Annotated in this window: 52 protein-coding genes (1 of these 52 running past the window's edge); 24 read left to right on the top strand and 28 right to left on the bottom strand. The window is 61.4% G+C overall.

Annotation, left to right across the window (positions count from 1 at the left end; translation table 11 throughout):
- Window positions 1-252: the 3' portion of an NADH-quinone oxidoreductase subunit N gene (locus VMA09_20185; protein ID HUA35941.1), read on the top strand. The gene continues 1,242 nt to the left of window position 1, outside the view; 252 of the gene's 1,494 nt are visible here — the last part of the coding sequence; its start codon lies beyond the left edge, outside the window; it ends in the stop codon at window positions 250-252.
- A 413-nt stretch (window positions 253-665) separates the two neighbouring features.
- On the opposite strand, the gene VMA09_20180 is transcribed toward VMA09_20185, so the two are convergent.
- On the bottom strand, window positions 666-1,598 hold the full coding sequence (locus VMA09_20180) for a 5'-3' exonuclease H3TH domain-containing protein (protein HUA35940.1): 933 nt from the start codon (window positions 1,596-1,598) through the stop codon (window positions 666-668).
- Complete coding sequence (locus tag VMA09_20175) at window positions 1,552-2,403, bottom strand: SDR family NAD(P)-dependent oxidoreductase (protein HUA35939.1); 852 nt, start codon at window positions 2,401-2,403, stop codon at window positions 1,552-1,554. The genes VMA09_20180 and VMA09_20175 overlap by 47 nt, the downstream gene beginning before the upstream one ends.
- Before the next feature lie 206 nt (window positions 2,404-2,609).
- Between VMA09_20175 and ftsY the strand changes: the two genes are divergently transcribed.
- The 7 genes from ftsY to VMA09_20140 all read left to right on the top strand — a co-directional run bounded on the left by ftsY (window position 2,610) and on the right by VMA09_20140 (window position 10,255).
- Window positions 2,610-3,881, top strand: coding sequence for a signal recognition particle-docking protein FtsY (gene ftsY, locus VMA09_20170; GenBank protein ID HUA35938.1), 1,272 nt, complete (start codon window positions 2,610-2,612; stop codon window positions 3,879-3,881).
- A gap of 46 nt (window positions 3,882-3,927) precedes the next feature.
- Window positions 3,928-4,176 (top strand): cell division protein ZapB, encoded by a 249-nt coding sequence (locus VMA09_20165; GenBank protein HUA35937.1) that lies wholly within the window; start codon window positions 3,928-3,930, stop codon window positions 4,174-4,176.
- Window positions 4,177-4,183: 7 nt separating this feature from the next.
- Window positions 4,184-4,459, top strand: a complete 276-nt coding sequence (locus VMA09_20160) for a cell division protein ZapA (protein HUA35936.1) — start codon at window positions 4,184-4,186, stop codon at window positions 4,457-4,459.
- A 236-nt stretch (window positions 4,460-4,695) separates the two neighbouring features.
- Window positions 4,696-5,415, top strand: a complete 720-nt coding sequence (locus tag VMA09_20155; protein ID HUA35935.1) for a 5-formyltetrahydrofolate cyclo-ligase — start codon at window positions 4,696-4,698, stop codon at window positions 5,413-5,415.
- Complete coding sequence (gene rny, locus VMA09_20150; GenBank protein ID HUA35934.1) at window positions 5,321-6,883, top strand: ribonuclease Y; 1,563 nt, start codon at window positions 5,321-5,323, stop codon at window positions 6,881-6,883. Before VMA09_20155 ends, rny begins: the two co-directional genes overlap by 95 nt.
- Window positions 6,884-6,981: 98 nt before the next feature.
- Window positions 6,982-7,521, top strand: a complete 540-nt coding sequence (locus VMA09_20145) for a hypothetical protein (protein ID HUA35933.1) — start codon at window positions 6,982-6,984, stop codon at window positions 7,519-7,521.
- Window positions 7,522-7,747: 226 nt separating this feature from the next.
- Window positions 7,748-10,255, top strand: a complete 2,508-nt coding sequence (locus tag VMA09_20140; GenBank protein HUA35932.1) for a TonB-dependent receptor — start codon at window positions 7,748-7,750, stop codon at window positions 10,253-10,255.
- Between the two features lie 43 nt (window positions 10,256-10,298).
- Here VMA09_20140 and VMA09_20135 read toward each other — a convergent pair whose 3' ends face one another.
- From VMA09_20135 to VMA09_20125, 3 genes are read right to left on the bottom strand one after another with little or no spacing between them, the layout of a single operon-like run.
- The gene (locus VMA09_20135) at window positions 10,299-10,793 is read right to left on the bottom strand and encodes a CinA family protein (GenBank protein ID HUA35931.1); all 495 of its coding nucleotides are present in this window, start codon (window positions 10,791-10,793) and stop codon (window positions 10,299-10,301) included.
- A gap of 20 nt (window positions 10,794-10,813) precedes the next feature.
- Window positions 10,814-11,929, bottom strand: a complete 1,116-nt coding sequence (locus VMA09_20130; GenBank protein ID HUA35930.1) for an acyl-CoA dehydrogenase family protein — start codon at window positions 11,927-11,929, stop codon at window positions 10,814-10,816.
- 45 nt (window positions 11,930-11,974) lie between these two features.
- Window positions 11,975-13,201: an acyl-CoA dehydrogenase family protein gene (locus VMA09_20125; protein HUA35929.1), complete on the bottom strand. Its 1,227-nt coding sequence runs from the start codon at window positions 13,199-13,201 to the stop codon at window positions 11,975-11,977.
- A gap of 141 nt (window positions 13,202-13,342) precedes the next feature.
- Here VMA09_20125 and VMA09_20120 point away from each other — a divergent pair, with 141 nt between their 5' ends.
- Window positions 13,343-14,077 (top strand): hypothetical protein, encoded by a 735-nt coding sequence (locus VMA09_20120; protein ID HUA35928.1) that lies wholly within the window; start codon window positions 13,343-13,345, stop codon window positions 14,075-14,077.
- Between the two features lie 4 nt (window positions 14,078-14,081).
- On the opposite strand, the gene VMA09_20115 is transcribed toward VMA09_20120, so the two are convergent.
- The 3 genes from VMA09_20115 to VMA09_20105 are packed head-to-tail and all read right to left on the bottom strand — an operon-like array spanning window position 14,082 to window position 15,939.
- Window positions 14,082-14,504: a secondary thiamine-phosphate synthase enzyme YjbQ gene (locus VMA09_20115; protein ID HUA35927.1), complete on the bottom strand. Its 423-nt coding sequence runs from the start codon at window positions 14,502-14,504 to the stop codon at window positions 14,082-14,084.
- A gap of 24 nt (window positions 14,505-14,528) precedes the next feature.
- Window positions 14,529-14,942: a nitroreductase family deazaflavin-dependent oxidoreductase gene (locus tag VMA09_20110; protein HUA35926.1), complete on the bottom strand. Its 414-nt coding sequence runs from the start codon at window positions 14,940-14,942 to the stop codon at window positions 14,529-14,531.
- 25 nt (window positions 14,943-14,967) lie between these two features.
- Window positions 14,968-15,939: an aldo/keto reductase gene (locus VMA09_20105; protein ID HUA35925.1), complete on the bottom strand. Its 972-nt coding sequence runs from the start codon at window positions 15,937-15,939 to the stop codon at window positions 14,968-14,970.
- 14 nt (window positions 15,940-15,953) lie between these two features.
- Between VMA09_20105 and VMA09_20100 the strand changes: the two genes are divergently transcribed.
- Both VMA09_20100 and VMA09_20095 read left to right on the top strand, forming a co-directional pair.
- Entirely contained in the window at window positions 15,954-16,691 is a 738-nt protein-coding gene (locus VMA09_20100) for an alpha/beta family hydrolase (GenBank protein ID HUA35924.1), read from the top strand.
- A 25-nt stretch (window positions 16,692-16,716) separates the two neighbouring features.
- Window positions 16,717-17,187, top strand: a complete 471-nt coding sequence (locus VMA09_20095; GenBank protein HUA35923.1) for a MaoC/PaaZ C-terminal domain-containing protein — start codon at window positions 16,717-16,719, stop codon at window positions 17,185-17,187.
- 191 nt (window positions 17,188-17,378) lie between these two features.
- Here VMA09_20095 and VMA09_20090 read toward each other — a convergent pair whose 3' ends face one another.
- Window positions 17,379-18,143 (bottom strand): glucose 1-dehydrogenase, encoded by a 765-nt coding sequence (locus tag VMA09_20090; protein ID HUA35922.1) that lies wholly within the window; start codon window positions 18,141-18,143, stop codon window positions 17,379-17,381.
- A 78-nt stretch (window positions 18,144-18,221) separates the two neighbouring features.
- A complete protein-coding gene (locus VMA09_20085; protein HUA35921.1) occupies window positions 18,222-19,406 on the bottom strand; it encodes an acyl-CoA dehydrogenase family protein in 1,185 nt (394 codons plus the stop codon).
- Between the two features lie 176 nt (window positions 19,407-19,582).
- Between VMA09_20085 and VMA09_20080 the strand changes: the two genes are divergently transcribed.
- Window positions 19,583-20,821, top strand: coding sequence for a PLP-dependent transferase (locus VMA09_20080; protein ID HUA35920.1), 1,239 nt, complete (start codon window positions 19,583-19,585; stop codon window positions 20,819-20,821).
- Here the strand turns inward: VMA09_20080 and VMA09_20075 are convergent.
- Window positions 20,818-22,245 carry an amino acid permease gene (locus tag VMA09_20075; GenBank protein HUA35919.1) on the bottom strand — a complete coding sequence of 476 codons (1,428 nt, stop codon included), beginning with the start codon at window positions 22,243-22,245 and terminating at the stop codon, window positions 20,818-20,820. The two genes, VMA09_20080 and VMA09_20075, sit on opposite strands and share 4 nt — an antisense overlap.
- A 132-nt stretch (window positions 22,246-22,377) precedes the next feature.
- Between VMA09_20075 and VMA09_20070 the strand changes: the two genes are divergently transcribed.
- On the top strand, window positions 22,378-22,923 hold the full coding sequence (locus VMA09_20070) for a hypothetical protein (GenBank protein HUA35918.1): 546 nt from the start codon (window positions 22,378-22,380) through the stop codon (window positions 22,921-22,923).
- Window positions 22,924-22,933: 10 nt separating this feature from the next.
- On the opposite strand, the gene VMA09_20065 is transcribed toward VMA09_20070, so the two are convergent.
- Window positions 22,934-23,251, bottom strand: coding sequence for an SDR family oxidoreductase (locus tag VMA09_20065; protein ID HUA35917.1), 318 nt, complete (start codon window positions 23,249-23,251; stop codon window positions 22,934-22,936).
- Between the two features lie 507 nt (window positions 23,252-23,758).
- On the opposite strand from VMA09_20065, the gene VMA09_20060 reads away from it, so the two are divergent.
- The 3 genes from VMA09_20060 to VMA09_20050 all read left to right on the top strand — a co-directional run bounded on the left by VMA09_20060 (window position 23,759) and on the right by VMA09_20050 (window position 26,746).
- Window positions 23,759-23,983 (top strand): hypothetical protein, encoded by a 225-nt coding sequence (locus tag VMA09_20060; protein HUA35916.1) that lies wholly within the window; start codon window positions 23,759-23,761, stop codon window positions 23,981-23,983.
- Between the two features lie 42 nt (window positions 23,984-24,025).
- On the top strand, window positions 24,026-24,559 hold the full coding sequence (locus VMA09_20055; protein ID HUA35915.1) for a RidA family protein: 534 nt from the start codon (window positions 24,026-24,028) through the stop codon (window positions 24,557-24,559).
- A gap of 678 nt (window positions 24,560-25,237) precedes the next feature.
- Entirely contained in the window at window positions 25,238-26,746 is a 1,509-nt protein-coding gene (locus VMA09_20050) for a right-handed parallel beta-helix repeat-containing protein (GenBank protein HUA35914.1), read from the top strand.
- A gap of 71 nt (window positions 26,747-26,817) precedes the next feature.
- Here the strand turns inward: VMA09_20050 and smc are convergent, their stop codons facing one another.
- Both smc and VMA09_20040 read right to left on the bottom strand, forming a co-directional pair.
- A complete protein-coding gene (gene smc / locus VMA09_20045) occupies window positions 26,818-30,348 on the bottom strand; it encodes a chromosome segregation protein SMC (protein ID HUA35913.1) in 3,531 nt (1,176 codons plus the stop codon).
- Window positions 30,349-30,509: 161 nt separating this feature from the next.
- The gene (locus tag VMA09_20040) at window positions 30,510-31,157 is read right to left on the bottom strand and encodes an HNH endonuclease (protein ID HUA35912.1); all 648 of its coding nucleotides are present in this window, start codon (window positions 31,155-31,157) and stop codon (window positions 30,510-30,512) included.
- 265 nt (window positions 31,158-31,422) lie between these two features.
- Here VMA09_20040 and VMA09_20035 point away from each other — a divergent pair, with 265 nt between their 5' ends.
- Window positions 31,423-33,081 (top strand): Rne/Rng family ribonuclease, encoded by a 1,659-nt coding sequence (locus VMA09_20035; protein ID HUA35911.1) that lies wholly within the window; start codon window positions 31,423-31,425, stop codon window positions 33,079-33,081.
- Here VMA09_20035 and VMA09_20030 read toward each other — a convergent pair whose 3' ends face one another.
- Complete coding sequence (locus VMA09_20030; GenBank protein ID HUA35910.1) at window positions 33,082-33,996, bottom strand: ParB N-terminal domain-containing protein; 915 nt, start codon at window positions 33,994-33,996, stop codon at window positions 33,082-33,084.
- 180 nt (window positions 33,997-34,176) lie between these two features.
- On the opposite strand from VMA09_20030, the gene VMA09_20025 reads away from it, so the two are divergent.
- On the top strand, window positions 34,177-37,446 hold the full coding sequence (locus VMA09_20025) for a hypothetical protein (GenBank protein ID HUA35909.1): 3,270 nt from the start codon (window positions 34,177-34,179) through the stop codon (window positions 37,444-37,446).
- A gap of 17 nt (window positions 37,447-37,463) precedes the next feature.
- Here the strand turns inward: VMA09_20025 and VMA09_20020 are convergent, their stop codons facing one another.
- The 8 genes from VMA09_20020 to moaC all read right to left on the bottom strand — a co-directional run bounded on the left by VMA09_20020 (window position 37,464) and on the right by moaC (window position 46,777).
- Window positions 37,464-38,078, bottom strand: a complete 615-nt coding sequence (locus VMA09_20020; GenBank protein ID HUA35908.1) for a YceI family protein — start codon at window positions 38,076-38,078, stop codon at window positions 37,464-37,466.
- Window positions 38,079-38,104: 26 nt separating this feature from the next.
- A complete protein-coding gene (locus VMA09_20015; GenBank protein ID HUA35907.1) occupies window positions 38,105-39,814 on the bottom strand; it encodes an ABC transporter permease in 1,710 nt (569 codons plus the stop codon).
- A 72-nt stretch (window positions 39,815-39,886) separates the two neighbouring features.
- Complete coding sequence (locus VMA09_20010) at window positions 39,887-40,843, bottom strand: ABC transporter ATP-binding protein (GenBank protein ID HUA35906.1); 957 nt, start codon at window positions 40,841-40,843, stop codon at window positions 39,887-39,889.
- An 18-nt stretch (window positions 40,844-40,861) separates the two neighbouring features.
- Entirely contained in the window at window positions 40,862-41,254 is a 393-nt protein-coding gene (locus VMA09_20005; protein HUA35905.1) for a VOC family protein, read from the bottom strand.
- Between the two features lie 29 nt (window positions 41,255-41,283).
- Window positions 41,284-43,671 (bottom strand): MMPL family transporter, encoded by a 2,388-nt coding sequence (locus VMA09_20000; protein ID HUA35904.1) that lies wholly within the window; start codon window positions 43,669-43,671, stop codon window positions 41,284-41,286.
- Window positions 43,672-43,706: 35 nt separating this feature from the next.
- Window positions 43,707-44,840 carry a YCF48-related protein gene (locus tag VMA09_19995; GenBank protein HUA35903.1) on the bottom strand — a complete coding sequence of 378 codons (1,134 nt, stop codon included), beginning with the start codon at window positions 44,838-44,840 and terminating at the stop codon, window positions 43,707-43,709.
- A gap of 216 nt (window positions 44,841-45,056) precedes the next feature.
- Window positions 45,057-46,259 carry a class I SAM-dependent rRNA methyltransferase gene (locus tag VMA09_19990; GenBank protein HUA35902.1) on the bottom strand — a complete coding sequence of 401 codons (1,203 nt, stop codon included), beginning with the start codon at window positions 46,257-46,259 and terminating at the stop codon, window positions 45,057-45,059.
- Window positions 46,244-46,777: a cyclic pyranopterin monophosphate synthase MoaC gene (moaC, locus tag VMA09_19985; GenBank protein ID HUA35901.1), complete on the bottom strand. Its 534-nt coding sequence runs from the start codon at window positions 46,775-46,777 to the stop codon at window positions 46,244-46,246. The genes VMA09_19990 and moaC overlap by 16 nt, the downstream gene beginning before the upstream one ends.
- Before the next feature lie 100 nt (window positions 46,778-46,877).
- Between moaC and trxB the strand changes: the two genes are divergently transcribed.
- Window positions 46,878-47,819, top strand: a complete 942-nt coding sequence (trxB, locus tag VMA09_19980) for a thioredoxin-disulfide reductase (protein HUA35900.1) — start codon at window positions 46,878-46,880, stop codon at window positions 47,817-47,819.
- A 3-nt stretch (window positions 47,820-47,822) separates the two neighbouring features.
- On the opposite strand, the gene VMA09_19975 is transcribed toward trxB, so the two are convergent.
- Complete coding sequence (locus VMA09_19975; GenBank protein ID HUA35899.1) at window positions 47,823-48,974, bottom strand: acyl-CoA dehydrogenase family protein; 1,152 nt, start codon at window positions 48,972-48,974, stop codon at window positions 47,823-47,825.
- Between the two features lie 529 nt (window positions 48,975-49,503).
- Complete coding sequence (locus VMA09_19970; GenBank protein ID HUA35898.1) at window positions 49,504-49,938, bottom strand: NUDIX hydrolase; 435 nt, start codon at window positions 49,936-49,938, stop codon at window positions 49,504-49,506.
- A 275-nt stretch (window positions 49,939-50,213) separates the two neighbouring features.
- Between VMA09_19970 and VMA09_19965 the strand changes: the two genes are divergently transcribed.
- Entirely contained in the window at window positions 50,214-51,248 is a 1,035-nt protein-coding gene (locus VMA09_19965; GenBank protein ID HUA35897.1) for an alcohol dehydrogenase catalytic domain-containing protein, read from the top strand.
- A 73-nt stretch (window positions 51,249-51,321) separates the two neighbouring features.
- Here VMA09_19965 and VMA09_19960 read toward each other — a convergent pair whose 3' ends face one another.
- Window positions 51,322-51,708 (bottom strand): hypothetical protein, encoded by a 387-nt coding sequence (locus VMA09_19960; protein HUA35896.1) that lies wholly within the window; start codon window positions 51,706-51,708, stop codon window positions 51,322-51,324.
- Window positions 51,709-51,952: 244 nt separating this feature from the next.
- Window positions 51,953-53,665: a chaperonin GroEL gene (groL, locus tag VMA09_19955; protein ID HUA35895.1), complete on the bottom strand. Its 1,713-nt coding sequence runs from the start codon at window positions 53,663-53,665 to the stop codon at window positions 51,953-51,955.
- 159 nt (window positions 53,666-53,824) lie between these two features.
- On the opposite strand from groL, the gene VMA09_19950 reads away from it, so the two are divergent.
- Window positions 53,825-54,220, top strand: coding sequence for a hypothetical protein (locus VMA09_19950; GenBank protein ID HUA35894.1), 396 nt, complete (start codon window positions 53,825-53,827; stop codon window positions 54,218-54,220).
- Between the two features lie 68 nt (window positions 54,221-54,288).
- On the opposite strand, the gene VMA09_19945 is transcribed toward VMA09_19950, so the two are convergent.
- Complete coding sequence (locus tag VMA09_19945; protein ID HUA35893.1) at window positions 54,289-54,573, bottom strand: alanine-zipper protein; 285 nt, start codon at window positions 54,571-54,573, stop codon at window positions 54,289-54,291.
- Between the two features lie 305 nt (window positions 54,574-54,878).
- Here VMA09_19945 and VMA09_19940 point away from each other — a divergent pair, with 305 nt between their 5' ends.
- The 3 genes from VMA09_19940 (at window position 54,879) to VMA09_19930 (ending at window position 57,517) form a co-directional block, all read left to right on the top strand.
- Complete coding sequence (locus VMA09_19940) at window positions 54,879-56,315, top strand: 4Fe-4S dicluster domain-containing protein (protein HUA35892.1); 1,437 nt, start codon at window positions 54,879-54,881, stop codon at window positions 56,313-56,315.
- Between the two features lie 60 nt (window positions 56,316-56,375).
- Window positions 56,376-56,828: a ribosomal protein S18-alanine N-acetyltransferase gene (gene rimI / locus VMA09_19935; GenBank protein ID HUA35891.1), complete on the top strand. Its 453-nt coding sequence runs from the start codon at window positions 56,376-56,378 to the stop codon at window positions 56,826-56,828.
- A gap of 194 nt (window positions 56,829-57,022) precedes the next feature.
- Window positions 57,023-57,517, top strand: coding sequence for a CarD family transcriptional regulator (locus VMA09_19930; protein ID HUA35890.1), 495 nt, complete (start codon window positions 57,023-57,025; stop codon window positions 57,515-57,517).
- Window positions 57,518-57,671 lie beyond the last annotated feature (154 nt).

Here is a 57,671-nt window from a genome sequence, read left to right as displayed (position 1 = left end):
GTAATCGGGATGCTGACCAGCGCGGCGTCAGCCTACTACTATCTGTCGGTTATCGTTGCGATGTACATGCAGGAAGGCGGCGCGGTCGAAGAACGCCCCGCGCGCCCGGGCATCGTAGCCGCAATCGCAATCGCCGCAATCGCGACAGTCCTGATCGGCGTCTATCCGCAACCGTACATGAACGCCGCCGAAAACGCGTTCGCCTCCGCCCTCTCCCCCGACGAATCCCACGCCACCGCAATGATGCCGTAGTTTGATCGGCCAGGCCTCGATGGTTTAGCGCGCGCCGCGCGCTGTTTGCTGACGCTCGAAGCCTCGCAACTCCTCGCGAACGGCGCGCCGCACGACTTTTTCAAGGGTCGGTGCGCAGAATCTGCTCGCGCAACGCATCGTTGATGAGAGTCAGGTAGTTCCCGTCTCCCATCTGGCTCGTCGCAAGGCAGGCCCTGCGTCCCATATCTTCCCCTGGGTGTCGTTGACTCCCGATTGCCCAGTCTTTGTTGCCATCTATGAGCGCCTGAAGCGCTGCGGCTGGAGTAACCGGAGCTCCAGCATTGCATACCGGACTCGGTATCGCCCACGCTTGATCTCGCACAATCAGGGGAGATGCTGCGGTTGCCAGGGCGGCAAGCGCGCCAAGCCGGGCAAGAACAAGCAAACGCCGGCTATTGCCAAAGCATCGGTGCCGACTTGAGACGGTCGGCGCCGAGCTCAGCGCACCACGCTTCGAAACGATCGCGCTGCGGGCCGCGATAGCGCAGGTCTTCGAGGCTTTGGTCGATTGGCACGTTATCGACGAGGGTCGCGAGCTTGCGGAACAGGATCGCTTCTTCGCGGCGCTCGTTGAGAGTTGCGGCGAGCTTGTCGGCGCCGCGCAGGGAGACTCTCCAATCCGCGGCGCGGGCCGGAATCGACTCGATATGCTCGTACGCACCGATTAAAGTCCCCGCGCTCTTTTCGCCGAAGCCTGGCAGACCCGGAAAGCCGTCGGCACTGTCGCCGGCGAGGCCCAGGTAGTCGGCCATGCTGTGCGGACCGAAGCCGCGCCGCGCTCGGAACTCTGCCTCGTTGGTGACTTTCCGTTGACGACGATCGACCTGGACGACGCGCTCGCCCACGATGCACTGGCCGAGGTCCTTGTCGGGCGACATGATTCGCACCTGCTCGACCTCATCGCGAAATTTGCGCGCGCCGCTCGCAAGCCCGTCGTCGGCCTCGTACTCGCGCATCGACCAGACCGCGATGCCGAGTGCGCGCATCGCATCTTCGACGGCGTCGAACTGCGAGCGCAGCTCGGGTGGAACGCCATCGTCGCTCTTGTAGTAGGCGAAGAGATCGTTGCGAAAAGATCGAATCGGATTGTCGAATGCGATCGCGATATGCGTCACCGCTTCATCTCGATCGCGCAGCAGCGAGAGAATCGACTCGACCACGCCGACCGTGGCCTTCGCGTCGCGGCCCGACGGTGCGATGTGCTGCGGGCGCGGCGCGAAGTGCGCGCGATAAAGTTCGTACGTCCCGTCGATTAGATGAAGCCGCGCCACCTGCGCTTCAGATTTTGCTGTAGCCGCTGCCGTCGCGATCGAATCCGATGCCAACGCCCTTGTCGATTAGCCCGTACTTCAGCATCACGGTTTGACTGTAAGTCACCCATCCGGTGACTTTGTCGAGCGGCTCGGTCGCAAGCAGCAGCGTCGCCTTGGCCATGTACTCGATCGGCTCGCCGGTGGGATCATCGGCGCCTGTCACGAGGTGATGATGCACGGTGCCGGGCGTCGCGACGACCAGCGACGGCGAGAGGCAGGTCACCGAGATTCCGTATTCGTAAACTTCCTCGGCGAGTCCCTGCGTCATCCGCTCGAGCGCCGCTTTTTCCGCGCCGTAGCATACCGAGCCGGGCAGGAACTTTTCTTTGCCGTATGGTCCACGGCCGGGGCCGATCGCCGCGCCCGACGAGATGTTCACGATTGAGCCCTTTTTGCGCGCGATCATGTCCTGGAGCACCAGGCGGCTCATCATGAACGGCCCGTGCAGGTTGACTGAAAATGAGCGCATCCAGCGTTTCGGCTCGAAGTCCTTCAGCGGGATGAAATAGGTGAGCGCCGCGTTGTTCACGAGCACGTCGCATGGCCCGTAGATTTTCTTGGTTTCGTTGACGAGCTTTTCGCAATCGGCCTCCGACGATACGTCGCAAGTCACTGCGGTTGCTTCGCCGCCCGCGTTCCTGATTCCCGCGACCGTGGTTTCGAGCGAGCCCTCGAGCAGCTTGTGCTCGCCTTCATGAAGCGTGCGCGCGCTGCATATGACGCGCGCGCCTTCGGCCGCAAACAGGGCCGCGATCTCCTTGCCGATCCCGCGGCTGGCGCCGGTTACGATTGCGACTTTTCCATCGAGCTTGCCCATTTACGAACTCCCGGAGATGTTTTTTCGAAGACCGACGCCGATGGTACGAGCACGTTCGGCGATCTCTTTTTATATGCGGATCAGCCAGTGTGGCGCTATCCGGTGCTTGAGGTTTCAGAATTCGGATGGTGCTGTTATTCTCTGTTCGCGCTGGATGATTTCGCGCGGCGGTCCCGCGCCGCAAGTTCTGTGCAGGTGTTCAAGTCGTGCAAGCCTCCGATATTGCGCTGATTGTTGTAATCGCGGCCGTCGTCGGCAGCGCACTCGTTTTCGCCGGAGTCCTCATCCAATGGAGTCTCAGGAAGGCGAAGCGCACGGTCGATGTGGTCGAGTTTCCGACGCTCGAAGAAAAGCATCCCGCGGTCGAGGAGCTCCCGCCACAGCAGGTCGAGCCTCCGCCGGCGGAACCCGCGCGCGCCGCGCCGCCCGAGATCGAAGCGGTCGAAGAATCTGCGCCTGTTGCGCCCGAGGCTCAACCCGAGCCGCCTGCGCCCGAACCTCCTGCGGTCGTAGCAGCTCCGAAGGTCGAGCCCGCGAAGCAGCCGGCGCGAATCGGACTCGGGCTACGCAAGACTCGCGAGAATTTTCTGAAGCGTCTGCGCGCCGCGATCACGGGCAGCGCCAAGATCGATGAAATTTATGAAGGCCTCGAGGAGGCGCTGATCGCCGCCGACGTCGGCGTCGACGCGAGCATGAAGATCGCGGGCGCCGTGCGCGAGAAGCTCAAGAACGACGGCCGCGAAGAGACGATTCGCGATGCCTTGAAAGATCAGATCGCCGGGATTCTCGCGACGGCGCAGCGGCCCGCGGCGAGCTCGGGCGATGCGCCGCTTGTCATCATGATGGTTGGTGTGAATGGCGTCGGCAAAACGACCAGCGTCGCCAAGCTCGCAGCCAAGCTCAAGGCCGAGCGTGGCAGCGTGATCGTTGCGGCGGCGGATACGTTCCGTGCCGCCGCGATCGAGCAGCTCCAAGTCTGGTGCGATCGAATCGGCGTGGAGATGATCAAGCAGGCGCAGGGCTCCGATCCTGCCGCGGTCGCCTTCGATGCGGTCAAGGCGGCCGTCGCGCGCAAAGCGGGTGCGGTGTTGATCGATACGGCGGGCCGGCTCCAGACCAAGGTGAATCTCATGGAGGAGTTGAAGAAGATCGCGCGCGTTGTTGCGCGCGAGCTGCCCGGCGCTCCGCATGAGACCTGGCTCGTGCTCGACGCTAACACCGGCCAAAACGCCCTGAGTCAGGCTAAAACGTTCGGCGATTCCGTCCCGCTGACCGGTGTCGTGCTGGCAAAGCTCGACAGCACGGCCAAGGGCGGCGTAGTAATCGCGATTGCGGATCGGCTCAAGGTGCCGGTCAGATATGTGGGTTTGGGTGAAGGCCTCGAAGATTTGCGCGAGTTTGATGAGCGCGAATTCGTGGAGGCTTTGTTTGCGACGGACGAAGGCGAGGGGTCTGCCAGCGGTTCTTATGCCGCTTGACAGTCGGAATAATCGAAAATTAAACTAAAGGTAGAAGTTTCCTGCCATGGCACTGGATGTCCTCAAACAACTTGACGATAGAATTCAGGCTTCGGTCACACGAATTCAGCAATTGCGCAAAGAAAACGAACAACTCGCGCAAAAGCTGGCCGAAAGTGAAAAGCGCTACGCGGATGCTGCCGCGCAAATCAAGCAGCTCACCCTCGAGCATCAGCAGCATGAGGGCGAGCGCAATGACATCCGCACCCGGATCGAGAAGATTCTCGCCCGGTTTGACGGTATAGATCTAGGGTAGGGATTTTATGAAAGGCGTCAACGTCCAGATCATGGGACAGAGCCTCATCGTCGCCAGCGATGCTGACGATGAGTGGGTAAAAGCCCTGGCCGAGACCGTTGACGAACGGATCAAGGGTATTCGCGCCGGGTCGCGGACCGTGAATTCGGTCAACGTCGCGATCCTGGCCGCGTTAAATTTTGCCGATGAGCTGGAACGGCTCAGGCGCGAGCATCAGGAGCTCGTGTCCCGGCTCACGGCTATGAATGAGCGCCTGTCCGCGGCGATCGACGGTGAAGTTTGAGCGATGACCGTTAAGCGGATAGATTTGCGAGAGGGTTATGGGCGGGGGCGAGGGACGACTCTCGAGGCCTCGAAGGATTGTGACAGGCCTGTGCGAATTTTTGATATCGCCTCGATGGAGGCTTCAATCATAGATCCATTCGCAGACGGCATGAGGATGCCGAGTCGAAAAATGCACTCCGGGCAATGCGCCGGATGAGTAGCTAATTCCGCGCTTCCCGCCGTGGACAAAAGTCCGTGGCGGTTGAAAAAAAATACTTCCGCGCCGTCATGGCGGCCTCGCGCTCGGCGCTCGATCAAGCGTGGACGCGCGCGCACTCCGAACAAATCCAGCATCACATTCTTAGTTCGCCGCTCTATCGCGGATGCCGCTCGATTATGATCTACGCGGCGGCCGGTGGCGAAGTTTCGACCGATCTGATCTTCGAGGCCGTGCTTGCATCGCGGCGCGCGGTGTTTTTTCCGCGAATCGAAAAAGCGTCGAACACGATTTCGGCGGTCGAGGTGCGCTCATCGAGCGAGCTTCGTGTCGGCGCGTTCGGAATTTTGGAACCTGATCCGAGTCTGTCAGCCGTCGATTCGTCGCGGCTCGGCGATGTTCTCGTATGCGTGCCCGGCCTGGCTTTCGGTCGCGAGGGCCACAGGCTGGGCCGGGGCGGGGGCCATTATGACCGTTTTCTGGCCAATCTCGGCCGTGAAGCGATCAGTGTGGGTCTTGCCTATTCATTCCAGCTGCTCGACCGCGTTCCCCATGAGGAACACGATCGGCGGCTCAACTTTATCGCGACTGAGTCAGCGCTACTCCGCTCCGGCGACACGCCACTGCTGGACGGCGACGCTCTGACCGAGGAGGTACACCCGGGTGCATCTAATTCTCGGACTGATCCTGGGATTGATAATTGGTGGCGTGGTCTCGTGGATTGTAGGGTCAAACCAACGGCAGAAGGACGCCGTTAACCTGGAGGCTACGCGAGCTCAAGCTGAGGACATAACCAAGGAGGCACAAAGCAAGAGGGAACTTATCGTCAAAGAGGCCGAGGTCAAGGCCAAGGATCTGCTGGTCAGCGCCCGCGCCGACGCCGAGCGCGAGATGCGCGAGCGCCGCACCGAACTCTCCGCGCTCGAGCAGAAACTCGAAAGCCGCGAAGAGACTATCGACAAACGGCTCGAGGCATTCGAGCGCCGCGAGGCTGATCTCAACCGCCGCGACCAGAGCGTTCGCACGCGCGAGAAAAATATCGGCGAAAAGGAAGCCGAACGAGACGCCCTTATCGAGGAAGCACGCAATCGCCTCGAACAGGTGGCCGGACTGACTCGCGAGGAAGCCAAGCGCTCGCTCATCGACGAAATGCTCGGCGCCGCGCGCACCGAGGCTGCCAAGCATATTCGCGTTGTCGAAGAAGAAGCGCGCGAGGAGGCGGATCGCCGCGCCAAGCGAATCGTCTCGATTGCCATCGAGCGGCTCGCCGGTGAATTCGTCACCGAGCGCACCGTCGCCGTGATCGCTCTCCCCAACGATGAAATGAAGGGCCGCATCATCGGTCGCGAAGGCCGCAATATCCGCGCGATCGAAGCCGCAACTGGCGTCGACATCATAATCGACGACACGCCCGAGGCGGTCGTTATCTCATGTCACAATCCGATTCGCCGCGAGATCGCGCGGGTCGGCCTCGAACGCCTCATCTCCGACGGCCGAATTCATCCGGGTCGTATCGAAGAAGTAATCCGCAAGGCCGAGCAGGAAGTCGAGGAATCGATTCGCGAAGCGGGCCAGCGCGCCATCATCGAATGCGGCGTGCACGGCGTGCATCCGGAACTCGTTAAACTGCTCGGGATGCTCAAGTATCGGTATTCGTACGCGCAGAATGTGCTGATGCACTCGATCGAAGCGGCGTTTATCTGCGGTGCGATGGCGGCCGAGCTCGGGCTCAACGAAAAGCAGGCTCGCCGCGCGGCGCTTCTGCACGATATCGGCAAAGCGCTGACGCACGAGGTCGAAGGATCGCATGCGTTGATTGGCGGCGAAATCGCGCGCAAGTACGGCGAGTCGGCGAAGATCGTCAACGCCATCGCGGCGCATCACGAGGAAGTTAAGGCCGAGACGATTCTCGCGCCGCTCGTCGATGCTGCTGATGCGCTCTCGGGCGCGCGACCGGGTGCGCGGCGCGAAGTGCTCGAAAGCTACGTGAAGCGGCTCGAAGACCTCGAAGCGATCGCCAAGTCGTTCAAGGGCGTCGAGAAATGCTTCGCCGTGCAGGCCGGCCGCGAAATGCGCATCATAGTTGAACCCAACCAGGTAACCGACGAAGACACGACGATGCTCGCGCGCGACGTGGCGCGAAAGATCGAAACCGATATGACCTATCCGGGTCAAATTCGCGTAACGGTCATCCGTGAAACGCGCGCAACAGAGCTTGCGAAGTAGCGCTCGCGATTGGAGATAAACCTGAGCGCCCGGCCGCCGATGCGGCCGGGCGTTTTCGCTTTACGGGGAATCGAAGCAAGCGGTATCATCGCGCCACGATGCCCACGACGCGCGAAGTCCTCGCCACGACGATCGCACTAGAGCAGGAGAGCATGTCGCTGTATGCGCAACTCTCGCGCATATTCGAAGGAAATGCCGAGATCCGGGATTTCTGGTTCGGGATGGCGCGCGACGAAGCCCGTCACGTCGGCGCCCTGCACCTGGTGACGACAGTGCTCGAGATCGAAGGAAAGCTCGACAAGCCAAGTCCGATCTCGCTCGAGAACGACACGATCCTGAAACTGAAGGAGCTCCTCGCCCGAGCGCATCGCGAGGCTGTCGCTGCACTCCCACTTGAGCGTGCGCTCGCAATGGCGCTCGAAGTCGAAGAAACCGAGCTCGAAGATCTCGTCGCCGATCTCCTGAAAGCTCTACAGACCCCCGACGAATACGAGCGCTGCATGCGTTTGCTGGTGCACGATCTCGGCGAGCTGAGCTACATGATCGAGCGTCACAGCCAGAACTCGGAACTCCTCCATCGATGCGACGCGCTGGTAAATCGTCACGCGGAAACCCTCCGCCACTGGGCCGCCAGCTAACCGTCCTATCCCACTCTCCGCTCGCGACTTTCTTTGGATAACCTCGCCCGCAAAGCGAGACGTGCCACTGCACACAGCCGGATGTAACGCAGCTTGAGATGTCTGAGTTTCAAGCTGCGTATCAATAGCCTCGCCCGAGGCTGACCCGCCGGGGAGAGGCCGCTTGACAACGACGGCGAAGTATCGATATTGAGATTCATTCTCGTTTTCGATTGGCTTCGCCTCTATGTGTTCGACAGCTCCTCCTTTTATCGCTCAATTCGTCGCTAAAACGTCGCGCCAAGCTTTACCCTGGTCATCGAATTTGAATTGCGACGCAGCTCCTCCTTGGGCCACCGGATTCCGGCCCGCTTCTCCTGCTTTTGCTCAGCCTCGAAGCTTCGCTCACGCGGCGATTGGCATCCTTTTCGGGCTTTTGTATCTCGCAGTGCCGCATATCTGTCTTGCGAAGGTTCAAAAAATCACTGGCAGAGTTACAGATGCTCTCGATCATCCGGTCTCGCAGGCAACCGTCCGGTTGCTCGACTCGCAGGGACAAATCGCGGCGCATACTAAAACCGACGCGGCTGGACGCTTCGTGCTCACGCCAGCCAAGCCAGGAATCTACGACCTGAAGACCGAAAAGAGCGGGTACAAGACCGCGACAAAGGTTGTGGCGCTTCCGCCTCGTTCAGGGCAGCCGCTGACGATCACGCTCGCGACCTCAACGGCCCTCACCGTGCCGGTGCATGCCAACGTTATTCGCGCGCCGAACGGAGTCTCGGCCACGGGCGCCAACCGCTACACCGTGACGGCAAAAGATATTGCGAACCTGCCGCGCGGTGAGAATACGACTATCACCGACGTACTCGTTCAGATGCCGGGCGTTGCAATCGATCAGAATCAGCAGATTCACATCCGTAACACCGAAGGTCCGCAATTTCAGTATCAGATCAACGGCGTGATGGTGCCGCTGGATATCAACACCAATCCTCCGTTCATCTCGATGATCAATCCGATGTTCGTCGAGCAATTGAGCCTGCTCGACGGTATCCTGCCCTCGCGCTACAGCTACGCGACCGGCGGCGTCGTCAATATCCAGACCAAGGATGGATGCGAGCAGCCGGGCGGCAGCGCGAGCATCTACGGCGGCCAGCGCGACACGGTGCAACCCAGCTTCCAGTACGGCGGATGCGCCGGGAATTTCAGTTACTATGTGAGCGGACTTTACAGCCAGAGCAATACTGCGTTTAGCTCCGCGACGCCGCAGCCCGATGCGATCCACGACTATTCAAACCAGGGCCAGGGTTTCGGATTCTTCACGTATAATCTGAGCCCCACGACTCGCTTGAGTCTGCTTACCTCGGTCGCGGCGAGCGACAACCAACTGCCCAATCAGGCGAATCTGCCGCCGCAGTTCCCGCTCGTGGGTGTGAATTACTATCCTTCGGCCGCAATCAATTCGTACCTCAACTTTCGCGATTACCTTGGAATCGTGTCGCTCAGCTCCGCGCCCACGACCGATCTGTCGTATCAGGTTGCATACTCAGCGCACTACATATCGCAGAGCTTCGAGCCTGATAATGTGGGCGAGTTGATTTACCAGGGAGTGTCGTCAACGGCGTTTCACAGCGATCTCGACAACACGCTCCAGGGCGATCTGACCTACAAATACGGCGATCATACTTTCGGGCTGGGCGGTTACCTGGGCGAGTATGGCGTCGAAGCCGACGATAACTCGCTGGTCTTCCCGGTTGATTCGGCGGGCGATCCCACCAGCGATGTCCCGGTGCGCGTAATCAACAACGCGAACAAGATAAATCTCCTGTCCGGCATTTACGTTCAAGACACGTGGCAGCCCAGCGAAAAATTCCACGTCAACGTCGGCGTTCGATGGGATCGGCTAAGCGGGTTTACCTACAACAACCAGATCGATCCGACGATCAACCTCGTTTACCTGCCGTGGAAGAATACTACTTTGCACGGTGGTTTTGCCCGCTACATGCAAGTGCCGAGCTTTCAAGGAATCTCACCCGGTGCGCCGGCGGCCTTTGCCGGAACCACGGGCGAGGCGGGCACCGGAGTCGTCACGCCCGAGACGGAAGACGACTACGAGTGGGACGCCGGCGTAGTGCATACTCCGATCGAGAATCTCACTCTGTCCGAAGATGCATTCTACGAATACAACAAGCATTACCTGGATACCGGGCAGTTCGGAAGCGTGCCGATTTTTGCGCCGTTTAATTACAACAAGGGCTACATCTGGGGTACTGAGACGGCGCTTACCTATCGCAGACGAAATCTGTCGGTCTACGCCAGTACCACGATCGGGCGGAACGTGCAGAAAGGAGTCGCCACGGGCCAGTTCAATTTCGACCCCGATGAGCTCGCTTATATAAATCGCCATTACATAGTGCTCGACCATCAGCCGGAGTACGGCGCCTCGGGCGGTATTACCTATTCGCCGAAGCCATACTCATTCAGCGCGAGCGTAATCTACAGCAGCGGACTGCGCGGCGGTTTCGCCGACCTCGATTCACTACCTCATGTCGTGCAGGTCGATCTGAGCGGTCAACGCAGTTTCAAAGTGCCATACATCGGCGAGATAACCGATCGAATCACTCTGCTGAACATATTGGATAGAACGAACCTGATTCGGCCCGCCGAAGGAATCGGGATTTTCCAGGCCGCCTACGCGCCGAGAATCACGGTCTACGACACATTGACTGTTCCGCTCCCGGCCCTGAGTCACTAGAGCGGAATTGCAGTAAGACCCGAGCGCGACTACTTCTCAGAAGTCACGCAGGGGATTGCTGCTTGAGGATCTGCTCGAACAGATCGAGCGCTGCCGCGGCGAAGGCGCTCATGTTTGCGACGCGATCGTCGCTGCCCGTCAGCACGATGATCGCGCGCTCGGTTGGACCTGTCACCGCGATCGCCGTCTTGCCCGCAGGATCGCCGTAGCGGCTGCCGGTTGGCCCGGCGGCGCCGATCTCTGAAATCGCCCACGTCGATTGCAGAAGCTGATGCACGCCGTGCGCGAGTGCGAGCGCCGTTGGCTCCGACAGGCCGCGCATCTGCGCGAAGTTCTCGTCGGTCATGTTGAGCAGACCGCTCATCGATTTTCGCGTGTAACTCACGCTGCCGCCGACGAAATATACCGACGCGCCCGCGACGCTCAGCATCGCCGCTGAGATGAGACCGCCCGCGGACGATTCCGCCACTGCGAGCGTCTCCTTGCGCGCTTTCAGAATTGCGCCGATCCGCTCGGCGCGTTGCAACAGTTCCTGCACGACTTCCTCGCTTCGCGCTCCTAGAGCTCGAGCGCCGCGGCCAGCTTCAGTCGATGCTCGGCGGGATCGCCCAACAACATCGAGTTAGCGCGCGCACGCTTGAAGTAGAGATGCGCCGGATGCTCCCAGGTGAAGCCCATGCCACCGTGAATCTGGATATTCTCGGCCGCGGCTTTGTACGCTGCCTCGGAGCAATACGACTTCGCGATCGCGGCAGCTTCCTGGGCTTCAGCGACGTCATCATCGGTCAGCGCGAAGGCCGCGTTGTATGCGGCCGAGCGCGCGAACTCGGTCTCCACCAGCATGTCGGCGCACTTGTGCTTGATCGCCTGGTACGATCCGATTGGGCGCCCAAACTGCAGGCGGGTCTTCGCGTACTCGGTGGACATTTCGAGGCATCGTTGCGCGCTACCGACCTGCTCCGCCGCCAGCATCGCAGTGCCGAGCGTGAGCGTATGGCGAAGCGCCTTTGTGATGTCGCCCTCTGAGATCTTCGTCGCGGGCGTCGCTTTGAACGTGAGGTTGGCGAGCTTGCGCGTCAGGTCGAGCGTCGGCAGTTGCGTGCGCTCGAGGCCCTTGGCGTTGCCCTCGATGCGAAATAGGGCAAGGTCATTGCCGTCACGCGCGGCGATCAGGATCACATTGGCGGTGTGTCCGTCGAACACGAAATTCTTGACGCCATCGAGCCGATAGCTCGAGCCGTCACGCGTCGCGCGCATCGCGACAGCTTCGGGATTCGATTTGCCGCTCTCCTCCGCGATTGCCAGTGTCGCGATCGTTTTGCCCGAGGCGATCTCCGGCAGCAGCTTGGCTTTCTCCGCTTCGGTCGCGGCGCCGCTTACGATACTGGCCGCGAGCACGGCGCTCGCGAGGTACGGTCCGCAATAAAGCGTGCGGCCCATTTCCTCGAACACGATCGCGAGCTCGACCGGGCCGAGTCCGGCGCCGTCGTTCTTTTCTGGAATGATCAGGCCAAGCAGCGACAGCTCCGATGCCATCCGCTCCCACGTGCGAGCGTCGTAGCCGCTCTCGGTTTCCATCAGCTTGCGGACCACTGTCTCGGCCGAGTCTTTTTCGAGAAATCTGCGGACGGTCTGCCGCAGTTCGTTATGCTCATTGGTGAACGAAATTTCCATTGGCTTTGTTTGAATCCTTCGAAGTGATGTTCGCGCGAGGCCGCCCTATACGCTGCGCGGAATGTCCTTCCACGGAATGTCCTTGTCCGAGCGCGGTTCGCCGGGCAGACCGAGCACGCGCTCGCCGAGGATGTTTTTCATCACTTCGGAAGTGCCGCCTTCGATCGAGTTCGCCCGCGCGCGCAGGAACTGGTACTTCGAGAGCGCCGTGCGCGATTCGCGCGCGCGCGAAGTCGGCCGCCGCCGCGCATAGCCGGGCTCGTACACGAGCGAGTCGGGACCGAGCACGTCCATCGCGCATTCCCAGATTCGCTTGTTGAGCTCCGCCTGCGCGAGCTTCGATACCGATCCTTCGGGGCCGGGGTTTCCGGCCTTTCGCGATGAGCGTGCGCGCTGACTCGTCATGCGAAGGAGCTCGGCCTCGATATAAAGCCTGGTGATGCGATCGCGCATCAGGATTTCGGCGTCGGGCGAGAACTGGCCCTTCTCGCGCGCCTTCCAGAGGCTGATCAGCACACCGATCGAGCCGCTGCCCTTGCGCGGTGCGCCGGCGCCGCCGATCGCGGTGCGCTCGTTCATCAGCGTCGTGATCGCGCCTTTCCAGCCTTCGCCTTCCTTGCCCATCATGCGATCGGCGGGGATCTTCACGTCGGTGAAGAAGATCTCGTTGAACTCCGCTTCACCGGTGATCTGATGCAGCGGGCGAACTTCGACGCCCGGACTCTGCATGTCGAGCAGGAAATAAGATAAGCCCGCGTGCTTGGGCGCGTCGGGATTGGTGCGCGCGAGCAGCATGCCCCATTTCGACACGTGCGCGAGGCTGGTCCACACCTTCTGTCCATTGACGACCCAGTAATCGCCCTCGCGCACCGCCCGCGTTGCGAGGCCTGCTACGTCGGAGCCCGCGCTCGGCTCGCTGAACATCTGGCACCAGATATCCTCGCCGGTGAAGATGCGGCGCAGCAGATTGTCCTTCATCCACGGAGTGCCGTGCGTCAGAACGGTCGGCATGCACATACCGATGCCGATCGCGTTGATCATCATGTCGTCGTAAAGGGTCTTGGCATTTTTGGAGAGCTCGTCGTGGACGATCGCCTGCATGCCGGGGCTGATACCCAGGCCGCCGTAGCCCTCGGGAAAATGCACCAACGCAAGCCCGTGATCGTATTGCTTGCCGCGGAATGTGAACTGGTCGACTTTGTCGGGATGCGCCTCTTCGAGCAGCTTTTGAACGCGCGCGCGAAGATCAGCTTCGGTTATCTCTTTGGCCATTGCGAACTCCTTGCGAACAGATCAGATAGCACAATTCGAGGCCTCGAACGGAATGGCCGCAGATTCACGATTTGAGCGCTTTTCGGTGCTGATTGCGCTACCAATCGGTGGCTCGCAACTCACCCGGGGAAGGATTGGCCGATGGATGCAATCGCGAAAGTCGTACGGGTCACAACCGCCGCATTGCTAGCGACTACTGGAACATTGATCTGGACCGTTGCGGCGATGGCCGCCGACTCGGCCACGCCTACGCCCGTGCCGCATGCGAGCGTCGGGATCCCGCCGATCAAAATGAAACTATTATTGTTGATCGCAGGCGCCGCGATAGGCGTCATCTCGATCGTAGTCGGCGAATTGATGGTCAGATCGCGCGAAGAAAAAATTCGCGCCATCGACGGCACGATCGCCGACCAGCAGCGATCGATCTCGTTTCTCGACTCGGCTCTGCGCGAATGGCCTGCGGCTATCAGGCAGACCTACCTGGTTCTCCAGCTTCCCGCCAATCAGTTTGGCAAGCTCGCGACCGCGGATCAGACGCTGCTCGATTGCCTGGTCAACATCCAGAAAGCGCTTCGCGGCGATTTCAATTTCACCGTGAATCCGACGGCGGCCGAGAAGCTCGGCGTGCTCGAGGAAATCGGACTCAAACAACCCGGCAACAATGCTGTGCAAGGCGGAATCATCGAACTGATCGCGGGCGGCGAAAAACTCGTCGCCGATTGCCGGAACCGGCGCGACGATCTCCGCGCGCAGAGCTGCGATCGGGGCAAGGAAAAAGAAACGCTCCAGGCCTCCTGCAGCCGCATCCGGGTTCAGGCCTCGGCGATCCAGATCTTCGGTCTGCTCATCGCGCTGGGCAAAGACCTGGTCGCGTGATTCGTTACTCGCCGATGATTTTGATCAGGATGCGCTTGGGACGGCGGCCGTCGAACTCGCCGTAGAAGATTTGCTCCCACGGCCCGAAGTCGAGCTTGCCGGCCGTGATCGCAACCACGACCTCGCGCCCCATGATCTGCCGCTTGTGATGGGCGTCGCCGTTGTCCTCGCCAGTGCGATTATGATGATAGCGCTCGGGACTCGGATCGAACGGCGCGAGCCATTCGAGCCATCGCTTGTAGTCCTCATGCAGTCCCGGCTCGTCGTCGTTGATAAACACCGACGCCGTGATGTGCATCGCGTTGACGAGGCAAAGTCCCTCGCGCACACCGCTCTCCTGCACCGCGTTGGCGACCTCGTCCGTGATATTCACGAACTCCATGCGCTCCGGAACCTTGAGCGTGAGATACTTCGTATGCGAGCGCATGGAGTTCGACCGCGCGGAACGCGCTCAGACGCGATCGAGGGCGATTACCGGGATCTGGCGCTTGGTCTTGGCCTTGTAGTCGTTGAATACCGGCAGGATCGCGGCTTGCGCGTTGAACAGGCGCTCGCGTTCCTCGCCGCTCGTGATCGTGACCTTGGCCTGGAACTTCTCCTTGCCGATCTCGAGCGTAACGGTCGGACTCGCCTTGACGTTGTGGAACCAGTCGGGATTGTTTGGCGCCCCCGCCATCGAGGCGATGATCACGTAGCGAGCGCCGTCGCGGCTATACACCAGCGGAATCGTGTAGTCCTTGCCGCTCTTGGCGCCTTTGACGGTGAGCAGCACCATCGGCGCACCTTTGAACGCGCCGCCGACGTTGCCGCCGTTGGCGCGGAACTCTTCGATCACTTTCTGATTGAACTGCTGTCTCTCAGTCATGTCGTCACTCCTCCGGATCTAGGACTTAGATGTTCACCGTACTCATATCATGATAGCGGCCGCCGGCGGCGAAGCCCTTGGGTGCCACTTCCTCGATTCGCGCGAGGTCGCTTTTCGATAACACGACGCTCGCCGCCGCGACATTTTCTTCGAGATACTTGCGGCGCTTGGTTCCCGGGATCGGCACCATGTCGTCGCCTTGCGCCAGCACCCATGCGAGCGCGAGCTGACTCGGCGTGATTTTCTTTTCGTCAGCGATTTGCTTGAGCCGCTCGATTACCTTGAGATTCTGATCGAGATTGTCGCCCTCAAAGCGCGGCGAGATCTTGCGCCGCATGTCGTCTTCGGGCAGCGCGTTGATCGTGCCACTCAGAAGTCCGCGTCCGAGCGGGCTGAACGGTACGAAGCCGATGCCGAGCTCGCGCAGCGTCGGAATCACTTCGTCCTCGTAGTCGCGCGTCCACAGCGAATACTCCGATTGCAGCGCGGTGATCGGATGCACCTTGTGCGCGCGGCGAATCGTCTGGGCGCTTGCCTCAGAAAGCCCGAGGTATCGCACCTTGCCCTGGCGCACGAGCTCGGCCATCGCACCGACCGTATCCTCGATCGGAACGTTCTTGTCGACGCGATGCTGGTAGTAGAGATCGATGTGATCGACGCCGAGGCGTTTCAGCGATGCATCGCAGGCCGAGCGCACATACTCGGGCCGGCCGTTGATTGCGCGCTTGCCGTCGGGCAGCACCTGGTTGGCGAACTTCGTCGCGAGCGCGATCTTGTTGCGATGCTTCTTCAGCGCTTTGCCTACCAGCTCCTCGTTGTGGCCGATCCCATAAACGTCGGCGGTGTCGAAGAAGTCGACTCCCAGCTCGATAGCGCGCTCGAGCGTCGCATTGGATTCGTTATCGTCGCGCGGGCCATAGAACTGCGACATCCCCATGCATCCGAGGCCGAGCTCCGAAACTACGAGGCCCTGACTTCCGAGTTTGCGTTTTTTCATCGGCACTTCCTCATGTGAGCGGTTTCGCGGCGGATATTCGGTATGTACTGCGTCCGCCGCGCGCAGCCAAGCCCCGATTCGTCGAATGCGGCCGCTTGCGCAAAACGATCGATGGCTCGATGATCGAGCCCGCGATGAGTGAGTTCATTTTCGATGGGGCCAAGACCGCTGCGATTACGCTCGTGCTGGCGCATGGCGCGGGCGCGCCGATGGATTCGCCGTTCATGGAAACGATCGCCAAGGGCGTGGCGCAGGCGGGCGTCCGCGTCGCGCGCTTCGAGTTTCCGTACATGCGGCGGCGGCGCGAGACTGGCAAAGGCGGAGCGCCCGATCCCGGTCCCGTCCTGGTGGAGTCATGGCGCCAGACGATCGAAAAGCTCGGCGGCCCGAAGAAGCTAGTCATCGGCGGCAAGTCGCTCGGCGGCAGGATCGCGAGCATGGTCGCCGACGACGCCGGCGTGCGTGGCCTCGTATGCCTCGGCTATCCGTTTCATCCGCCCGGCAAGTCCGAGCAGACCCGCACGCGTCATCTGGAAAATCTGAAGACGCCCGCGCTGATCCTGCAAGGCACCCGCGATTCGTTCGGGAAGCCCGACGAGATCGCGAGGTACAAACTCTCCAAATCGATTCGCATCAAATGGATCGAAGACGGCGATCACTCGCTCAAGCCGCGCGTCAGCTCGGGCCGCAGCGAGGCGCAGAACCTCGGCGTGGCAATCGCGTCGATTGTCGAATTCGTCGAGGCGCTCTAAACATCTAGTCAACACGAGGCATTACGTGGAACAAATCGAAACCGTTGGCCTGGGATTTTACTTCGAAGATCTGCCGCTCGGGCGCAAGTTCAAGACCGTCGGGCGCACGATCACGGAAACCGATCTCGTGAATTTCATTTCCTGCACCGGGATGCTCGAGGTGTTGTTCATGAACACCGAGTTCCTCGCCAGCGAGTCTGCAATCAAAGGCCGCGTCGTGCCCGGCGCGCTCGCATACACGCTCGCGGAGGGCCTGCTAATCCAATCGGTGCTGCAGGGGGTGGGCCTCGCGTTCCTCAACATGGAGCTTGACGTAAAAGGGCCGACCTTCGTCGGCGACACGATTCACGTCGAGTGCGAGGTCATCGAAAGCCGCAAGAGCAAGCGACCCGGCACGGGCCTCGTCCGCACGCGCAATCAGATCGTAAAGCAGGACGGCTCCGTGCCGATCATCTATACGCCGCTGCGATTGGTGAAGTCGCGCGAGCATGAATAGGCCGCGCGTCAGGCAGGTGAGGGTTCCGATTTGTTGAGAGACGGCGCACGTTGACTGCGAGTGCTTGCGAATCGGCTATCCGTGGTCACGCTACGATCCAGCACCCTCACCTGACCGTCGCGCCTTTGGCGCGCCGGCCACCCTCTCCCGTGAAGTAACGGGAGAGGGATTCGGAGAATGGCGCGCGTTCGCTACTGCGCCATGAAGCCGCCGTCTACTGGCATCGGCAGGCCTGTTACGTAGGATGCGTGATCGGAGCATAGGAATGCGACGGCTTCGCCGATTTCCTGCGGGTCGCCGAGTCGCTTGAGCGGGCCGCCGCGGGCGAAACGCTCTTCCGCGTTGGGACGCTCGCCCAGCAGGCGCTCCATCATCGGGGTGCGAATCGGACCGGGGCAGACTGCGTTGACGCGGATCCCGTGACGACCGTATTCGATCGCCGCCGACTTCGTGAGTCCTGCGACGCCGTGCTTCGCCGCGACGTACGCCGGCATCCCCTTCACGCCCGCGAGGCCCGCGCCTGACGACGTGTTCACGATCGCGCCGCCCTTGCCCTGCTTCAGCATCTGCGCGATCTCGGCTTTCATGCAGAGCCACACGCCGGTCAGATCGATCGCGATGACGCGATTCCAGTTCTCGAAGGTGCACTCGTGCGTCATGCCGCCCTGGCCCTCGATACCGGCATTGTTGAACGCGCAATCGAGGCGCCCGTATTTCTCCACCGCCTTCGCGACGGCGGCGTTGACGTCGCTTTCGCGCGATACGTCGGTGCGGATAAAGATCGCGTCGCCGCCGGTGTCGCCGATCATCGCGAGCGTTTGATGCCCGCCTTCTTCGACCACGTCGGCCAGCACGAGCTTTGCGCCTTCACGGGCGAAGATTTTCGCCGTCGCGCGGCCGATTCCCGAGCCTGCGCCGGTGATCAGCGCCACCTTGCCTTCAAGAATTCCCGCCATCTTCATGCTCCTTCAGGTTCGACCGCCTCGGAGTGTGTCAGTAACATCTCCTGGCGGCAGGATTTTGTGTCAGAGTGATCAGTCGATTTCCTCGACCAGTGGAAGATCGAACGCGCTCTTGCCGAGGAATTCGAGCGTCTCGTCGCTGTCGAACGGATGGTAAAGGCCGGCGCGCACGTCGCGGAACAGCCGCTCGAGCGGCAGCCGCTTGAAGTACGACGAGCCGCCCGCGGCGCGCAGCGCGAGATCGACGACGCGCACCGAGTTTTCGATCGCGATCATGCGCGCGGCGACGGCCTTGCGCGACCAGCTTCGCGGATGATCACGATCCATTTCGCCGGCGGCCTTCCACATCGCTGCGCGCGCGCCTTCGATGAGCAAATCCATCTCGCCGACCTTGTTGTACACGCTTGGCAAGTTGCTCATTGGCTTCTTGTACGGGAAGCGATGGCGGTCGCGCATGAAATCGACCACGAAGTTGCGCGCCGCGACTGCGATTCCGATATACGGTGCGCCGATCGTGAACGGCGCCTTGGCGAAAATCTTCGTCACGCGGCCGCTGTTCGAGACCGGCCGCTGCAGGATCACCGAGGTCGGCGGCACGAACGCATCCTTGAGCTCGGAGCTGCGCGACTCGGTCGCGCGCATGCCCATCACCTTCCAGTCGTCCTTGAATGCGAGCCCGGGGGTGTCGCGCGGCGAGATGAAGAGCGTCAGGATCGTCGGTCCCTGCGGCGCGTCTTCCCAAGTCGCTTCGCAGAAGAAGTAATCGAGCGCGATACTCTGGGTGCCGAAGATCTTGCGCCCGTTGATGATCCATCCGCCGTCGCCCTTGGCTGCGACGGTGCGTGGACGGATGGCGATTATCGCGTTATCGGGCTCCGAGCCTGAGCCGCCGCAGATCAGATGCTCGCTCGCGATGCGCCGCAGGATTCGCTCGAGGTTGGGGTCCTTGAACTTGCGATGCACATCGATCAGGAGTCCCAGCACGTTGAAGTGCATGTTGATCGCGAGCGCGGTCGCGCCGCATCCCTGCGCGAGCCGCTCCTGCGCTTTGATCCGCTCGAGCATCGTCGCGCCGAGACCGCCGAGGCTCTCTGGAATGATGAGCCGCGTGTAGCCCGTCTCCTTGAGCCGCGCGTAATTCTCGAACGGAAATGATCCTTCCTCGTCGTGCTTGGCCGCGCGCTGAGCAAAGTCGTCGGCCAGGCCAGCGGCTAGATCGATGAAGCGTTGCTCGCGCTCTGTGTTGAGTTGCTGCATCGCGGTCCTCCGGAATGAGCAGTTGCTGCGGCGCCGTTCCGGATCGCGAGACTACAACATTCGAATGAAAAAGCGTTAGGCGCGCGGATCGGCAGCGCCGGCCGATTTTGCCGCGCCGCGCAGGAGTGCTTCAATTGATACAGGCTCACTTCACTCCGCAGCGCTGGAGAATCGTCATGGCGAGAATTTCCTATCGCGTCCGGCCTGAGACTGCTGTGTTGACTAAGGGTTTCGATCCCGCGCTGTCGGTCGGCTCCGCGCGGCCACCGGTTTACCGGAGTTCGACATTCGTTTTTCCGAGTCCCGAGGCCGCCGAGCGCGCCTTCGAGATCGTGCTCGGAAAAATCTCGCCGGTCGGCGACGATCGTCCCGACCTGATCTATGCCCGGCTCAATCATCCGAATGCGGAGATTCTCGAAGAGCAACTCGTGCCGCTCGAGCGCGGCGCGAAATCCGCGGCGATTTTCAATTCAGGCATGGCCGCGATCTTCACCGTGATGCTCTCGTTCCTCGAGCGCGGCAGCGCGCTGGTCTATACGCAGCCGCTCTATGGCGGGACGCAGCATCTGATTCATCAGATCATCGAGCAGCTCGGCTTCGAGGCTCGGCCGGTTCGCGCCGGGGATACGAAAGCGCTGGCCGACACGATTGCGCAGACGCCGAATGCGAAGCTTGTGCTGATTGAGACGCCCGCCAATCCGACCCTGATGATGACCGATATCGCGCGGGCGGCGGCTGCTGTGCGGCTGCATCCAAAGCGTCCGCTGCTGGCGGTCGATAACACGCTGTTAGGCCCGACGTTTCAGCATCCGCTGGCGGCAGGCGCCGATCTCGCCGTCTATTCGGCGACGAAATTCCTTGGCGGTTTCAGCGATCTGCTCGCGGGAGCGGTGCTCGCTTCCGAGCCTGAATTGATCGAGACGCTGACGGGCTTTCGCGCGCTCCTGGGAAATATTTTACAAGCTGACGAATGCTGGATGCTGGATTCGCGGCTCTCGACCGTCGCGCTGCGAATGAACCGCCAAAGCAAGAACGCGCAACGGATCGCCGAGCCGCTGTCCAGGCATCCGCGCGTGAAACGCGTCATCTATCCTTCGCTGTTTACCGATCCCGAGCAGATTCGAATCCGCGATGCGCAGACCGATTACCCGGGCTCGCTGATTTCGATCGTGGTCGAAGGCGGCAAGCCGGCAGCATTCGAATTCTTGCGCCATCTGAAAATCGCGAAAAACGCAGTGAGCCTCGGCGGCGTCGAGACTCTCGTATGCCATCCGATGACGACGACGCACAGCGAATTCTCGGCACAGGAGTTCGAGCGTGCCGGCATCACCGACGCTCTGGTGCGAATCTCGGTCGGCACCGAGCACTGGCGCGACCTGCTCGACGAATTCACCCGCGCCCTGGATACGATCTAGCGCGAGCGCTCGCGCGCGCCGGCCAGGTAAATCGGCACGCCGCTCAGCGCGATCAAGAGTCCGGGCCAGGTGAACCGCGGGCGCACGACGAGCAGATCGAGCATCAGCGCGGTTGCCGCGACGATGTAAATCGCGGGCACGATCGGATAGCCCCACGCCTTGTACGGACGCGGAGCGTCGGGGCGCCGAATGCGCAGCACGAATACCGCGGCGACGGTCAGCACGTAGAACATGAGCTGCGCGAAGATCACGTAGTCGAGCAGCTCGGAGTATGTCCCCGAGATCGCGAGCAGTGCCGCCCACACGCCCTGCATTACGAGCGCAACTGCGGGTACGTTGGCCTTGCTCAGCCGTCCCGCCGCGGCGAAGAAGACGCGGTCCTGCGCCATCGCATAGATCACGCGCGCCCCGGTCAGGATGAGACCGTTGGCGCATCCGAACGCCGAGATCATCACCAGGATCGCGGTGATCGTCGCGCCGGATCTGCCCCACACCGATTCCATCGCGGCGGCCGCGACGCGGTCCGTGGTCGCGTGCGAGATGCCGCGGCCGAAGGTCGTCGCCGATTGCGCGATACCTACTGCGGGAAGCTGGAACAGGTACGAAATGTTGGTGAGCAGGTAGAGCAAGATGACGACGCCCGTGCCGAATGCGAGTGCGAGCGGAAGATCGCGCTTGGGATTCTTCACTTCAGCGGCGGCGAAGGTCACGCTCGCCCACGCGTCGGCCGAGAAGAGGCCGCCGACCATCGCCGCGCCGAACGCCGCGAGCGTGATCGACGATCCGCCGAAAAATGCGCCCGAGCTGCCGAAGTTGGCTGCGATCGCCGTGTGCTTCGGCGCGATCAAACAGCCGAGCACGATGATGAGTACGAGCGAGGCGAGCTTCGCGCTGGTGAAGGCGTTCTGCACCAGCTTGCCGAGATTGAGTCCGCGCAGATTGGTCGCGGTGAGAAGTGCGATCACTAAAATCGCGCCGAACCGCTCGCCCGACAGGCCGAAAGAGCCGAGCGAGAACCACATCGTCGAGCCGAACAGCGGCCACATCACGCCCGCGAATCGCGCGAACGCGACTGCGACCGCCGCGATCGTGCCGGTCTGGATCACGAGCAGCAGCGTCCAGCCGAACATGAACGCCCACATCCCGCCGTACGCTTCGCGCAGATAAACGTATTGCCCGCCCGCCTGCGGCATCATCGCGGCCAGCTCGCCATATGCGAGCGCGCCCGCAATCGTCATCACGCCGCTGATGATCCACACCAGCAGCAGGCCCGCCGGCGATCCCACCTGGCGCGTGATATCGGCCGACACGATGAAGATTCCCGAGCCGATCATCGAGCCCGCAACGAGCGTGACGGAATCGAAGAGCGAGAGGCCCGGCCTCAGCTCACGAGCGGATGAAACTTCCTGTACTGGCGCTGCCATTGCGGCGAGATACTACCAGTCAACAGGTTCGAGATCGCCTGTTTCTATTTGAAAATGCCGGCATTGATTTAACGGCGCGACAGGAATTACTTGATATCACGCAGTTGATAGATCGTCGGGGAGGCTCATTCGATGCCTGCAAAAAAAGCCAAAGCGGCGCCCGCCAGGAAGAGCAAGCCCAAAGCGCGCAAGGCTGCTCCTGCCAGTCAGTTCGATACTCTGCGCAAGACCGTAAAGGATCTCAGCACGCGGCTCGAAAAGGAGCTCAAGGCGCGCAAAATCGAGGCGCGCATCCTGAGCGAGGCCAAGAAGGCCCGTGAGCAGTTGAGCGCTCAGGTCAGTGCTTTGCGCAAGCAGGGCAGCCAGCTCGCCGGCGAGCTCAAGAAGGCACTCGGCGACTCCAGGAGCTACGAAAAGGCCAAAGCGGATGCGCAAAAGAAAATCGATCAGCTGAAGAAAGATCTGAGCGCGCGCACCTCGGAACTGAGGCGCAAGTCCGAGGAGCTAAAAAAACTGGCCGAAGAGTCGGCCCATCGCGCGGCCCAGATTATCCGCGGCGAGGAACATCCGGCCCAGGAGCCAGAGCCTGTGCCGGAGGGCGCTCACATGCAGGCCACGCCCGTAGAGCCGCAACCGGCGGAATCGCCGGCTAGTGGGGACAAAGAGCCTTCGATCTAGCCCGCACTGCTCAACGGCTTGCGAGCGGCTGGAGCGTTTTGACGAATATCGAGATCTGTTCGTTCATCACGCGCGCCGGATTACCTGCGGTCACGGCACCATCGATCACCAGGTCATGACCGTTGACGAAACTCGAATCGTCGCTTGTTAAGAAGCGGACCGCGTGCGCAACCTTGTCTGTCGTTCCGATTCCCGGCAGCGCCTGCTCCAGCGGCAGGAGCTTCTCGAGCGCGGCGCCATGGGAATCAATCGCGCGAACAGGAAAATCGATCTTGAAATGCGGTCCACCGTTCGGCGAACCGAATTGAGAGCATGATAGGCAGGGCAATGGCCCTCGCCGCGCGAGGAAGGCAAAGATCCCGCGCGCCGACGGCTCTTATTGCATGCCGGCGCGCGGGCTTTGGTCTGGATACTACACTTACGGTGCGGCCGGGCTGGCTGCTGCCGAGGCAGCTGGGCTCTCTGCCGGGGCCGCCATGCTCGAAGCGGCCGCGGGGCTTTCCGCCGCTGCCGACGCCGACGCCTCAGGCGCGGGCGCACTCTCTTCGGACTTACTGCAAGCCGTGGCAAAGAACATCGCAACTAGTGCCAGAAGCAGGACTTTGCGCATCATTTCCTCCTCTTGATTCCTGGTTTCCGCGGAAGCGCAAACTCAAAGCGAATGCAGAATACGATAGCCGTTCGGCAACTTCAAGCGCGCTTCCCTGCAACCTGCGCCACGGCCGGGGTTTCGACAAAATTCAAGCAACGGTTGCATTTTGACGAATCCGGCGGCATCTTTATTATCGAATTTAGTTGGCGTCATTAGGCTCTGGGTGGAGGGGTATAGGTGGCGATGGGACGCTCTATCGACGCGGGACATGCGCCCGCTGCTTCCGACTCGGTACGAATCGTCGAGCATGAACTCGACATGATACGGCGCTGGACGCCGCCGCGCGTTACAGTGGGCCGCCTCGAACGCATCGTCGCGTGGCTGATGCCAGGCGGGCGCTCGGTCGGGCCGCCGATGCGCTCGATCGCGCGCGAACTTGAAGAGCTGATGCCGGCGCGCGATAACTGAGCGCGGGCGCGGCTCGGCCGCATCCGAACCAAGGGAGGAAATATGGCCGACATCGAGCGGATATCGACTAGCTCGCCCTACGAGCCGATTGCCGGCTATTCGCGCCTGGTGCGCGCGGGCGATTACATTTTCGTCTCGGGCACCACCGCCTTCGACGAGCGCGGCTTACTGGTTGGCGCGGGTCAGATGTACGTGCAGGCGCGCCAGTGCCTCACCAATATAGAAGCAGCGCTCAAGCGCGTCGGCGCGACAATGGCTAACGTGGTGCGGACTCGCATGTTCGTTACTGACATATCGCGCTTCAACGATGCTGCACGTGCACACGGTGAATTCTTCGCTGCCACTCGGCCTGCGACCTCGATGGTCGAAGTGAAGGCGCTCGTCAGTCCGCCGATGCTGATCGAGATCGAGGCCGATGTGTACCTGCCGCAGGCGCGAGTTGTATCGAGTGCGGCTTCAACTGCCGCCGCAACTCCAGCCAAGGCACGCCGTACGCCCAAGGCTCCCGCAGCGCCGAAAGCAAAGGCCAGGTCGGCTGCGAAAAAGCCCGCTGCCAAGACCAGGAAACGACGCTAGCCCGACCCAATTACTCAATTTCGATGAGATGCCGTCGCAGCGATCCGCGACGGCGTTCTCATTTTGGGACAGTTGCAGCGCTTTTCGCCTCGCACACCATAGATCGTCGATGAAGAGGATAGGGCGCTCCGGGTCAGCTCAGACCGCTGGCCTTCTGCTTGCTCCTTTTGATCGAAGAGCTGAGCCGCGAGGCTCGCAGGACCGGCATCTGCGCCGGCCCGGCGACACCAGGCGGCTCATTCAATCGCTCGGCGTCGCCGGGCAGTTTGCGCCCTTCGCGGGGGTTAAGGAGAACCTCTTCGCGATCGGCGCAAATAGCTATTCCCCGATTTCAGATTTTCAAATTACTATTCTACCCGGACTAGATAGTCTCGCCGCGCAGTGGCTATTCGCCCACGGCCACTGAGGCTGTGTGTCACGGCCTGGTCGGCTGCTGTTCGGCGTGCGTGTCAAGCTGACACTCAGAAATGGTTTTTCTTGTGTTTCGCGGGCCGTATTCAACTGAGGCGACATGTCAAAGACTGCGACGGCATCTTTCGCGATGAACTGAGTCTGAGTATCAGCCTGAAGCATCGTGTCTCCCGCTCGATAACTGCCTGAATCGGAATGAAGCAGCGGGTTCAATCGCGCTCCGCTGGCGCGGCCGTTGCTGTAGTCCAGTTCAGGAGCGAGCGCACTATGAAATCTAAAACCATTTTCGCAACTGTATTAGGACTGGGTATCTGCCTGACTTCGGCGGTGCGGTCCGCGAACGCGGCCAGCTACTATGTCGATCCCGCGGGCAGCGACTCGAACTCGGGCAGCAGCCCGGCCAGCGCATGGAAAACCCTGGCCAAGGCCGGCAGCTGGAAGTTTCAGCCGGGAGATACTGTGTATCTGAAGCGCGGCGGAATGTGGCGTGAGACGCTGCAGCCGATGAGCAGCGGCACGGCGACGGAACCGATCACCTTCACCGCATATGGGACGGGCGCCCTGCCGATTATCAACGGCGCGGACCTGGTAACGGGTTGGAATCTCGTGTCGGGCGCGGTTTATTCCGCGTCGCTCTCAGTGAAGCCGTACAATGTATATAGCGACGGTCTGCCAAACTGGGGACTGTACATGGCGAGCTCGCAGTCGGCGATGACAGCGGGAAGCTGGTACTACAACGGCGGCAAACTCTATGTGCAGCTGACCGACGGCTCAAATCCGGCCAATCATCAGATCGAGGCAGCGGATCGCCAGAACGGTTTCTATGTTAATGGCGCATCGTCGAATAACAACGGCGTCGCGCCGATTACTTTCTCGTTCACTGCCGGCACCAGCAACCAGGGCGGCAACGCGACGGCCAATATCAACTATATTACCGTCAACAGCATCATGACCGAGCGCACCGGCAACTACGGTGTCCAGTTCTATGATTCGTACGCTCCACTGGTCAGCGACTGCACGCTGACGCAGAACGGAACGGGCCAGCAGGATCTCGGTTACTACAATGCCCTCCATGCCGATATCGCGCCGGGCGCAATCTACTCGAACAACACCGTGAGCTGGGGCGGCGGCCACAATGCAATCCAGATGCAGCGCGCCGACGGCGGCCAGATTCTCGATAATACTGTTACCGAATGGAACCACAACGGTATCGACGTGAAGCTGTCTACCGGTATCACCGTCAAAGGCAACATCGTCCACGATTCGCAGATGGGCTCGGGTCTCTATACTGAGTATGTCGGAAACTACAACGCAGACCAGAATATCATCTACAACACGCCGATGGGTATCCAGACCAACCTCAATACTACTTCCTACCTGTTCAACAATTCGATGCTGAACACCAACGGCGGCGGGATCTACCTCGGACCGGCAAGCGGCGGTTCGGCAACGATCGAGAACAACATCACTTACGGCAACGTGGTGATGGCGCTGCAGAACGCCGGTAACTACACCGTCTCTACCGAAGACTACAATGACTGGGGACCGGCTACCTCGTCGCCGACCCAGGTAAAGGTTGGATCGAGCGCTTACAACGCCACCACTTGGATGACGATGGCGGGACATACGCACGACATCACTGCCAACCCGCAGTGGGTCAATGCGCCCAGCAACTTCACGCTGCAAGCTTCCTCACCGTGCGTCAACGCCGGCTGGTGGGTAGGACTCGGCGGCATGGGCTCCGCTCCCGACATGGGCGCAATCGAAAGCTACTAAAAACAGCCTCGACGTCCGAGTCGAAACGCTCCGGCCCCAACGGCCGGAGCGTTTGCGTTTTCTGGATTCGGCTACGCAGCCTGCGGGATACGCAATGAAATGATGCGTGAGACGCCCGGTCGATCCATCGTCACGCCGTGGATCTGGTCGGCGCGCTGCATCGTGCGCTGATTGTGCGTGATCACGATAAACTGCGAACGGCCCTTCAGTTCCGCCATCAGGGTCACGAACGCCGCGAGGCTGAACTCGTCGAGCGGCGCGTCGACTTCGTCCATCACGCAAAACGGGCTCGGGTTGAGCAGGAACAGCGAGAAGATCAGCGCCATGGCTGAGAGCGCTTTCTCGCCGCCCGACAGCAGTCCGATTTCCTTTACTTTCTTGCCCGCGGGTTGAACCAGGATATTGACGCCTGCTTCGAGCACGTCGGTTGCGTCGGTCAATTCGAGGCGGCCTTTGCCGCCGCGCAGCAGCTTGGGGAACAGCTCTTCGAAATTTTTCGCCGCGCCTTCGAAGGTCTCGGCAAAGCGCTTGCGCGCCTCGCGGTTCAGCGTCGTGATCGTTTTCGACAGATCGTCGAGCGCGGTCTGTAGATCGCCGCGCTCGGCGCCGAGCTTGGCCGCCCTTTCTTCGAGTTCTTTCACCTCGCTTTCGGCCGCGAGATTGACCTCGCCGATTCGCTCCAGCTTGGCGCGCAGCTCGGTGAGCCGGACTTCGTCGCGGGCCGCATCGCGGTTCGCGAGTGCGGGCACGATTTCCTCGGCGACGGAGTCGAACTCGGCGGCGAATTTTTCGACGAACATCCGCGCCAGCTCTTCGCTGAGCGTGCGCGCGCGCTCGCGCTTGAGCGCGCACTCCGCGGCTTCGGCTTCCAGCGTCGTCAACGTCTCGCGAGCGTGACGCAGATCGGCGCGGCGCTCTTCGAGTGCATGCTCGCAGGCGTCGCATTCGGCGCTGAGGCGCTCGACTTCGGCCGCAAGCTCGGTCTCGCGCACGCGCGCGGCTTCATCCTGTGCGAAAAGGCGCGCGAGCTGCGCTTCGAATTCAACGCGCTCACCGCGCGAACGCTCGAGCGCGCTCAGACGTTCATCGATTTGCGCATCGAGATCGCGCGCGAGATTCTGTGCATGCGCAAGCTCGCGTTCGAGGGCGGCGAGCTCGGCCTTGCGTGTCTCGACGCGCGCAGCGATCTCAAGGCGCTCTGCCGCAAGCTGTTCGGCCGCGCTGCGGCTGGCGATCACTTCAGCGCTGACGGCAGCGAGACGCCCGCGCAGCTCCTGCTCGCTGAGAGCAAGCTGCTCGAGGCGCGCATTGGAGGACACCGATAGATCGCCAATTTCATTGAGACGGCGACGCGCGCTCGATGCGTGCGCGTCGGCAAGAACGCTCGCCTGCTCAGCCTTGCCGAACGACGCGCGCCGCTCGGTCACGATACGCTCGGCCTCGCGCGCGCGATGCCGCGCGAGATCGAGCGCCGCGGCTTCACGCTCGCGCGCTGCGCGCGCTTCGGCATGCTCCGCCGCCATCGCGACGTGCTGCTCTTCGGCCGCCGCGAGTTCCTGGCGCTGCGCCTGGGCTGCTGCGCGAGCTGCGGCGGCGCGCGCTTCCTCTTCGGTGCTGCCGCCGCTAATCATGCGGCCGGGATAAACCAGGTCACCTTCGCGGGTGACGAAAACGGTCCCGTGACCATTGAGGTTCGACGCTGCCATCGCAGCACGCAGGTCGTCAGCGACGATCACATGGCCGAGCATCGCTTCCGCGACCGGAGTGAAGCGCTGGTCGACCTCGACCATATCGACGAGGCGGCCGGCAATTCCAGGCGCGTCGATCGACGCGTGCGGCGCGACCGCAGCGTCGGGCTGCTGCACGAAACTGAGGCGGCCCGCGCGATTCTGTTTCAGGATATCGATCGCTTTGAGCGCGAATGCGGGCGACTCGACGATGACCGCATCGAGCTGCTCGCCCAGCACGGCCCGCAGCGCAGGTTCGAGTTCGAGTGGTGCGTGCACGACTTCGTTGAGAATCGAAGGATCGGTCGCGGGACGATCGCCATTGAGCGATTCGAGGATCGTTCTGAGGCGCAGCCCTGCATCGCTCGTGGCGTTGACTTCGCGCTCGCTCTCGCGCGCTGCGACCGCGCTCCTGAGCGCCGCGATGCGCCCGGTCAGATGATCGAGCGTGGCGCGAATCTCGGTTTCGCGCGCGGCGGTTTCGCGATGCGATCCCTCGAGCGCCGCCATCTCGGAACGGCAGGTCTCGAGTTCGGTATCAGCCGTCGCGACGAGGTCGCGCGCGGTATTCAGCTCGTATGCGAGCGCGGGCGCTTCGGCCTCGTACGCGCGCAGGCGCTCTTCGAGCTCGGCCCGCTCGCCGGCGAGATCGCCCAGCCGACCGCGAACCACGGCGGCCTCGCGCACGACTTCGGAAAGCTCGTCCTTGATTTCTTCGGCGCGACGCTCGGCCTGCTTGAGCTGCTGAGTCGCTTCCTGGTGACGCGCCGTCACGCTGGCGAGGACGGTTTCGCTCAATCGATCGTCGAGGTTGAGCTCGCGTGCGAGCCGCGCTCCCGCTTCAGCACGCGTCGCGCGCGCCGCAGTCACCTTGATGTCGAGCTCGCTCAGGCGCGCGAGCAGTTCCGGCTCGAGCTTGTCCAATTGTTCGAGACGCCGCGTCAGAAAGTCGCGATTGCTGGCGCGCTCGGCCTTGCCCTGCTCGAGGTTTTCCAACTCCCGGCGCGCGCCGCCAAGCTCGGCGCGTACAGCTTGCGCCGCAGCGCCCGCGGCTTCGACGGCCGATTGCGCCGCGGTCGCATTCTCACGCGCGGCTTCCGATTGCGCGTGCAACTCTTCGTCGCGGCCGGTCTGAATCGCGAGTTCCTCGCGCTGCTCGATCAGCCTTCGCGCGGCGGCATAGCGCTCGAGCTCGGAGAACTCCGCCTTGACGATCTTGTAAGTCTCGGCCTTCTTGGCCTGGCGCCGAGCGTAGTTGAGCTGACGCTCGATTTCGCTGAGCACGTCGTCGAGGCGCGCGAGGTTTTCCTTGACGCGCTCCAGTTTGCGCTCGCACATCTCGCGCCGGCCCTTGAAAAGCGAAAGCCCCGCGGCCTCTTCGATAAGGCCGCGCACCTCGTGCGGTTTGGCCTGGATTACTTCTTCGATACGGCCCTGCTCGACGATCGCGTAGCCGCGGCTGTGAATCTGCGCGGCCATGAAGAACTCGGTGATGTCCTTGAGGCGGCAGGGAATCTTGTTGAGCAGATATTCCGAATCGCCGGAGCGATAAGCACGGCGCGTCACCGCAACTTCACTCAGAGTCGAGTAGGGGTCGGGCAGGAGGCTGCCTTCCTCGGCCTCGAGCACGAGCGAGACCTCGGCCATCCCGGCGGCGGCGTTGGCATCGTTGCCGGCGTAAATCAGATCTTCCACGCTCTTGCCGCGCAGGCGCGTCGGCGCCTGTTCGCCGAGCACCCAGCGGATCGCATCGACGACGTTCGATTTGCCGCATCCGTTGGGACCGACGACCGCCGTCATCCCCGGGGCGAACCCGATCGCCGTATGGTCAAGAAATGACTTGAAGCCTAGTAATTCAAGGCTCTTAAGACGCATGCTGCCGTCGCCTCCACATCACCACCGCAACCGCAACTCTTATCCCAAAGATCGAACGTCGGGGTCAAGAGAAACCCCCAATATGTCGTGCCGGAGGTTGTGGATACCCCATCTGGTTGTGGATAACGGGTCTGGGGATAACCCGGGCAGCTAAGCTTGAATCAATCCTGGATGAGCTCGGTGTTCCAGTATGCGCTATCGACCTGCGACAGGTACGGCATCCACTCGCGGTAGCGCTTGAGGCTGAACATCTCGGAGCTGAACGGCGTCCATTCGGGGCGCTTGGGCCGCTTGACGAGCAGCATCCCGGCTTCCTCAGGAGTGCGCCCGCCCTTGCGCCGATTGCAATGATGGCAGGAGCAGACGATGTTCTCCCAGGTCGACATCCCGCCGCGTGAGCGCGGGATGACGTGGTCGAGATTCAGCTCGGTGCGCGGCAACCGCTTGGCGCAGTACTGACAGGTATTGTTGTCGCGCGCGAAGATGTTGAATCGCGAAAAACGCACGTGCCGCTTGGGTACGCGCTCGTAGGCGGTGAGCAGCAGCACGCGCGGCACGCGGATGAAGCCCTCGACGATGCCGAGCTTTTCGTGATGGACCTCGATCGTGAGGTCGCGCCAACTGTCGAAGTCGAAGGTGCGATACTCGTCGTCAACCGCGCGAGCTACGCCCTGATAGAGCAGCGCAAACGCGCGTTTTACCGAAGTAACGTGAACAGGTAGGAACGACCGATTGAGGACGAGGACTCTGCTGTTAAGAATCGCCGGCCCCGGAGCGTAGCCCGCCGCGCTTTCAACCGCCACAGACATGCTTAAGACGAGTATCCGTCCAGTATAAGCGCTGTCAAGGCGGCTAAGATGAAAACCGCGTTATTAATCGGGATGCGGGAGTCGCCTTGCACAGCTCGATCTCGCTCCGTATGATCGCGATGAATAATCGATCTGGAGGATAAAACAGCGTCACCATGGCCTCCCGTCATATCCTCCTGCACAGCCCTGATTCCATCACCGTAGCCATGATCCCCCATCGCGCGCTTGCATTTTCCGGCTTGAGCCGCGAAAGAAATAGTCACCCGTGAAACGCGAAATCGCAATCAATGCCTCCGCACTCGAAGTGCGCGTGGCGCTTTTAGAAGACAATCAGCTCGCCGAGTTCTTTCTCGAGCGCAACCGGCAAATCGGTATTGCCGGCAATGTCTACAAGGGCCGCGTGACCCGCGTCCTGCCCGGGATGCAGGCGGCGTTCGTCGATATTGGCCTCGAGAAGGCAGGCTTCCTGCACGTATCGGATTTCTACAGCGCCTCCGCATTCGCCGAGGCGATCGGCGAAGAGGATGTGGAAACCGATGCCGGCATGGAAGAGCCGGAGCCTGAAATCATTGAGACACCGTCCGCTGATTTAGAGGGTGAGCTGGCCGAGGTGCAACCGCCCGAGGGCGAGAGCGATCTCGCGCCCCAGCATAACGGCCGCCGTAACAGACGGCGTCGCGGCGGCAGGGCCCGAATCCAACGCAGCAGGCTGCCGATCGAGCAACAGCTCCATCGCGGCCAGGACATCATTGTTCAGATCGCCAAGGAGCCGATGGGCACCAAGGGCGCGCGGCTCACCTCGTCGATCTCATTGCCAGGACGGCATCTGGTGTTCACGCCGACCAGCAACCATATCGGCGTCTCGCGGCGAATCGCGAGCGCCGAGGAACGCAACCGCCTGCGCTCGATCGTCGGCGAGCTGCGCCCGCAGCAGGGCGGCTTTATCGTGCGCACCGCGTGCGAGGGCGTGAGCCGCCGCGACATCCAGCGCGACATAGCGTACCTGACCAAGATGTGGTCGCAGATCCAGCGCAAGTTCGAGGGCAGCCCGGGCGGCTCGATCCTGTTCAGCGACCTCGATGTCGCGCTGCGCACGGTGCGCGATCTCTTTTCCAGCGAGGTCGAGCGGCTATGGTGCGACGACCCGACCACTTACTCGCGCGTCGTCCAATTCGTGCAGAACTACATGCCGCGGCTGCGCTCGCGGGTGTCGCTGCACGACGGCCCTGAGCCGCTTTTCGATCGCTTCAGTATCGAACCGCAAATCGAGCGCGCGCTGGAGCGCAAGGTATGGCTCAAGTCGGGTGGCTACCTGGTCTTCGATCAGGCCGAGGCTCTGACCGCGATCGACGTCAACACCGGGCGCTTCGTCGGCAAGAAGAGCCAGGATGAAACCGTCGTCAAGACCAACCTCGAAGCCGTCGACGAAGTCGTGAAGCAGCTCCGGTTGCGCAACATCGGCGGGATTATCATCGTCGATTTCATCGACATGTCGCGCGAGGGCGATCGCAAGAAAGTCAGCGACGCGCTCGGCCAGGCCCTCAAGCGCGACAAGGCGCGCACCTCGGCGCTCAAGATTTCAGAGCTTGGGCTGGTGCAGATGACGCGCAAGCGCACGCGCGAGAGCCTCGAGGCACTGCTCACCGATCAGTGCCCGCGATGCGAAGGGCGGCGTGTCGTGAAATCCACGGCGACGCTGGCGGCCGACGTGATTCGCGGCATCCAGCGCGAAGCGGCGCGGCGCACGGCGACCGACATGCTGGTCGTCAAGCTCAATCCGGAAGTCGCGCGCTACCTTTACGATCACGGCGCCAAGGATCTCGAGACTCTCGAAGAGCGGCTCAAGACCAAGATCGTGTTGCGCTCCAGCGATTCGATCGCGCCCGGGGCGTTCGAGCTCGCGCAGGCGCCCGCGGCGGCATAATTACTCCGCGACCGCGGTCGCGGCCGCGATCTGTGCAGCCTCGCGCACCTGTCCGAAATGAATCTTGCTCAGATCGAATGATTCGAGTTCCTTGTTGAGGCTGGTGAGCGCCGCCTTGCACGTGGGCAGATTCTTGCGCGCGCGCGTCAGCGGATTCGATCGTGCGATGATGTAGTTCTTCAAATACGGATGCATCATGCCGCGCTTCTTGCCCGCGGCGACGAGCTCCGTCACGAGTTCGTCGGCGCGTTCGACGAGCGCGGCGCGCTCCTCGCGTTCCTCGTAAGCATCCTTGATCGGCTTGGTCACGAAGTTATCGACGCGGCTCAGCAGCGGCGCGAACACTCCGCCCGCGAAGCGCTTGTGGCGCTCATAAAGAAGGCCGAGCGTGATGAAATGCGCGCGCTCGAACTCGAAGGCGAAATCCTTCTCCGCCGACTTCGGCTGCTGCTCGATTCGCGCGCGATACATCCTGATGACTTCGAGTGCCTTGTCGCGCAGGTTGTGCGCCTTCTCAGTGTTGAGCGCCAGAATCTGGTAGGCAACCTCGGGCTCGGGAATCACGATCGCCGGAATCATTTTCGCCCCGGCCTTCACCGCCGCGGCCCGCCGATGGTTCCCGTTGGGGGTCCAGTACTTGCCCTCCGCGCGTATCGCAACGATCGGCTCGGTGAAGCGGTCGAGCTTCTTCATCACCTCGACCATGCGCTTAAGATGCGCCGGCGAAAGATCGCGCTGATAGGGCGTAGGCTCAACCAACGAAATCGGCAGCAAGGCAAATACGTGCCAATGATCGCCAACCGGCTCCCGATACGCCGCCAGCGCCGCCCCACCATCTGCCGCGATCGCATCGGCCAATTCGACAACCGCGGAAGAGGGCTTCGCCGCAGAAGGGAAAATAGCAAGTTCAGCCATGAACAAAGTACTACTAAACAGCGGCTCGCATCGCCAACTCGACTGCGAATTGATGTATCAGGCGATACCCTACCAAAGCGGTGTCATTGACATTGCATATGCCAAACGGTTAAGAGACCCTTCGATGGGTAACAAAATATAATTGTAAGGTAGAGACGAGCATTCAAAGGGGGAACCTGAATGCCATCGAATCCGTTACTTACCATTCCCAGGGAGATAGCATTTCCCGACGCGCTGAAGCAGCGCGAGATTGAGATCTGGAGAAAGGGACAATGTCGACGTCCGTTCGACCGTAGCGAACCGACGGTGGGCATCGGCCTGTCCGGCGGTGGAATCAGGAGCGCGACATTTTGTCTGGGTGTTTTTCAGGCATTCTCCCGTCGCCAAGGGTTACTCGGCAGGCTCGACTACATTTCCAGCGTATCGGGCGGGGGATTCTTTGCTGCGTTTTACGGCCGTCTCTTTACCAGGAAGGAGATAAAAAATCTCATTGATGTGGAGAAGGTTCTTTCTCCAGATCAGGCAAGACAACTCGATTTTCCTCCTTACTATGACGATCAGACCAGAACCTGGACGCGCGACTGGCGAAGTGGGGTATTCAAGTGGCTGCGCGAGAACGGCCGCTACCTTGCCCCCAACGGCGACGGCGATCTGCTGACTGGTATAACGGTATTCCTTCGCAACTGGGCAACCGTTCAGTTGCTCATCTCGGCTGCTTTTCTGGCACTGTTTCTTTTTGCCGAGGCGCTGACGGTGTACTTGCCCAGCCCACCCCTTCAAAAGCAAAGTGCGCTGTGGTGGAGCCCCTACTTTTATGTCGCCGTGTTCCTCGCGCTCTTTCTGGTGGTGCCACTCGGATGGGCGTACTGGACATTTACTGGTGCTGGACCTGGAATGGAGGGGGGCGGCAAGCCGCGGCTCCTGGCGCGGTTCGCATTCAGCTTCGGAGGGTTTGGCACTCTTGCGTCGCTGGCGATCTTCCTGCTCTTCGTCGGAACAATCGTAAACCACTATTCATCGGATGGCTCAGGTCTCGGCCCCGATCAGTTGTGGATGAATGGAATTCGCATTGTTGGAATAGCATTTATCGCCTGGCAAGCCGCTTTACTAAAAGCGGCCTGGCCTCCCCGGCAGCCGGTTCCGATCGTCCAGAAATCCAGGAATAAAGTCCTGGAATTCCTCGCGGCGACCTTGCGGCCCATCGCGGCGATCTTGCGGCCCAACGTCGTATTGCGTCTTTTTGTAATCCTTGGAACGGTCGTTGCGCTCGCTTACTCTTTAAACAAGGACATCATCACGGTAAGCGATTGGATCTACCTGCTAATCGAATTAATTGGACTGTTTGCCTTTGTCGCGATCCTGGAACTGATATCGCCTCAGGTTGAACCTTACGTGCTGATCAACGAAAGCGAATCAGCGCGTGGATATCTCACGATGTGGCTTAGAGCGGCATTCATCTTAACGATTACGCTGGCCGCCTTCTCAGTGCTCGACACGGTTGGCGAAACTCTCTATGCCTTGCAATTCTCGCACAGCTTTCATCTCTGGCGTTGGATCGCAGTTCCCGCCGGCGCTATCGTCAGTTTGGTTCCCTACGCTCAATCGATAGCAACTTACCTGCTGCCCAAGAAAAACAAGAGACTCTCACTTCCGCTCTCGGTGATCGCGTTAGCAGGTGCCTTGATCATTGTTCTCCCCTATCTAACTTCGCTCGACTTGTTCGCGCATGCGATCGCCTATGACTTTGGTATACCTCGGGACGCTCCCCAAAACCTCACTCATTCCCAGTCGTGCAAGGGTTGCGCGCAGCACGCATTCCGCCACGACTGCTCGGTTGGCAATCAAAAGTGCGCACGGTTATCCGCCAAGCTCCTGCATCTGCGGCAAACTGTTAGTGAGTTGATCAAGTCGGCGCCCGCGGTGAGCGCTACTACCACCTCAGGTGAAGCTGAGGCACCGCCGCCCGCCAGACTCACCTGCCGTCGCGTAACGCCGCTCGCGTTCTTCCTGGTACTCACGCTTCTTTTCACCTTGCTCACGGGCTCTTATTTTTCGGGAGGAGTTGCCTGGGTTTTCGTGAACAGAACGGCCCTGCACGCGCTCTATGCGGCGCGGCTGATTCGGGCCTATCTGGGCGCATCAAATAAGGCCAGGTTCCAACCGGTCAACGCGGGCACATCGAACCCTAACCAGGCTGGCTCCCAAACGCAGTCCAACAAGAGCGGGAACGTGCAGACACCTCCCGGCGTTACACGTCCGGTAGATGGCGACGATATACCGCAGGAAGAATACTTCTATGTTCCGGCAAAGGAACCGACGGCGAGCGCGCCAGATGATTTCTGGATTAAAGCTCCGCCCCTCCATCTCGTCAATGTAACAATTAATGAAACTATCGAAGGCCGCAGCCAGACCGAAGAGCGCGATCGAAAAGGACTGGGTCTGGCAGTCGGACCTGCGGGATTCAGTGCCGGCGTGCAGCATCATGCCATTTTCAAAGCAGATACCAGAATAGATTCGAAGGGAGTGTTCAGTCCTATAGAGGTTAAACCGCCGCCAGGAACGGGATATCGAGTGTTCGATAATGATGAAGAGGACCATGGCAGGTTTCAGGGACAACGTTTATCGCTTGGAAACTGGACCGCGATCTCCGGAGCTGCGGTGTCGACCGGCCTGGGTAATCTTACCAGCCTGGGCACGAGCATGCTGACCGCGTTTTTTAACGTACGGCTGGGTTATTGGTGGGACTCAGGCACTCCTTCGAAAGCTCCGAGAGGACTTAGCGGCCTTCTCGGAAAATTGTTTGCCGGACTCCTGCCAGTCCAGGCGTCGCTATTGGATGAGTTCATGGGCCGCTTTCGTGGCACGATTCGTCGTTACTGGTATCTCAGCGATGGTGGACATTTCGAAAACATGGGAGGCTACGAATTAATTCGGCGGCGACTGCCGTTGATAATACTTATCGACGCCGGGGCCGATCCTGACTATGAATTCCAGGATCTTAGCAATCTGATTCGCAAAGCCAGGCTTGATTTCAACGCCGAAATCATCTTTCTGGACCCTAATGCCGGTCTATGGCCGGTGCGAGAGATGGCGGCGAAGTATTTTGCACCGCTGAGCAATTTTCTTACAGGATTCGGAACGCTCGAAGAACTGCGCCGCGGAACTCCTGCGGCCGGATCGCTCACCTTTGAAGATAACCCCGAGTTATCATTAAAGCATGGCGCAATCGCGCGCATAAAATATCTCGATGAGCCGGAGGAGAACGAACACTACCTCATCCTGATCAAGCCGACCCTTATAGGTGAGGAACCGGAGGATTTACTCAACTATCACACCGCTCATCCCTCTTTTCCGCAGGAGACGACAGCTGAACAGTTCTTTGACGAAGCGCAATGGGAGAGCTACCGGCGGCTGGGCCAGCATATAGCGGACAGGCTTTTTCAACTCTGAGCGGTAGAAGGCAGAGCCTAATTCGTGACGCGTGTCGCGGTGATGTGGAATGAGATTGAGGCTTCGTCGCCGGCGCTGAAGAAGAAGATGGTTGGCGGTTTTATGCCCCAGTCTGTGTATTTGAAGGTGACTTCGCCTTCGGCGACCAACTTCGATGCATCGCTCGTGATTTCGACGCTGACTGGAAAGCTCAGTGGCAGTGACCGTCCGTGGAGGGTCAGGTCGCCGTTGACGGTTGCCGAGCCGTCGGTATCCGAACTCCTGGTGGTGTTGGACAGCCCCGTACTTTCGAAGCGAATCGTGGGATACTTATCCGCGTCGAGCGTATCCGAGACGGCGTGGTCGCGTTCCTCCTTGTTGCTGTGATAGCTGCTCGCGTCGAGGATCAAGCTCACTGTTCCGTTTGCCGGGTTGTCGGAATCGAAAGCAACCTCGCCATCGATAATTTTGAATACTCCTTCGGCGTAGCCGCCGAACCCGCTGGCCGGCTCCTTGACTGACACGCTTACCGCACTCGCCTTCGGATCCATGCGATAGTGATACATCATCGCGAGCGCGGCGCCTGGCGAGGTTGCTGCCAGAGTGGCGATCAACAAAATCAGTAGGCGGCGGACCTGGATTCGATGCAGCATCAAGTTTTCCTTAGGCCGTCAGTCTGTCAGGAGAAGCGGCGGTTGGACAGGGCCACGCCCGCGGCGAGGTACACGAGGCCGAATGCGATCACGACGAGCGATGGCAGCACGGCCGTTTCCGCCGGCAGCCGCCGGATGATCAGATCGTTGAAGGCCTGCATCGTCCACGTCGTCGGCAGCCCGACCGCCATCACGCGCATCCAGTGAGGCTCGAAATCGATCGGCCACCAGCATCCGCCGACCGCCGCCATCGTCATGATCACGATCGCGCCGACCGGCAGCACGGCGTCGCGCGTGCCGCCGATCCCGGCAACGACCAGGCCAAACCCCGCACCTGCGAACGCAATCGCCGCGGCCGGCAGCATCAGCGCGAGCGGCGCGCTGCCAAGCGATACGTCAAACAGCGCCCATCCCGCGGCAAACAGGATCACCATCTGGATAAATCCCACGACGAAGCGCGCGAGCAACTTGCCGGCGAGCGTCGCGGAGAATGGCGCCGCGACCGAGCGCAGGCGTTCGAGCGTGCCCCAGTCGCGCTCGTCGAGCAGCGCGAGCGACACGCCCATCAGCATCCCGATCAGCAAGAACGTGACGGCGAATCCCGGCACTTGCAGGTCGAAGGCGTTGAAGCCGCCACCCGCGTCCACCTCGCGTCCCTGTCGATCTATCTCCACAAAGCCGAGCGTGCCGGGAACCGTCGCATCGAGCGCTGCGACATGCGGAATCTCCGGGATTTGAATCTGCGGCAGCTTGGGCGTCGGCGGTAATTCGATCGGCGGCGCCGGAATCGCGATCGCACGCTCGAATTGCGCGCGATAGCTCTTCAAATCGATCGAAGGCGGATTGAACGACGCGAGATCGGGCGGAGGTTCGGGAAACGTCGGCGGCGGCGGGATATCGCTGGCATGCTTACCCGCCAGCGATTGCAGCTTGGCAAGCCAATCGCGGAACTGCGCCTCGGCGGTCTGGAGCTGCGCAAAGTATTTCTTGAGCTCGGCGATTTTAGTTTCGTCGGCGGCCGTGGCCGCATCGACTTGCGACTTGAGCCGATTCATCGCGGAGTTGATCGATGCACTGACCATCGCGCGCGCGTCGGCGATCGAGTCGTCAACTTCTTTTTTGAGATGAGCCGCGATTCGCTCGCGCTCCTTGTCGCTCAGCGCGGAAAACCTGGCGGACTCCGCGCGAGCGTTCTCCGCGGCCGCCCGCGCCTGCTGCAACTGATCGCGCAGATTGCCCGCCGCGCTCGCGAGCTGGCCGCGCGCGTCGCCGGACGCAGTCGAGCTTATCCCGCGGCAGAGCTGCGCTAGCATCAGCTCGATCTTCGCGCTCTGGATGTAGCGGACCGGATCGCTGTAAACGAGCAGTTTGGGATTCTTGCCCTGCGCGAGTGCGTCGGTGGTATCCGGCGGGATGATGATCGCGAGCACGGCCGCGCGGCGCATCCGCACCAGCGCTTCGGCCTCGTCGCGATTTGCGGCGCCGATCAGCTCGAGCGACGAGGCTTGCGTGAGGGCCTTGACGATCGCGCTGCCGACCGTGCCGCGATCTTCGTCGACAACGGTAATCGGATATTTCGTCGATTCCGACGCTCTGCCGCCATAGACATTTGCGAGCGAGAACCCCGCGGCGGCTATAACCGCGATTGGCGCGACGAGCATCATGAAGAGCCCGACCCGATCGCGTCCGATCAGGCGGAACTCTTTACCGAGGGTGAGAATAATCGCGCGTATCATCGATCGCCGCTCGTAAGTTGTTTGACCTCGCCCAACAAGCGGGCGAGGCTATCGGATCGTGCACGCTGCTCTTTACGGTGCATCGCGGAGGGCGTGGCCGGTCAGTTTGAGGAACGCGTCCTGGAGATTCGGGCGATGAACGTGGACTTCGAGGACCTCGCCGCCGGCGCGCTCAGCGCGGCGCATCACTTCGGGCACCCGGTCGAGATCGTCGAGTTCGAGCGACGCGCCAAATCGCGCACCGTCATCGAAGTTGACCGCCCTGCCGATGCCGTTTGCCCATCCGGGTTCGAGCGCCTCGCGCGTGCGCACATCGACACGCGGCGAGCTGCCTGCCTGCGCGATCAATTCCGCGGCGGTGCCATCGGCGACGGTACGCCCGTGATCGATCAGGATCACGCGCGTGCAGATACGCTCGACTTCTTCCATGTAGTGAGTGCTGTAGAGAATCGCGGCGCCGTGCGCCGCCGCATCGACGACGACGTCGAAGATCCGTCCGCGTGACTGCGGGTCAACTCCAACGGTCGGCTCGTCGAGCAGCAACACCTCGGGCGAGTGAATCATGCCGCAGGCGAGATTGAGGCGGCGCTTCATCCCGCCGGAAAATCCCTCGACCGCATCGGCGGCACGATCGGCAAGCCCTACGGCTTCGAGCAGGTTTCTGGTTCGCGTGGACGATTGCGCCGCGGCCAGGCCCTGGATCTTACCGAAGAATGCGAGGTTCTCCGCTGCCGTGAGCGCGGGATAGAGCGCGATCGATTGCGGCACGAGACCAAGCTGGCGCCGCGCCGCGAGCGGATTGCGGTCGAGATCGAGGCCCGCGATCGATACGCTGCCAGTGTCGGGTTTCAGGACCCCCGACAGCATCGAGAGCGTGGTCGTTTTGCCGGCGCCGTTGGGTCCGAGCAGACCGACAAGCTCATGCGCACGCACCGTGATCGATACGCCATCGACCGCGACGCGCGTGCCGAAAGCCTTGCGCAAGCCTTCGGCTCTGATGGAAGTCTTCTCGAAAGTGGGAGCCTTCATCGATGCGGTCCGCGGCCTTCAGCGGTAGCTAACAAGTTCGAGCAGGTTTCCGTCCGGGTCAAGAAAATAAAGACAGTCGTGATCGCCCCAGTCGATCTTGTTGGCCACTTCGACGCCCGCGGCCGAAAGGGACTCGCGCGCGTGCACGAAATGATCGCGGCCGATGCGGAACGCGTGATGACCCTTGCCGAGAGGGTGCGCGATGCGATCGAGTCGCTCCGTCGCGCTGAGCGGCGCGCGATGCACTTCGAAAAGCGCGAGGTTCTGCCCATCGCAATCGAGCAGGATCTGATCGCCGAACCGCGTCACGACTTTCAGACCGAGCGTCTCAGTGTAAAAACGCTCGGCGCGCGCGAGGTCTGCGACTTCGATTCCGAAATGATCGAGCCGCTCGAGCTGCAAGACAGGCATGCGCCCAGCCTATCAACGACACTCGCGGCTTAGGAAGATGCAACTGCGCGCTGCGCGATGTCCGGGCGGCGCGTGCCGATGATGCGCTCCTTCTCGCGCTGGATGAACGACGGATTGAAGGTGACGATCATGACCGGCAGGATCGTCATCGCACCGAGCATCGACACGAACATCCAGACCGCGAGCAGAAGGCCCATCTCGGCGTCGAAGCGGATATCCGACCAGTACCAGAACAGCACCGAGGCCACGAGCGTGAGCGCCGTGAACGCCACCGCTTTGCCCGACGTGATGAGCGCGTTGTAGGTCGCCTCGCGCAGCTCCTTGCCGAGCGCGAGCTCCTCGATGATGCGGCTCACGATGTAAATCGAGTAATCGATACCGAATCCGACGCCGACTGTAACGACCGGCAGCGTGTTGATGTTGATGCCGATGTCGTGGGCGCCCATGTAGGCGTTGATCGCGGCGTTGGCGAGCGCCAGCGGGAACAGCAGGTACAGCCCCGCCATGAACGAGCGATACGTGACGAGCACGATTATGAAGATGGTCGCGAAGGCCAGGACGTTGAGGCGCAGATCGTTGTCGATGATCTCCTGGTTCGCGGCGGCCAGCTCACCGATAATTCCCGCCGCCAGTTTGAACTGCACGCCTTCGACATGATGCGCCGGCTCAGCGAAAAAACGCTCGGTGCGCGCGACGATCCGCTGGATGTTCTCGCCCTGGCGATCCTTGCAAAGGACGGTGACCTGGGTCGCGTCGCGGCGCGGTGTGATGATGTACGCGGTTGAGAGCGGCGACGAGCCCGCCAGCAGTCCGCCGAGGAGCTGCCCGGTGCCGCGAACCGTGGTCGGCAGCACGTTCCATTTTGGCTGGAACTCCTGCACGGCGGATCCGCCATTCGAGAGAAGATCGGCGACAGAGAACGTCCCGCCGACCGAAGGATCGAGCTCGATATAGCGTTGATACTCATCCATCACGTGGTAGAGATGCGGATCGGTCAGCGCGGCAGGATTGACCAGCTCGGCGACAACGACGAACTGCTCGACAGCGCCGAACTGATCCTGAATTGCCGCCATCGCGCGGTTGTACGGCGAATTGGGCCACAGGATCGGTTCCTGCGACGAAGGATCGCCGACCTTGAGGCCGGTCCAGAAAAACGCGCACAGCAGCACGACGCCGATTGTCCCGAGCGCCGTGATGGCGCGCCCGGTCGGCTTGAGCATCCCGCCCGCGATCGACTGCAACAGGCGTTTGAACGCGCCATGCTCGCGCTTTTCGATGACTTCGAGGTGCGGGGGATCGAGGTAGTAGTAAACGATCGGATTAAGCAGCAGCTCGCTGACGATAATCGCCGCGATCCAGAAGCTGGCCGTGATCGCCAGCTTCTGCAGGAACAGCACCGGCACCAGCAGAATCACGAGCACGCCGAACGCGTCGGTCAGGATGCCCGACAGCGAGGGCACGAACAGCTCGGAGAAGGCGGATAAAATCGCCTGCTCCTTGTTGCGCAGCCGGAAGTACTCCTCGTAGTACCGATCGTGCATCTGCACCGAATGGCTGACCGCGCGCGCCGTGATCAAAAACGGAATAACGAGCACCAGCGGGTCGAGGCCGAAGCCGATCAGATTGATAAAGCCGAGGCCCCAGATGGCGCAGATCACGCCCGAGATCGTCGGTCGCAGCGCGCCGCGCCAGTCGCGAAAATACAGGTAGAGCAGGATCCAGACGGCGAGCACGGTGGCGAGGAAAATTTTGAAGACCTGCGGCGTGTAGTGATAAACCCAGCCGTAAAGGATCGGCGAGCCGCCGACGTAGATTTGGATGTCATCGGATTTGTTTGGATCGACGACGATGCTGCGCGTCTCGTCGAAAATCCTGCGATAGTCCAGCCGCGATTCGAGGAAGCTGCCGTCGATTCGCGCCGCCTTGTCATCGAGCGAGACGAAGCGTCCGTAAACCACGCCGGGATTCTTGTGGACGTTGCTGCGCAGATCCTGGAGTTGCTCGTCGGTCTTCGGCAGTTCATCGGCCGGGATGAGCGGCGTGTTGAGCAGCACGCCGTCGGCCAGCGGACGCAGATAACTCGCAGTTGCCAGAGAACGTATCGAGCCGTGCTGGATCCCATAGACCAGATCCATGTCGCGCGTCATCTTGACGATCTTCTTGATGATATCGGCCTTGTAGATCGAGCCTTCCTTGGCCTCGACCAGGATCGTCACGTTGTTGACGCTGCCGAAGAACTGCTGGTACTTGTGCGCGGTTTGAATAAACGGATGGTCCTGCGGCAAAAGATCGCCGAAGCTCGTGACCAGCCGCGTCTGGGCCGCGAAGTAGCCGAAGAATGCGGTCATCGCGCCGACGATCCCGAGCACCAGGAAGCGGCGCCGCAGGATCCATTCGCCAAATCGATACCAGACCATCGCGTTCTTATCGTTCTCCCTAAAAGGCGCGCTGCCTAGCCCTGGCAGAAACGCCAGGTCTTGCCGCCGTCCTCGGTATACAGAATGACGCCGTAGCCGACGACCCAGCCGTGCATCGCGTCGAAGAATCGCACCTGGCTGAGCGGCACGGGGATATTGGGAAAGGAAGTGTCATGCGCCCATGCGTTGTCGGGCTGCTCTTTGAGCACCGTGCCGGTCAGGCCCGTCGCCATCCCCTGGTTTCCGCCATAGAGATTGACCGCGAACAAAGGATCACGCGCGGGAAATATCAGCGCGCCAGGCACTGCGGTGTCGGGCTTGCCGTCGTTGGTCTCCTGCGGAGCGAAGCGCCACGTGCTGCCGCCGTCGTCAGTCTGGATAACCCATCCTTCGAGGCCGCAGGCGGCGCCATGCTTTTGATCGCGGAACGACACGCTAAAGAACGTCGGCAGGCTGAACTCGCGCAGCCGCGGATCCTCCCCGACGGCGGCCGCGCGTTGCCACTGATTGATGAGCGAGGATTGTTCCTCCTGCCAGGTCTGTCCGCCGTTGCTCGTGCCCCAGATACGTCCGAGCTCGCCGACGATCCACGCGTGCATCGGATCGATCATCTTGACGCCGTAAAGCTTCGGCTCTTCGTACTGAACGGCGGAGTCCTGCATCTCGGGCGGGAAAATCCGCTGCAATTGCCGCTTGAAGAACGTCTCACCGCCGTCTGTGGTACTCAGCACGACCGAGCGATCGCCGACGATCATTCCGTGATTGGTGTCGGCGAACGAGAGACTGAACAAATACTGTTTGGTGCGCGAATTGACGCGCTCCCAGCTCTTGCCGCCATCGCGCGTGCGCATGATCAGGCCGTCCTGGCCTGACAAATACCCGTTCTGATCATCAGTCATCTGGATCGCGAAGAGGCCGACGTCGGTGCCGCTTTTGAGCCGCGTGAAGGTCTTGCCCGCATCCTCGGTAAGGAGAACCTTGCCGCGATCGCCGACGATATAGGCGCGCGTCGGGCTCGTCGGCCATACGTCAAAGAACTTGTCAGTGGGGCGGATATTGCGCTCGACGAGCGGCGGCATCGCGACTTCGCGATGGCATCCGCCGAGCGCAAGCGCGACAAGCACGAACGCCGCTGTGATCCAGCGGCCAAGAGCGATGTTCCTCACCATTTAGCCGATTCCGACCGGAAAATTTGCTCTATACTCAAGGAAAGCCGCGAGCTTATCAAGCCGGTTATTTCAAGCGGTCAACCGCTCTTCTCGCATCTGGTGACGCGCGTCAAGAACTGACTTGGGCTGACGCTGCGCGCGAACCGGTCGCGCTCTCGTCGATCGCAACGCACCAGGCTATCAAGCGCCGATCGACCGCCCTCCGCAGTTGTTCAGCTAGCCGAGGTCGGCCAGCAGTAGCCCCGTGAGATATTCGCCCTCGGCGTGGCCGAGAAGCACGGGGTGGTCGCGGCCGGGGCCGAGATGCGCGAGCATCCTGAGCGGACGGGATGATTTCGAGGCGGCGATTCGGGCGGCACGGATGAAATCGTCGCCGCGGAAATGGGCCGAACAACTGAAAGTCAGCAGGCGTCCGCCGGGGGCGAGCACGCGCATCGCAAGCGCGTTGAGCTCGACGTAAAGGCGGCCCGCGCGCTCGGCGTCGGCGCGGCTGCGAGCGAGCGGCGGTGGATCGAGCACGATCAGATCGAAGCGCCGATCCGTTGCGGCCATGAACCTGGCGGCTTCGTCGTGAACGAATTCGACGTGCGACGTATCGAAGGAATTGAGCTCGAAGTTGCGCTGCGCCCATTCGAGCGCACGCGCTGACGTATCGACCGCGACCGCGCCCGTCGCGCCGCCCTTTAACGCTGCCAGCGCGAAGCCTCCGCCGTAACAGCACGCGTCGAGGACGGTCGCTCCGGCGGCGAGACTTCCAGCTAGGTTGCGGTTCTCGCGTTGATCGAGAAAGTAACCGGTCTTCTGGCCGTGCTCGAAATCGACGAAGATCCTGATGCCGTTTTCCGACACGACAATGCCGCCGACCGAATCGCCCGCGAGCAGCGCGGCGCGATCGGCGAGGCCTTCCTGCTTGCGCACGGCGCCGATGCTGCGCTCGATGATCGCGCGCGGCGCGATCACGCGGCTCAGCTCGCGGACGAGCAGCTCGCGCATGCGATCGGCGCCCGCGGTGAGGAGCTGCACGACGAGCGTGTCGCCGTAACGATCGACGACGATGCCCGACAGACCGTCGCCGTCGCCGTTTATGAGGCGATAACAATCAGTGTCGTTCGCGACAACTCGATGCCGCAGCGCGAGCGCAGCGTCGATTCGCCGTGCAACTAGCGCGTCGAGCTCCGGTGCCTCGCCCCACGCGAGCATCCGCACCGCGATCGTCGTTGTCAGATTGAGATAGCCGAGGCCGAGCAAATCGCCGCCAGAGTTGACGATGCTCGCGATCGTCCCCGGCGCTGCATCAGCCGGTTCAACGCGGGCGATGGCTTGCGAGAAGATCCACGGATTGCCGCCGCGCACGGGACCGTCGCGGCCGGTGCGAAGAAAGACGCGCGCGCGGCCGGATGCGTTCACCCCCGCGGCCATTCGTTTTCGCCGGGCCGGATAAAGTCGCCGCTGCGGCCGCCGCTCTTGCGCACCAGCCGGATCGCGTCGATCTGCATCGCGCGGTCCATGGCTTTCGCCATATCGTAGATCGTGAGTGCCGCCGCGCCGACCGCGACCAGCGCTTCCATCTCGACGCCGGTCTTCGACTCGGTCACGGCGCGCGCCTCGATTTCGAGTGTCGAGCGTTTGCGATCGGGCATGAACTCTACTTCGACCGCCTCGAGCGGAATCTGATGACAGAGCGGGATGGTCTCGTGCGTGCGCTTGGCCGCCATGATCCCGGCGATGCGCGCGGCGGCGAGCGCCTCGCCCTTTTTCAGCTTGCCGCCGATAATCGCGTCGAGCGTCGCCGGCGCCATCGTAACCCGGCCGCGCGCGATCGCCTCGCGCCGCGTGATCGGCTTCTCGCCCACATCGACCATCCGCACCCGGCCGCGCTCGTCGAGATGCGTCAGGCGTGCGGCGCCGCGAGTGGTTATTTTTTTGATGCCGGCCATGCGGGAATCAGCCTATGTTGACCCGGTGCGGCAATACAATAAAACTTAATCGACTTCCGAATTCATTCCATCGCGTGACACAAAGCTTCGAGGACCGTACATGGCAGACGACATCAACAAGGTTGTGATTCTGGGTTCGGGACCGGCCGGGCTGACGGCGGCGCTTTATACCGCGCGCGCGAACCTTTCGCCGATCGTGATCGAGGGCGAGGAGCCGGGCGGCCAGCTTACGATCACAACCGAAGTCGAGAATTATCCGGGCTTCGAAAAAGGCGTGCAGGGCCCCGAGATGATGGAAATCTTCCGCCGCCAGGTGGAGCGCTTCGGGACCAAGTTCATCACCGGCCACGTGAGCGCCGTGCGCTTCGGCAGCAAGCCGCTCGAGCTCGACGTCGAGGGCAAGGTCGTCAAATCTCATTCCGTGATTATCGCGACCGGTGCGACCGCTAAGCTGCTCGGCATCGAATCCGAAAAGCGCCTGATGGGTTACGGCGTGAGCGCCTGCGCGACCTGCGACGGGGCGTTCTTCAAGAACAAGGAAGCGCTGGTCGTTGGCGGCGGCGACACCGCGATGGAAGAGGCGACGTTCCTGACGCGCTTCTGCTCGAAGGTGGCGATCGTGCATCGGCGCGACTCGCTGCGCGCCTCGAAGATCATGCAGGATCGCGCGCGCAAGAATCCGAAGATCGGCTTCATCTGGGATTCGACGATCGACGAAATCTTCGGCGATCCCAAGGACGGCGTGAGCGGCGCGCGCCTGAGGAACGTCAAGACGAATCAGACGACCGATGTCAAAACCGACGCGGTTTTTATGGCAATCGGGCACAAGCCCAACACCGACATCTTCAAGGGCGTTCTCGACATGGACGAGCTTGGCTATCTCAAGGTTAAGCCGGGTTCGACGTACACCAATGCCGTCGGTGTTTTCGCAGCGGGTGACGTCGCGGATAAAGTTTATCGGCAGGCGGTGACCGCGGCGGGCACCGGATGCATGGCGGCGATCGACGCCGAGCGCTGGCTCGAGGCAAATCTTGCCGAGTAGCAGCTATTTCGTCGCGCCGAACTGCGCGCGGCCGTACATCTCGGCGGCAGTGTCGAAATCGATACTGGCATGCTGCGCGCCGACATTGACGTTGCGGAACGCTGCCTGAATCGCACTCGATTCATAGATAGAATGCGCGCCCGATCCCGAGTAGAGACGCGTCGCGGCGCGGCGGCATAGCTCAGCCGAGTACGAGGCCTGCCACCTGATACGCGCGCGATCGGCGAACGACATCCGCTCGCCTGACGCCATGAAACTGTCGAACACGTCGTACGAATCGCGCTGGATGAGCTCCGCCGCATGGATCTCAGCGGCGGCCTCGGCGAGCCGGATCTGCGTGGGCGCCTGCTCGGCCTTGCGTGCGCCGGTCTGAATCACGGTGCGCTGGCTGGTGCGCTCGATGAACTTCGCGAGCGCGTACTTTGCCGAGCCCAGCACCGCAGTCGCAACTGACATTGAGAGCATCGCCTCAGCGGAGAGCTTGTAGAGATTCGTCGCATGGTTCGCCGAATGCGGACTCATGCCGGCGAACATCGTGCGCGTGTCGATCGTGCGACGGGCGGGAACGAACACGCCGTTGGCGACGAGGTCCTTGCTGCCTGAGCCGCGCAGTCCGAGCACGTGCCAGGTGTCATCGACGTCGATGTCCGCGCGCGGCATCACGATATGCACCTTGGGACCGCGCGTCGCGGGGTCGCCGCATCCGAGCATCACCCACTCGGCGTGATCGATTCCGCTGCCGAATTGCCATCGCCCGTCGATTCGATAGCCGCCGTCAACGTCGGTCGCCGTGCCCTGCCATGAGAGCGTCCCCGCGAGAAGACCCTCGTGCCCGCCGCCGAAGACGTCTTCCTGCGCGGCTTCAGGAAAAGAACCCATGCACCAGTGATGCGCCCCCATCACCATCAGCACCCATCCGCTCGACGGGCAGGCCTCGGAGAGGCCGGTGACGGCGGCCGCGAGTGTGCGCAAATTGAGCTCGTATCCGCCGACGCGGGCCGGCACGGGAATCTTGAACATCCCGGCGTCGATCATGGCGCGCATGCTCTCGGGCGCGAGATGGCGCAGCTCGTCGGAGGCGTTCGCGTTGGCGGCGAGGCCGGGCGAGATCGCCTTGATGCGCGCAAGGATTTCGTTGTGATCGATCTTCGACAAATTCAGGTCCTCGATCACAAGTCCTAATCGGCAGCATCAATCGCGACAAGAGCGGGCGTTTGCTGCTTTCTAAAATAGCAGGGTGGGCGTCCCTGCCCGCCATTAAGACGGCGCGCTGCGCGCCCTCTATGCTAAAAAAATGCGGCGCGAGCCGTGCAGCCCGCGCATCTCTGGTCCCTCCCTACTCGGGTCAAAGAGGAGGGTCTCAGAAGATCGGCGGAATTCGATTGCGGCGGAGTCGAATCGCTCGCGATCCTGGCTGATTACAATTCGATGAAGACACTGCCGACGAGGGTGGGGTTGTCCTATGCGAAGTGTCATTTCTCCGAACTGATCCGGCGTGTCGAACGCGGAGAATCGATCACGATTCACGCGGCGTGGACTGCCTATTGCGCGTTTAATTTTCGCGCACCGTAATGCCGCTGAGGCCGCGGAAAGCATTCGCCGCCTGCGCGCCGGCAACAAGCGCGGTAAGATCTCGCTTCGTCAGCTCATCGACGAGGGCCGAATGTGAGCGCAGTCAACGGGACTACGGCTTCTGCTTCCACGGTGCGGGATGTTCACCCGTTTCCAGGAAGTGGACGTAGTCGCGCAGGATTTCTGCGTGATCGAAGGCTAGCGGTGAGGGTGGATTGCGGGGGTCGAACAGCGCGGCGGATTTGGCGTCGTCGGCGCCTTGCGGGGTGCCCGATGCGCGCGCGATGTAAACGACTGTGATCGTCTGGCCGCGCGGGTCTCGATCGGGGCGCGAATAGACGCCGAGCAGAGCGCGGATTTCTACTTCGAGCGAAATTTCTTCGCGGGCTTCGCGTACGGCGGCGGCCTCGACGGTCTCGCCGAAATCGACGAATCCTCCAGGAATCGCGTAGCCGTGCGGGAAGTTCTTACGATCGATTAGAATAATCTTGTCGCCGATCTCGGCGATTATGTCAGCGGCGATTGGCGGACACTGTGGTCTCGGCATTTGGCGATCGTAACACTCGCGGCCCGCGGCTGCAGCTTGGCTGCAGGCGCGCATCGGGAGAGTCAATTGCGGAGCGGAAAAGGAAAGCCCTGCGCGCGCTAACCGGTACCGGCCCCTTCGGGGCCTCCGAGATCCCATTCGACTTCGCAGGGCAGGCTTTTCGACTCCGGCGGCCTTCGCTCAAGATGACGAACGGTGGTGCGCGATGGCGCACTCGTTCTTCATGAAGGTGTGGATTGACAAGCTGCGCTCGCGCCCACAAAGTTCCTAGCATCATGCGTGTTGCACGGCTTTATGACTTTGGCGATATCCGGCTTGAGGAATTCGAGCGTCCCCGCGTCGGTCCCGATGACATCCTGATTCGCACCCGCGCCTGCGGTATCTGCACCGGCGATATCATGCCCTGGTACTTGAAGCGCAAGGCGCCGCTGGTGTTCGGGCATGAGCCCGTCGGGATCATCGAGGATGCGGGCGGCGCGGTGCGCGATTTCAAGGCCGGCGACCGCGTTTTCGTGCATCATCATGCACCGTGCTTTCAGTGCGCGGAATGCCGCCGCGGCGAGTATGTGCAATGTGCGACTTGGCGCGCGACGAATATCCGGCCGGGTGGGATGTCGGAATATTTCCTCGTCGGCCGCGAGAATCTGCGCGATACGCATCGCCTGCCCGAGGCGCTTTCCGACGCCGATGGCGTGTTGATCGAGCCGGCGGCGTGCGTGGTCAAATCGATGAATCGCTCGGCGCTCAAGAAGGGCGAATCGATCCTGATTATCGGCCTCGGCATCATGGGCATGATGCACGTGAAGATCGCGCGCGAGCGCGGTGCGGGACTGATTATCGGCGCGGATCTTTTCGAGAGCCGGGCAAAACGGGCCGAGCAGCTTGGCGCTGATATCGGACTTGCGGTCTCGGGCGACAACCTGGTCGAGAGGGTTCGCGAAGCGACCAACGGTGCGATGGCTGACGTGGTCATAGTCGGTCCGGGGACACCGCGCGCGATCACGTCGGGAATCGCATGCGCCGGCAAGGGCGCCACGGTCGTGCAGTTCACCTCGACGCCGCCCGGCGAAGAGATGACAGTCACGCCCCACGATTTATACTTCAATGAAACGCGCCTCGTGCCCAGCTATTCGTGCGGACCGGACGATACTCGCGAATCACTCTCGCTGATAGAGCGCGGCGTGTTGAGCGCGCGCGAGCTGGTGACGCATCAGTTTCCGCTCACGCAAATCAATGACGCGTTCGCCGCGGCGCAAAAGCCGGATTCCCTGAAAGTCGTAGTGACCTTCGGCGAAAACGCCGCGCGCTGACGGATCCGGCGTGAAATGCAGAGAGGGCGACCGCTTGCGCGATCGCCCTCCCGGTTTCCAAACCTAAGTTAAGTTACGGAGTGGCAGGAGCGGGAGCCGCACCCGAATCCGGAGCCGGCGCTGCCGCACCGCTATCGGCCGCGGCGGCCTTGTGATGGTGACGCATGCGATGATGGGTCGCTCCACCCGCCGTCGTCTTGGATGCGATCGCCTCTGCGCGGTCCGCAGCGGCCTTGGCATCGCTAGCAGCCTGCTCGACGCGGCTGGCAGCGGCCTGAGCCTGGGCGGCAGCCTGCTGAGAGCGCTGGCTGGCGGCTTCGGCGCGCGAAGCGGCCTGGTCGGCGCGATTGGCAGCATTGACGGCCTGCTGTGCTGGGTCAGGCTGCTGTGAGCATCCCGTCAGCAACGAAAGGGCTAACGCAGCTCCGGCGAGCCCTACCAGTTTAGAAGTTTTCCTCATTAACCCTTCCATGTTTCCCTCCTGGAAATTGCGCGGCAGCACCACCGAGGTCTAGTCAGGCTGACGCGGTAAGACCTAAATTTTTCGCACGTTTTGAAAGGTCGCTGCAACAATACCCTATGCCTTGAACTACTGCAATAAACCCATTTCCATTAGCAGGAGCTAATACAGCGCAGCTCTTGTCTCAGTTCAGACTGCCAGCATGGCGCGATGAGCGCTAGTCCCATGCAGAAAAAATTTCTGCCTAGAAATCGTCGCCCATATCGCCCATTCCGCCCATGCCACCCATACCTCCCATGCCGCCCATACCTCCCATTCCACCCATACCGCCCATGCCTCCCATTCCGCCGCCCGGCATCGCGGGCATCGGCGCGGCCTTAACAGGCTTCTCGGCGATCGCGGCTTCGGTGGTCAGCAGCAATGACGATGCGCTGGCGGCGTTCTCGAGCGCGGTGCGCACGACCTTCGCCGGATCGAGCACTCCAGACTTTACCAGATCCTCGTAGGTTTCCGAGCTCGCGTTGAAACCGAAATCGCCCTTGCCTTCGAGCACCTTGGCGAGAACGATTTGTGGCTCCTGTCCGGCGTTCTGTGCGATTTGGCGCAGCGGCTCCGACATCGCATCGGCAACCAACTGCACTCCCGCCTGTCGGTCATGGTTTTTCAACTTGATGGCTTCGACCGCCTTAAGCGCGCGCACCAAGGCGACGCCGCCGCCCGCGACTGTGCCTTCCTCCACGGCAGCGCGCAGAGCATGCACGGCATCGTCAACCCGGGCCTTGCGCTCCTTGAGTTCGACCTCGGTTGCAGCGCCGACGCGAATCACCGCGACGCCGCCGGTCAGCTTCGCGAGGCGCTCCTGGAGCTTCTCGCGATCGTAGTCGGAAGTCGTGTCTTCGATCTGGCGGCGGATCTGCTCGATACGGCCCTGGATTTCCGATTTTTTGCCGGAGCCGCCGATGATGGTCGTGTTGTCCTTGTCGATCACTACCTTCTTGCATTTGCCGAGCGCGGAGAGCTGAACGTTCTCGATCTTGAAGCCGAGTTCTTCGGCGATCATCGTGCCGCCGGTGAGAATCGCGATGTCCTGGAGCATCTCCTTGCGGCGATCGCCGAAGCCCGGAGCTTTTACCGCCGCGATTTTTAGCGAGCCGCGCAGCTTGTTGACGACCAGCGTCGCGAGCGCTTCCGCATCGACATCTTCGGCGATGATCAGCAGGGAGCGGCCGGTCTGCACGACCTGTTCGAGGATCGGCAGGATTTCGCGCAGGTTCGAAAGCTTCTTTTCGTGGAGCAAGATCAGCGGCTCGTCGATCTCAGCGGTGAGCTTGGCGGCGTTGGTCACGAAGTAGGGCGACAGGTAACCGCGATCGAAGGTCATGCCCTCGACCAGGTCGAGAGTGGTATCGAGGCCGCGCGCCTCTTCGACGGTGATGACGCCTTCCTTGCCGACCTTGTCCATCGCGCCTGCGACGATCTTGCCGATCGCCTCGTCGCCGTTAGCCGAGATCGTTGCGACCTGCTCCATGCGCTCCTTGTCTTTGACGGGGCGCGCCATTTCCTTGATCGCTTTGACGGCTTCGATGACGGCGCTGTCGATGCCGCGCTTGAGCTCGATCGGCGCCATCCCGGCCGCGAGCAGCTTGATACCCTCGCGCACCATCGCGCGCGCGAGCACGGTGGCGGTGGTGGTGCCGTCGCCCGCGACATCGGAGGTCTTCTGGGCGGCCTCGCGGATGATCTTGACGCCCATGTTCTCGAAATGATCTTCGAGCTCGATTTCCTTGACCACGGTGATGCCGTCCTTGGTGACGGTCGGAGCACCGAAGCTCTTCTGCAACATGACGTTGCGGCCCTTGGGTCCCAGTGTGACGCGCGCCGCCTCGGCGACCAGGGTCGCGCCCTTGACGATTCCGGCTCGCGCACGTTCGTGCAGCTCAACCTGTTTGGCTGGCATGTGAATCTCTCTCCGTTCTCGAACTTAAGATATTTGATTGCGCACGACCGCCTGCGCGGCCCGCGGACCGCATTGAACTTAAGCACTTGGCGATAGTTTGCAAGAGTTCGCCCTTTAAGCGACCGAGCGCGCGTGCAAGGATGGGCTCGGAGGCGTGGCATGTTTCATCAGCGCAAAATCGGTAAAGCCCCCGGCGGCAAGGTCCGCCTGATGTTGATCGCGGGCGCCGTTGGACTTTCGGTTGGATCGGCAAAACTGGCTGCGGCGCAGCCGTGGCTCGTCGCGGACCTGCATCCCGTGCTCGCGCAGGAAGGCGGCGACGACGAGAAGGAAGTGCCGCCGGCCGAAGTCGAGAAATACATCGCGGTGTACAAGTCGATGCAGAAGGATCGCTCATTGACGGTCGATGCGGCGGCGCAGAAGCAAGGGATGACAATGGCTGAGTTCCGCACTCTCGAAGGCCGGATCGAACGCGACGATGCGCTCCGGGAGCGCGTCAGGAAAGCGCTGCGGCCCGCATCCGCCAGCACTGCGGGGGACGACTCGGAACAGTAAACTCAGGATCCGGAAGAACAAACGGCGCGGAGGGCATCAGCTCTCCGCGCCGTCTTTTGCTCGCAAACTTACTTCGTGACTGAGGTCGAGAACATCGCCTCGAGACGCGACACCGCATCGTTGGCGCGGCGCACTGCGTCTTCTGCACCCGAAGCCGCATCGTCAGCCTGCTTGGCGGCGGCTTCCGCCTGCGACGCAGCCTGCTCGGCCGAGGTGGCCGAAGCTTCGGCCTTGGTGGCGTCGGCGTTGGCGCGATCGGTCGCGGCCTGAATCGTCTTCATATCGGGACCGCATGCGGTCAAGAAGCTGGCCGTTGCCAAAGCTCCGAGGATATACACCAGTTTCGTCTTCATCCGAACTTGCCTCCTAGTTCCAGTCAAACAGCCAGGTTCTGTGTGATCGTAATCAGTTCGACAGACGCCCGCCCTAAGGGGTTAGTCGGGATGATACTGTCAAAACCGATCGGTGGACGCAAGCTGGCATTGGCCCTTGCTCCCCCAACATTCCTTGGCAAGTCTTTCGGGACTCCGATCCGCCTAATGTTCGGCGCTTGCGATTGACAGTTAAAACCGGTGACGGTTATCGTCAACCTGATTAGCCCATTGTTGTTAGCGGGCGTGCCTCGACTTAACCTTCCGAGAGAGGTTTGGAGCGGCGGATGGCTACGATCATCACGAGCGAATGTATCAACTGCGGAGCTTGCGAGCCCGAGTGCCCCAACACTGCTATCTATGCAGGCGGAGTGCCCTGGGAGCTGAACGGCGCAACCAGTCCTGCAGTCGCGCAGGAAATCTTCTATATCGTCCCGTCGAAGTGCACCGAATGCGTCGGCTTCTACGATCACGAAGCGTGCGCGGCGGTATGCCCGGTCGATTGTTGCGTGCCCGATCCCAATAACCTCGAAGCTGAATCGATATTGCTCGCCCGCGCACGCGAGCTGCATCCTGAGCAGGCATTTGCCGATGACGCGCCGTCGCGTTTTCGCAAGGATGGTGAAGTCGCCCCGGCGCCGGCCGCCGACGGCGCATCGACGAACGGTGCCGCGAAGCCTGCCACTCCTGCGGCGGCTGCGCCTGCTGCGCCGAAGCCGGCCCCAGTAGTTGCGGCGCCAGCAGCTCCGGCCGCGATGGCTGCGCCCGTCGCGATGATGAATCTGCCGAAAGATATCGGCGCGCTGCCCGGTCCCATTGGCGAGAAGCATTTCGCAGGCGAGCTCGAAGAAGATTTCGATACTGTCCTGGGCAAGGTCGATACTACCCCCGTCACCACGGCTCCGGCTGCGGTCAGGCTCGCGCTCAGGCTGGCCGAGCCTCTGCTTGGCGCGATGCCCGATCAAGTCAAGGTCGACCTGGAACGTGCGGTCGGCAGCCCTTCTGGATTCTCCCGCGTTCGCGCGACCGCGCTGAACGTCGTCGTCAATCTGATTCTCTATCCTGCGGTGCTATTGGTCTTCGCCGTCGTGGTTCGAGGCGATCCGCTGTTCTCGCAGTCGACAGGAGGATGGATTCTGCTGGGTCTGCTCATTGCGGTGGCCGAAACTGCCTGGCGTTTGCGCGAAGGCATCGTGCAATCGAAGCCTGCCGACGAGATGACGTATCGCGGATGCTGGTATGGCCTCGCGCTGGCACCTCTGGGCGGGATGCTGGTGAAAATGGGCGGCGGTCAGAAGCACGTCAAGCGCAAGGTCGCCTTCGAGGGCTACTCGGTCAATATCCACGACGAGAAGACCGAGCGCGATCGCCGCTACGGCACGGTCTACACCGTGGACGAATACTCGAACGCGTATCTGGTCCGCCTGGAGATGCCGCGCAAGATTCCGGCATCCTCGCTCAAGCGCCTGTGGAATCTGCCCAACGAGATGCCGGACTACGACTACAATATCGCCCTCGCCGACGGCCTCTTGCAGGTCAGCGCGAGCGTGCGCGGCGATGCGTTGCGCAGGCTATCTTACGTCTCCTCTTCGTTTCCGGCAGACTTCGTCACACGGTTAACCTTCGACAAACAGGTAAACTCGTTCAAGCATCGGCTGCGCGACAAGGTGCTCGAGATTATCGTGATGAAGGGAGAGGCTGGCGAGCTCAAGCACGCTGCTTGAGCTCCGGTAAAATCGTTCCGGTGATCGCATCCTGCCGGAGCGACGCCGGTATGTGAGAGCATGGCGATCCACATCAGGGACGCCACCCGCCGCGACTTGCCGCGGATCCTCGAGATCGAGCGGCTGGCCTTCCCTACGCCGTGGAGTCTTCAATCATTCCAGCGTGAGCTGACCCTTCCGTTCTCACGCGTGACGGTGGCTGTGCCAGAGCTCGATGAGAGCGAGCCGCCGAGCGGATTTCTCTGCCGTTGGATAATTGCCGATGAGTGCCACGTCCTGAATATCGCGGTTCATCCGGACTATCGCCGCGGCGGAGTCGGGGCCGCCCTGATGAAAACGGCGATCCAGGAGGCGCGTGAAAAGGGTGCCGAGGCGGTCACGCTCGAGGTTCGGCGCTCAAATCTGGCGGCACGGCACATGTATCGCAAGTTTGACTTCGAGGAACGCCGTTTGAGAAAGGGCTATTATGGCCCAGGCGAGGACGCCATCGTGATGGAATTGCGTCTTCAATGACCAATTCAGCTCGGTTGGTCATTAAACTTCGTTCTAAATATATTTTCCTGATCGATCTGGCTTAACCTCGGGGTTACAAAGAACGCCAATCTGTGGCATACTGGAGGCACAGTTCAGGCCTCCTCAGACGGTGATGAACCCGCGGTCATCAACCAGTTCTGAAATCTCCCGCCTGGAATCGTGTGCCAGGTTCAATGAATTTGCCGTTCAAGAAGGGCGAAAAAGTCGTTTATCCCGCTCACGGCGTGGCGGTTATCGAGGATATCCAGATGCGCGTCATTTCGGGTACTGAGCGTAGGTTTTACATGCTCAGGATCCTCGGTACCGAAAAGATGACCATCATGATTCCGACCGAAAACGTGGAGCAGGTGGGACTGCGACGGGTAATCGGCAAGGATATGGTTGAAAAAATCTACAAGATCCTGCGTCAGCGCAAGGTCGAGGTGGATACGCAGACTTGGAACCGCCGATATCGCGAATACACGGAGAAGATTAAGACCGGCTCGCCGCTCGAAATCGCCAAGGTGCTTCGCGACCTGCTCGTGCTCAAGAGCGACAAGGAATTGTCGTTCGGCGAGCGCAAGATGCTCGACACGGCGCGCTCCTTGCTCGTGAAGGAACTCTCGATCGCCAAAGCTCATCCTGAAGAAAAGATCATGGAAGAACTCAAGACGATCTTCGCCAACTAAATTCGCTTCGAGTTAGTTTCGAGACAGTGACTAGGGCCGGTAGGGAAACCTTCCGGCCTTTTTGTTGGCCGCTCCACGAAGATTCGCGCTTTCTTGCAGCGGATCGAAAAATCCGTAATCGTTCCCGCATGATTCGGATGCGGCGGCTCTTCTT

Source organism: Candidatus Binataceae bacterium (assembly GCA_035508495.1).
GTDB lineage: Bacteria > Desulfobacterota > Binatia > Binatales > Binataceae > JASHPB01.
The sequence above is the reverse complement of the archived record's forward strand: the minus strand, read 5'-3'. Positions and strand labels throughout refer to the sequence as shown.

Excerpts from the sequence above, each read along its gene's own strand:
- VMA09_19995 (HUA35903.1), bottom strand. The coding sequence starts at position 44,840 with ATGGTGAGGAACATCGCTCTTGGCCGCTGGATCACAGCGGCGTTCGTG.
- VMA09_20020 (HUA35908.1), bottom strand. The coding sequence starts at position 38,078 with ATGCTGCATCGAATCCAGGTCCGCCGCCTACTGATTTTGTTGATCGCC.
- VMA09_20145 (HUA35933.1), top strand. The coding sequence starts at position 6,982 with ATGCCCACGACGCGCGAAGTCCTCGCCACGACGATCGCACTAGAGCAG.
- trxB (HUA35900.1), top strand. The coding sequence starts at position 46,878 with ATGGCAGACGACATCAACAAGGTTGTGATTCTGGGTTCGGGACCGGCC.
- VMA09_20115 (HUA35927.1), bottom strand. The coding sequence starts at position 14,504 with ATGCGCTCGCATACGAAGTATCTCACGCTCAAGGTTCCGGAGCGCATG.
- VMA09_20030 (HUA35910.1), bottom strand. The coding sequence starts at position 33,996 with ATGGCTGAACTTGCTATTTTCCCTTCTGCGGCGAAGCCCTCTTCCGCG.
- VMA09_19945 (HUA35893.1), bottom strand. The coding sequence starts at position 54,573 with ATGAAGACGAAACTGGTGTATATCCTCGGAGCTTTGGCAACGGCCAGC.
- VMA09_20025 (HUA35909.1), top strand. The coding sequence starts at position 34,177 with ATGCCATCGAATCCGTTACTTACCATTCCCAGGGAGATAGCATTTCCC.
- VMA09_20055 (HUA35915.1), top strand. The coding sequence starts at position 24,026 with ATGGCCGACATCGAGCGGATATCGACTAGCTCGCCCTACGAGCCGATT.
- VMA09_19970 (HUA35898.1), bottom strand. The coding sequence starts at position 49,938 with ATGCCGAGACCACAGTGTCCGCCAATCGCCGCTGACATAATCGCCGAG.
- VMA09_20175 (HUA35939.1), bottom strand. The coding sequence starts at position 2,403 with ATGGGCAAGCTCGATGGAAAAGTCGCAATCGTAACCGGCGCCAGCCGC.
- VMA09_19940 (HUA35892.1), top strand. The coding sequence starts at position 54,879 with ATGGCTACGATCATCACGAGCGAATGTATCAACTGCGGAGCTTGCGAG.
- VMA09_20110 (HUA35926.1), bottom strand. The coding sequence starts at position 14,942 with ATGACTGAGAGACAGCAGTTCAATCAGAAAGTGATCGAAGAGTTCCGC.
- VMA09_20165 (HUA35937.1), top strand. The coding sequence starts at position 3,928 with ATGGCACTGGATGTCCTCAAACAACTTGACGATAGAATTCAGGCTTCG.
- VMA09_20005 (HUA35905.1), bottom strand. The coding sequence starts at position 41,254 with ATGCCTGTCTTGCAGCTCGAGCGGCTCGATCATTTCGGAATCGAAGTC.
- VMA09_20080 (HUA35920.1), top strand. The coding sequence starts at position 19,583 with ATGGCGAGAATTTCCTATCGCGTCCGGCCTGAGACTGCTGTGTTGACT.
- VMA09_20105 (HUA35925.1), bottom strand. The coding sequence starts at position 15,939 with ATGAAAAAACGCAAACTCGGAAGTCAGGGCCTCGTAGTTTCGGAGCTC.
- VMA09_20060 (HUA35916.1), top strand. The coding sequence starts at position 23,759 with ATGGGACGCTCTATCGACGCGGGACATGCGCCCGCTGCTTCCGACTCG.
- VMA09_20070 (HUA35918.1), top strand. The coding sequence starts at position 22,378 with ATGCCTGCAAAAAAAGCCAAAGCGGCGCCCGCCAGGAAGAGCAAGCCC.
- VMA09_20120 (HUA35928.1), top strand. The coding sequence starts at position 13,343 with ATGGATGCAATCGCGAAAGTCGTACGGGTCACAACCGCCGCATTGCTA.
- VMA09_19930 (HUA35890.1), top strand. The coding sequence starts at position 57,023 with ATGAATTTGCCGTTCAAGAAGGGCGAAAAAGTCGTTTATCCCGCTCAC.
- VMA09_20015 (HUA35907.1), bottom strand. The coding sequence starts at position 39,814 with ATGATACGCGCGATTATTCTCACCCTCGGTAAAGAGTTCCGCCTGATC.
- VMA09_19950 (HUA35894.1), top strand. The coding sequence starts at position 53,825 with ATGTTTCATCAGCGCAAAATCGGTAAAGCCCCCGGCGGCAAGGTCCGC.
- VMA09_20090 (HUA35922.1), bottom strand. The coding sequence starts at position 18,143 with ATGGCGGGAATTCTTGAAGGCAAGGTGGCGCTGATCACCGGCGCAGGC.
- VMA09_19965 (HUA35897.1), top strand. The coding sequence starts at position 50,214 with ATGCGTGTTGCACGGCTTTATGACTTTGGCGATATCCGGCTTGAGGAA.
- VMA09_20140 (HUA35932.1), top strand. The coding sequence starts at position 7,748 with ATGTGTTCGACAGCTCCTCCTTTTATCGCTCAATTCGTCGCTAAAACG.
- VMA09_19960 (HUA35896.1), bottom strand. The coding sequence starts at position 51,708 with ATGAGGAAAACTTCTAAACTGGTAGGGCTCGCCGGAGCTGCGTTAGCC.
- moaC (HUA35901.1), bottom strand. The coding sequence starts at position 46,777 with ATGGCCGGCATCAAAAAAATAACCACTCGCGGCGCCGCACGCCTGACG.
- VMA09_20130 (HUA35930.1), bottom strand. The coding sequence starts at position 11,929 with ATGGAAATTTCGTTCACCAATGAGCATAACGAACTGCGGCAGACCGTC.
- VMA09_20125 (HUA35929.1), bottom strand. The coding sequence starts at position 13,201 with ATGGCCAAAGAGATAACCGAAGCTGATCTTCGCGCGCGCGTTCAAAAG.
- VMA09_20160 (HUA35936.1), top strand. The coding sequence starts at position 4,184 with ATGAAAGGCGTCAACGTCCAGATCATGGGACAGAGCCTCATCGTCGCC.
- VMA09_20000 (HUA35904.1), bottom strand. The coding sequence starts at position 43,671 with ATGGTCTGGTATCGATTTGGCGAATGGATCCTGCGGCGCCGCTTCCTG.
- VMA09_20050 (HUA35914.1), top strand. The coding sequence starts at position 25,238 with ATGAAATCTAAAACCATTTTCGCAACTGTATTAGGACTGGGTATCTGC.
- smc (HUA35913.1), bottom strand. The coding sequence starts at position 30,348 with ATGCGTCTTAAGAGCCTTGAATTACTAGGCTTCAAGTCATTTCTTGAC.
- VMA09_20040 (HUA35912.1), bottom strand. The coding sequence starts at position 31,157 with ATGTCTGTGGCGGTTGAAAGCGCGGCGGGCTACGCTCCGGGGCCGGCG.
- VMA09_20075 (HUA35919.1), bottom strand. The coding sequence starts at position 22,245 with ATGGCAGCGCCAGTACAGGAAGTTTCATCCGCTCGTGAGCTGAGGCCG.
- VMA09_20010 (HUA35906.1), bottom strand. The coding sequence starts at position 40,843 with ATGAAGGCTCCCACTTTCGAGAAGACTTCCATCAGAGCCGAAGGCTTG.
- VMA09_19990 (HUA35902.1), bottom strand. The coding sequence starts at position 46,259 with ATGGCCGCGGGGGTGAACGCATCCGGCCGCGCGCGCGTCTTTCTTCGC.
- rimI (HUA35891.1), top strand. The coding sequence starts at position 56,376 with ATGGCGATCCACATCAGGGACGCCACCCGCCGCGACTTGCCGCGGATC.
- VMA09_20085 (HUA35921.1), bottom strand. The coding sequence starts at position 19,406 with ATGCAGCAACTCAACACAGAGCGCGAGCAACGCTTCATCGATCTAGCC.
- groL (HUA35895.1), bottom strand. The coding sequence starts at position 53,665 with ATGCCAGCCAAACAGGTTGAGCTGCACGAACGTGCGCGAGCCGGAATC.